The 57143-nt window shown below is 72.1% G+C and carries 55 protein-coding genes (2 of these 55 cut by a window edge); 33 read left to right on the forward strand and 22 right to left on the reverse strand.

Going from position 1 to position 57143, the window contains the following annotated elements; all coding sequences use genetic code 11:
• The 11 genes from ACGFI2_RS24365 to ACGFI2_RS24415 form a co-directional block, all read left to right on the forward strand.
• On the forward strand, window positions 1-1016 hold the 3' portion of the coding sequence (locus ACGFI2_RS24365) for a ketoacyl-ACP synthase III family protein (protein ID WP_393521007.1). 67 nt of this gene lie to the left of the window's left edge; only the last 1016 of its 1083 coding nucleotides appear in the window; its start codon lies off the left edge, out of view; it ends in the stop codon at window positions 1014-1016.
• A gap of 163 nt (window positions 1017-1179) precedes the next feature.
• Window positions 1180-2352, forward strand: a complete 1173-nt coding sequence (locus ACGFI2_RS24370) for a cytochrome P450 (protein ID WP_393521009.1) — start codon at window positions 1180-1182, stop codon at window positions 2350-2352.
• Window positions 2349-3227: a hypothetical protein gene (locus ACGFI2_RS24375; RefSeq protein WP_393521011.1), complete on the forward strand. Its 879-nt coding sequence runs from the start codon at window positions 2349-2351 to the stop codon at window positions 3225-3227. Before ACGFI2_RS24370 ends, ACGFI2_RS24375 begins: the two co-directional genes overlap by 4 nt.
• A gap of 66 nt (window positions 3228-3293) precedes the next feature.
• The gene (locus tag ACGFI2_RS24380) at window positions 3294-3545 is read left to right on the forward strand and encodes a hypothetical protein (RefSeq protein WP_393521013.1); all 252 of its coding nucleotides are present in this window, start codon (window positions 3294-3296) and stop codon (window positions 3543-3545) included.
• A gap of 104 nt (window positions 3546-3649) precedes the next feature.
• A complete protein-coding gene (locus tag ACGFI2_RS24385; protein WP_393521015.1) occupies window positions 3650-4702 on the forward strand; it encodes a polysaccharide deacetylase family protein in 1053 nt (350 codons plus the stop codon).
• A 529-nt stretch (window positions 4703-5231) separates the two neighbouring features.
• On the forward strand, window positions 5232-5606 hold the full coding sequence (locus ACGFI2_RS24390; protein WP_393521017.1) for an ArsR/SmtB family transcription factor: 375 nt from the start codon (window positions 5232-5234) through the stop codon (window positions 5604-5606).
• Window positions 5603-6091, forward strand: a complete 489-nt coding sequence (locus ACGFI2_RS24395) for an SRPBCC domain-containing protein (protein ID WP_393521019.1) — start codon at window positions 5603-5605, stop codon at window positions 6089-6091. The genes ACGFI2_RS24390 and ACGFI2_RS24395 overlap by 4 nt, the downstream gene beginning before the upstream one ends.
• Before the next feature lie 4 nt (window positions 6092-6095).
• Complete coding sequence (locus ACGFI2_RS24400) at window positions 6096-6659, forward strand: dihydrofolate reductase family protein (RefSeq protein ID WP_393521021.1); 564 nt, start codon at window positions 6096-6098, stop codon at window positions 6657-6659.
• Between the two features lie 965 nt (window positions 6660-7624).
• The gene (locus tag ACGFI2_RS24405) at window positions 7625-8983 is read left to right on the forward strand and encodes a sensor histidine kinase (RefSeq protein WP_393521023.1); all 1359 of its coding nucleotides are present in this window, start codon (window positions 7625-7627) and stop codon (window positions 8981-8983) included.
• The gene (locus tag ACGFI2_RS24410; RefSeq protein ID WP_393521025.1) at window positions 8950-9618 is read left to right on the forward strand and encodes a response regulator; all 669 of its coding nucleotides are present in this window, start codon (window positions 8950-8952) and stop codon (window positions 9616-9618) included. Before ACGFI2_RS24405 ends, ACGFI2_RS24410 begins: the two co-directional genes overlap by 34 nt.
• Window positions 9619-9780: 162 nt before the next feature.
• Window positions 9781-10452, forward strand: a complete 672-nt coding sequence (locus ACGFI2_RS24415) for a LuxR C-terminal-related transcriptional regulator (protein ID WP_393521027.1) — start codon at window positions 9781-9783, stop codon at window positions 10450-10452.
• Window positions 10453-10534: 82 nt separating this feature from the next.
• Here ACGFI2_RS24415 and ACGFI2_RS24420 read toward each other — a convergent pair whose 3' ends face one another.
• From ACGFI2_RS24420 to ACGFI2_RS24435, 4 genes are all read right to left on the reverse strand, one after another.
• On the reverse strand, window positions 10535-11215 hold the full coding sequence (locus ACGFI2_RS24420) for a LuxR C-terminal-related transcriptional regulator (protein WP_393521029.1): 681 nt from the start codon (window positions 11213-11215) through the stop codon (window positions 10535-10537).
• A 98-nt stretch (window positions 11216-11313) separates the two neighbouring features.
• Window positions 11314-12066, reverse strand: coding sequence for a hypothetical protein (locus ACGFI2_RS24425; RefSeq protein ID WP_393521031.1), 753 nt, complete (start codon window positions 12064-12066; stop codon window positions 11314-11316).
• A 24-nt stretch (window positions 12067-12090) separates the two neighbouring features.
• Entirely contained in the window at window positions 12091-12825 is a 735-nt protein-coding gene (locus tag ACGFI2_RS24430) for a sulfotransferase family protein (protein ID WP_393521033.1), read from the reverse strand.
• Complete coding sequence (locus tag ACGFI2_RS24435) at window positions 12822-13646, reverse strand: inositol monophosphatase family protein (protein WP_393521035.1); 825 nt, start codon at window positions 13644-13646, stop codon at window positions 12822-12824. Before ACGFI2_RS24435 ends, ACGFI2_RS24430 begins: the two co-directional genes overlap by 4 nt.
• 180 nt (window positions 13647-13826) lie before the next feature.
• Between ACGFI2_RS24435 and ACGFI2_RS24440 the strand changes: the two genes are divergently transcribed.
• From ACGFI2_RS24440 to ACGFI2_RS24510, 15 genes are all read left to right on the forward strand, one after another.
• Window positions 13827-15191 (forward strand): aspartate aminotransferase family protein, encoded by a 1365-nt coding sequence (locus tag ACGFI2_RS24440; RefSeq protein ID WP_393521036.1) that lies wholly within the window; start codon window positions 13827-13829, stop codon window positions 15189-15191.
• On the forward strand, window positions 15188-16222 hold the full coding sequence (locus ACGFI2_RS24445) for a Gfo/Idh/MocA family protein (RefSeq protein ID WP_393521038.1): 1035 nt from the start codon (window positions 15188-15190) through the stop codon (window positions 16220-16222). The genes ACGFI2_RS24440 and ACGFI2_RS24445 overlap by 4 nt, the downstream gene beginning before the upstream one ends.
• Window positions 16219-17373: a hypothetical protein gene (locus ACGFI2_RS24450; RefSeq protein ID WP_393521040.1), complete on the forward strand. Its 1155-nt coding sequence runs from the start codon at window positions 16219-16221 to the stop codon at window positions 17371-17373. Before ACGFI2_RS24445 ends, ACGFI2_RS24450 begins: the two co-directional genes overlap by 4 nt.
• Window positions 17374-17488: 115 nt before the next feature.
• On the forward strand, window positions 17489-19261 hold the full coding sequence (locus ACGFI2_RS24455; RefSeq protein ID WP_393521042.1) for a fatty acyl-AMP ligase: 1773 nt from the start codon (window positions 17489-17491) through the stop codon (window positions 19259-19261).
• 1 nt (window position 19262) lies between these two features.
• A complete protein-coding gene (locus ACGFI2_RS24460; protein WP_393521044.1) occupies window positions 19263-20984 on the forward strand; it encodes an acyl-CoA dehydrogenase family protein in 1722 nt (573 codons plus the stop codon).
• Window positions 20984-22690, forward strand: coding sequence for an acyl-CoA dehydrogenase family protein (locus ACGFI2_RS24465; RefSeq protein ID WP_393521046.1), 1707 nt, complete (start codon window positions 20984-20986; stop codon window positions 22688-22690). The genes ACGFI2_RS24460 and ACGFI2_RS24465 overlap by 1 nt, the downstream gene beginning before the upstream one ends.
• On the forward strand, window positions 22687-22959 hold the full coding sequence (locus tag ACGFI2_RS24470) for an acyl carrier protein (protein ID WP_393521048.1): 273 nt from the start codon (window positions 22687-22689) through the stop codon (window positions 22957-22959). The genes ACGFI2_RS24465 and ACGFI2_RS24470 overlap by 4 nt, the downstream gene beginning before the upstream one ends.
• A complete protein-coding gene (locus tag ACGFI2_RS24475) occupies window positions 22956-23885 on the forward strand; it encodes a 3-oxoacyl-[acyl-carrier-protein] synthase III C-terminal domain-containing protein (RefSeq protein ID WP_393521050.1) in 930 nt (309 codons plus the stop codon). Before ACGFI2_RS24470 ends, ACGFI2_RS24475 begins: the two co-directional genes overlap by 4 nt.
• A 9-nt stretch (window positions 23886-23894) precedes the next feature.
• Window positions 23895-25274, forward strand: a complete 1380-nt coding sequence (locus ACGFI2_RS24480; RefSeq protein WP_393521052.1) for an ATP-grasp domain-containing protein — start codon at window positions 23895-23897, stop codon at window positions 25272-25274.
• Entirely contained in the window at window positions 25271-26527 is a 1257-nt protein-coding gene (lysA, locus tag ACGFI2_RS24485) for a diaminopimelate decarboxylase (protein WP_393521054.1), read from the forward strand. The genes ACGFI2_RS24480 and lysA overlap by 4 nt, the downstream gene beginning before the upstream one ends.
• A gap of 34 nt (window positions 26528-26561) precedes the next feature.
• Window positions 26562-26837, forward strand: a complete 276-nt coding sequence (locus tag ACGFI2_RS24490) for an acyl carrier protein (RefSeq protein WP_282285395.1) — start codon at window positions 26562-26564, stop codon at window positions 26835-26837.
• A 5-nt stretch (window positions 26838-26842) separates the two neighbouring features.
• On the forward strand, window positions 26843-27676 hold the full coding sequence (locus ACGFI2_RS24495; RefSeq protein ID WP_393521056.1) for a hypothetical protein: 834 nt from the start codon (window positions 26843-26845) through the stop codon (window positions 27674-27676).
• Window positions 27673-28326: a hypothetical protein gene (locus ACGFI2_RS24500; RefSeq protein ID WP_393521058.1), complete on the forward strand. Its 654-nt coding sequence runs from the start codon at window positions 27673-27675 to the stop codon at window positions 28324-28326. Before ACGFI2_RS24495 ends, ACGFI2_RS24500 begins: the two co-directional genes overlap by 4 nt.
• On the forward strand, window positions 28323-29480 hold the full coding sequence (locus ACGFI2_RS24505) for an acyl-CoA dehydrogenase family protein (protein WP_393521060.1): 1158 nt from the start codon (window positions 28323-28325) through the stop codon (window positions 29478-29480). The genes ACGFI2_RS24500 and ACGFI2_RS24505 overlap by 4 nt, the downstream gene beginning before the upstream one ends.
• Window positions 29473-30156, forward strand: a complete 684-nt coding sequence (locus tag ACGFI2_RS24510; protein WP_393521062.1) for a 4'-phosphopantetheinyl transferase family protein — start codon at window positions 29473-29475, stop codon at window positions 30154-30156. The genes ACGFI2_RS24505 and ACGFI2_RS24510 overlap by 8 nt, the downstream gene beginning before the upstream one ends.
• A 53-nt stretch (window positions 30157-30209) precedes the next feature.
• Here the strand turns inward: ACGFI2_RS24510 and ACGFI2_RS24515 are convergent, their stop codons facing one another.
• A complete protein-coding gene (locus tag ACGFI2_RS24515) occupies window positions 30210-31289 on the reverse strand; it encodes an inositol-3-phosphate synthase (RefSeq protein ID WP_393521064.1) in 1080 nt (359 codons plus the stop codon).
• 169 nt (window positions 31290-31458) lie between these two features.
• Between ACGFI2_RS24515 and ACGFI2_RS24520 the strand changes: the two genes are divergently transcribed.
• From ACGFI2_RS24520 to ACGFI2_RS24530, 3 genes are all read left to right on the forward strand, one after another.
• Window positions 31459-32610, forward strand: coding sequence for a sensor histidine kinase (locus tag ACGFI2_RS24520; protein WP_393521066.1), 1152 nt, complete (start codon window positions 31459-31461; stop codon window positions 32608-32610).
• Between the two features lie 28 nt (window positions 32611-32638).
• A complete protein-coding gene (locus ACGFI2_RS24525) occupies window positions 32639-33304 on the forward strand; it encodes a response regulator (protein WP_393521068.1) in 666 nt (221 codons plus the stop codon).
• A 158-nt stretch (window positions 33305-33462) separates the two neighbouring features.
• A complete protein-coding gene (locus tag ACGFI2_RS24530) occupies window positions 33463-35523 on the forward strand; it encodes an MMPL family transporter (protein ID WP_393521070.1) in 2061 nt (686 codons plus the stop codon).
• 52 nt (window positions 35524-35575) lie between these two features.
• On the opposite strand, the gene ACGFI2_RS24535 is transcribed toward ACGFI2_RS24530, so the two are convergent.
• The 12 genes from ACGFI2_RS24535 to ACGFI2_RS24590 form a co-directional block, all read right to left on the reverse strand.
• The gene (locus ACGFI2_RS24535) at window positions 35576-37012 is read right to left on the reverse strand and encodes a condensation domain-containing protein (protein WP_393521072.1); all 1437 of its coding nucleotides are present in this window, start codon (window positions 37010-37012) and stop codon (window positions 35576-35578) included.
• Entirely contained in the window at window positions 37000-37689 is a 690-nt protein-coding gene (locus ACGFI2_RS24540; protein ID WP_393521074.1) for a hypothetical protein, read from the reverse strand. Before ACGFI2_RS24540 ends, ACGFI2_RS24535 begins: the two co-directional genes overlap by 13 nt.
• Window positions 37664-38890: a hypothetical protein gene (locus tag ACGFI2_RS24545; RefSeq protein WP_393521076.1), complete on the reverse strand. Its 1227-nt coding sequence runs from the start codon at window positions 38888-38890 to the stop codon at window positions 37664-37666. Before ACGFI2_RS24545 ends, ACGFI2_RS24540 begins: the two co-directional genes overlap by 26 nt.
• Complete coding sequence (locus ACGFI2_RS24550) at window positions 38887-40227, reverse strand: MATE family efflux transporter (protein WP_393521078.1); 1341 nt, start codon at window positions 40225-40227, stop codon at window positions 38887-38889. Before ACGFI2_RS24550 ends, ACGFI2_RS24545 begins: the two co-directional genes overlap by 4 nt.
• 177 nt (window positions 40228-40404) lie before the next feature.
• The gene (locus ACGFI2_RS24555; protein WP_393521080.1) at window positions 40405-41889 is read right to left on the reverse strand and encodes a tannase/feruloyl esterase family alpha/beta hydrolase; all 1485 of its coding nucleotides are present in this window, start codon (window positions 41887-41889) and stop codon (window positions 40405-40407) included.
• A gap of 112 nt (window positions 41890-42001) precedes the next feature.
• Complete coding sequence (locus tag ACGFI2_RS24560; protein ID WP_393521082.1) at window positions 42002-42556, reverse strand: D-alanyl-D-alanine carboxypeptidase family protein; 555 nt, start codon at window positions 42554-42556, stop codon at window positions 42002-42004.
• Window positions 42557-42766: 210 nt separating this feature from the next.
• Window positions 42767-44032: a hypothetical protein gene (locus ACGFI2_RS24565; RefSeq protein WP_393521084.1), complete on the reverse strand. Its 1266-nt coding sequence runs from the start codon at window positions 44030-44032 to the stop codon at window positions 42767-42769.
• Window positions 44032-44571: a SigE family RNA polymerase sigma factor gene (locus tag ACGFI2_RS24570; protein ID WP_393521086.1), complete on the reverse strand. Its 540-nt coding sequence runs from the start codon at window positions 44569-44571 to the stop codon at window positions 44032-44034. Before ACGFI2_RS24570 ends, ACGFI2_RS24565 begins: the two co-directional genes overlap by 1 nt.
• A 33-nt stretch (window positions 44572-44604) precedes the next feature.
• Window positions 44605-45732, reverse strand: a complete 1128-nt coding sequence (locus ACGFI2_RS24575) for a sensor histidine kinase (protein WP_393521088.1) — start codon at window positions 45730-45732, stop codon at window positions 44605-44607.
• On the reverse strand, window positions 45725-46411 hold the full coding sequence (locus ACGFI2_RS24580; protein ID WP_393521090.1) for a response regulator transcription factor: 687 nt from the start codon (window positions 46409-46411) through the stop codon (window positions 45725-45727). The genes ACGFI2_RS24575 and ACGFI2_RS24580 overlap by 8 nt, the downstream gene beginning before the upstream one ends.
• A 5-nt stretch (window positions 46412-46416) precedes the next feature.
• On the reverse strand, window positions 46417-47067 hold the full coding sequence (locus ACGFI2_RS24585) for a VanZ family protein (RefSeq protein ID WP_393521092.1): 651 nt from the start codon (window positions 47065-47067) through the stop codon (window positions 46417-46419).
• Window positions 47068-47107: 40 nt separating this feature from the next.
• A complete protein-coding gene (locus tag ACGFI2_RS24590) occupies window positions 47108-48343 on the reverse strand; it encodes a serine hydrolase domain-containing protein (RefSeq protein WP_393521094.1) in 1236 nt (411 codons plus the stop codon).
• A gap of 151 nt (window positions 48344-48494) precedes the next feature.
• Here ACGFI2_RS24590 and ACGFI2_RS24595 point away from each other — a divergent pair, with 151 nt between their 5' ends.
• Window positions 48495-50765, forward strand: a complete 2271-nt coding sequence (locus ACGFI2_RS24595) for a glycoside hydrolase family 44 protein (protein ID WP_393521096.1) — start codon at window positions 48495-48497, stop codon at window positions 50763-50765.
• Window positions 50766-51162: 397 nt separating this feature from the next.
• Entirely contained in the window at window positions 51163-52701 is a 1539-nt protein-coding gene (locus tag ACGFI2_RS24600; RefSeq protein ID WP_393521098.1) for a non-reducing end alpha-L-arabinofuranosidase family hydrolase, read from the forward strand.
• 60 nt (window positions 52702-52761) lie between these two features.
• On the opposite strand, the gene ACGFI2_RS24605 is transcribed toward ACGFI2_RS24600, so the two are convergent.
• The 4 genes from ACGFI2_RS24605 to ACGFI2_RS24620 form a co-directional block, all read right to left on the reverse strand.
• Window positions 52762-53820 carry an ABC transporter ATP-binding protein gene (locus tag ACGFI2_RS24605; protein WP_393521100.1) on the reverse strand — a complete coding sequence of 353 codons (1059 nt, stop codon included), beginning with the start codon at window positions 53818-53820 and terminating at the stop codon, window positions 52762-52764.
• Entirely contained in the window at window positions 53817-54668 is an 852-nt protein-coding gene (locus tag ACGFI2_RS24610; RefSeq protein WP_393521102.1) for an ABC transporter permease, read from the reverse strand. Before ACGFI2_RS24610 ends, ACGFI2_RS24605 begins: the two co-directional genes overlap by 4 nt.
• Window positions 54665-55408 (reverse strand): molybdate ABC transporter substrate-binding protein, encoded by a 744-nt coding sequence (gene modA, locus ACGFI2_RS24615; protein ID WP_393521126.1) that lies wholly within the window; start codon window positions 55406-55408, stop codon window positions 54665-54667. The genes ACGFI2_RS24610 and modA overlap by 4 nt, the downstream gene beginning before the upstream one ends.
• A gap of 86 nt (window positions 55409-55494) precedes the next feature.
• Entirely contained in the window at window positions 55495-55914 is a 420-nt protein-coding gene (locus ACGFI2_RS24620; protein WP_393521104.1) for a molybdopterin-binding protein, read from the reverse strand.
• A gap of 527 nt (window positions 55915-56441) precedes the next feature.
• On the opposite strand from ACGFI2_RS24620, the gene ACGFI2_RS24625 reads away from it, so the two are divergent.
• Window positions 56442-56723 carry an SCO0607 family lipoprotein gene (locus tag ACGFI2_RS24625; RefSeq protein ID WP_393521106.1) on the forward strand — a complete coding sequence of 94 codons (282 nt, stop codon included), beginning with the start codon at window positions 56442-56444 and terminating at the stop codon, window positions 56721-56723.
• A gap of 110 nt (window positions 56724-56833) precedes the next feature.
• On the forward strand, window positions 56834-57127 hold the full coding sequence (locus ACGFI2_RS24630) for a DUF4287 domain-containing protein (RefSeq protein WP_393521108.1): 294 nt from the start codon (window positions 56834-56836) through the stop codon (window positions 57125-57127).
• Here ACGFI2_RS24630 and ACGFI2_RS24635 read toward each other — a convergent pair.
• Window positions 57124-57143 carry the end of an alpha/beta hydrolase gene (locus ACGFI2_RS24635; RefSeq protein WP_393521110.1) on the reverse strand. It continues 499 nt past the right edge of the window, so 20 of the gene's 519 nt are visible here — the last part of the coding sequence; its start codon lies off the right edge, out of view; it ends in the stop codon at window positions 57124-57126. The two genes, ACGFI2_RS24630 and ACGFI2_RS24635, sit on opposite strands and share 4 nt — an antisense overlap.

Genomic DNA, 57143 nt, shown 5'->3' on the forward strand with positions numbered 1-57143 from the left:
ACGCCGTCGCCGCCGGCTGGTACGACGAGCACGAGTGGCGCAACAGCGGCTGGACGGGCGCGGCGGTGGCCGGCCGGATCTCCGCCCCGGACATGGCGGTCGACGCCGCGAACATGGCTCTGGCGCGGTCCGGGCTCGACCGTGCCGAGATCGCTCTGCTGCTGCACGCCTCGGTCGGTGACCAGGGCCCCGACTACTGGTCGCCGCACCAGTACGTACTACGGCACACGGTGGGCGGCAGCATCCCGGCGGCCGAGCTGCGCCAGGGCTGCAACGGGGCACTGACCGCGCTGGAGCTGGCGTACGGGTACCTCTGCGCCGGTCGCCGGACCGCCGCGTTGATCACCGGGGCCGACAACTTCGGTGTGCTGCGCTTCGACCGGTGGCGGTACGCCGCGGGCGCCAACGCCGGCCGCGGTTCCATCATGGGTGATGCCGCGACCGCCGCCGTGCTGTCCACGGTCGACGGCTTCGCCCGAGTGCGGGCCATGGGTTCCATGTCGCTGCCCGAGCTGGAGGAGATGAACCGGCCCGAGGGCCCGTTGTTTCCGCCGGCGCTCACCTTCGACCGCCCGGTGGACGTGGCCGGACGGCAGCTGAGTTTCGCCCGCCGATTCCCGGACGCGGCGGTGGCGGCCAAGCACGCGATCAGCTCGGCCCGGACCGAACTGGGCCTGCGGACCATCGCCGAGGCCGGGATCAGCCCGGCCGACATTGCCCGGGCCACCCACGTCTTCGCCGGCGGCGAGGGCTATCTGCGCAGCGTGCTCGCGCCGATCGGCATCGACCCGGCGCGCGGCATGCTCGCTTTCGGCCGTGACCTCGGCCACTTGTCGGTCAACGACCACTTCGCCGCACTGGCCCACCTGGTGGCCACCCGCCAGGTCGCGTCGGGCGACCACGTACTCATGATCAGCAACGGGGTGGGGGTGTCGGTCTCGGCGGCCGTCGTCGAGATCCTCTCCCTGCCGGAGTGGGCCACCGGGCGTCCGGAGTCTCGAAGGGAGACGGTGTGAACGTTCCGCAGGGGTGGGCCGAGGCCGGCGCCACCCGCCCGCCGATGCTCGGACGACCGTCGTGACCCACGAGCCGGTACCCGCGCCCGTCATCGTCGGCCCGGACGGTATCCCCGCGGGCCGCTGCCCGCATTTTCCCCTGCCGGACCTTCCGGGCATCGCGTTGGACCCCGAGCGCCTGGCGCTGTTGTGCGAGGAACCGCTGGTCCCGGTGCGGCTGGCCGGCGGGCAGCAGGTCCTGCTCGTCACCCGGTACGCCGACGTGCGCACCGTGCTGGCCGATCCCAGGTTCAGCCGGGAGGCGTGGCAGGGCGGCACGTTGTTCGCCCGCCAGTCCGCCAGCCTGGCGCTGGCGACCAGCGATGGTCCCACGCACGCCCGCCGCCGGCGCGCCGTCCAGGCCTGGTTCACCCACCGCCGGGCGGAGCAGGCGCGACCGCGCATCGCCGCCATCGCAGACGAGCTGCTGGACCGTGTCGAGGCGGCGGGCGCGCCGGTGGACCTGGTCGCCGAGTTCACCACCCCGCTGGCGTACCGGGTCACCTGTGACCTGCTCGGGATTCCGTTCGGCGACCTGGACCGGCTGCTGCCACTGGTGACGATCATGATGTCGGCCGGCCGGTTTCCTCCCGACGAGGTCGCCGCCGCTCAGCAGACGATGTACGGCTACGTCCGAGACCGGCTGGCCGAGCGCCGACCGGATTCCGCCACCGCCGTCGCGGCGGACGGTGCTGACCTGCTGACCGCATTGCTGGCTGCCCGGGCCCAAGACCGGCTCAGCACCGAAGAGATCACGGTCTTCGCCTTCGGGTTGCTGATGGCGGGAGGCGAGACCACCGCATCCCACCTGGCGATGTGCATCCTGGCGCTGTTGCGCCGGCCGGAGCTGACGGCGGCGCTGCGCCGCGAGCCCAGCCTCATCCCGGCGGCTGTCGAGGAGCTGCTGCGGTGGGTGTGGTTCGTCGGCACCGGTGGGCAGCCGCACGTCGTCGTGCAGGACGTGGAATTGGCCGGCCGCGTCCTCGCTGCTGGACAGGTCGTCATCCCGCTTACCGACGCGGGCAACCGGGATCGGGACGCCTTCCCGGACGCCGACCAGTTCCGGCCCGACCGCGCCCCGAACGCCCATCTCGGTTTCGGTCACGGGCGGCATCTCTGCCTCGGCGCCTCGCACGCCCGGGTGGAACTGCAGGAGGGCCTGGCGGCCGTCCTGCGCCGCCTGCACGGGCTGGAGCTGGCGGTGCCGGAGTCGGCCCTGCAATGGCGCGACCAGATGTTCATCCGGGGGGTCTGGGCCCTGCCGGTCCGGTGGTCCGGACGGAGGGACGCCGCATGATCACGCGACTGACCCGGTTCGTGGCCGGGAGCTATCCGCCGTTGCCGTCGCTGCTGTTCGCGGTGGCCTGGGCGTACGGGGTGACTGGCTTGTTCGCCGCGATTGATCCCCGCGCCGCGCGCTGGGCCCCGGATCTCGGCACCGCCGTGGCGGCGGCGACGCTGGCGGTGAACCTGCTGCTGATGCGGGCTCTCGACGACATACGGGACCTCGACTACGACCGTCGCCTCCACCCCGGCCGGCCCCTGGCCGCCGGTCTGGTGCGCCGAACCGATCTTTGCGTTCTGTACGTCGCCGGAGCGCTGCTGCTGCCCGTGCTCAACGCCGGCAACCCGGTCGCCGCGCTCGTCCTGGCCGGACAGCTCGGGTACGGCGCCCTGGTGATCGCCGTCCATCACTGGCTGTGTTGGCCGTCGGCGGACAACCTGGTGCTCAACCTCCTGGTGAGCTTCCCGGTGCAACTGCTGCTGCACCTGTATCTCTACGTCGGCTTCCTGCAGGGTACCGGGCTGACGCCAGGCCGGCCCGGCGCTGTGGCGATCGCGGTGGTGGTGCTCGCGTCCGTTCACCTGGAATTCGCCAAGAAGATCACTCGAACAGCCCGGCCGGGCGAGCGGACATACGTTGCCATATTCGGTCTCGGCGGCACCGTCGCGCTCGCTGTCGCGGCACCGATCGCCTCGATCGTGCTGTTCCTCGGCGTGACGCGGCCATCAGGGTACTGGTGGGTGGCCGTGCTGTTGCCGCTTTCCCTGGTGATGGTGGCGGGATGGCGCTTCTGGCATGCTCGCGAGTCCCGATGGTCGCCCAATGCGGCCAGCTGGTATCTGCTCGTCAGCTTCGCCAGCTATCTGGTGCTCGGCCTGCGAGCGTGACCTGACACCTGCGATGGGTCTGCTGCATATTTCCGGAACGAGCAGGCCGCGCTCAAATGCGTCTACATGGCACTGATGAGCCTCGACCCGACCGGCGCCGGCCGGCGGCGGCGGCGCTGGAGCATGCGTTGGAAGGCACCCCTGAACGCACGGCTCGCGGGGGTGCTCAAGGCGTTCGCCTACCCGGCCCGGCTGCGACTGCTCAGCCTGATCCGGTCGGCCCTCAGGGCCGCGTCAACACCACCGAACGCGTGCCGGCCCGCGGCGGTCGCGGTCGACCAGCCGGTCCTTTCCGGAAAACTTCCGGAAAATCATTGACCTGTTCGAAACGCCGCTGCAATACTCCGAACAGGCTGACATCAATCTCTGTCGATTGATGTCATGCCTCGTCAGGTGTCACCCGTCCCAAGGAGGACCTGCGCATGTACGCCAGCATCGGCGGCTCCCGCCGCCCGTCCGCCCCCCGAACATCGCGTCTCACCGTCCGGTTGGCCGTGCTCGCCTCCACCGTGGCGCTGACTGCCGCCGGTCTCGCGGTCGCCGCCACTCCGTCCAGCGCCGCCACCTGCAACGGGTACGTCGGCCTCACCTTCGATGACGGGCCGACCAGCAGCACCAGCGCACTGCTGTCCGTGCTGCGCGCGAACAGCGTACGGGCGACCATGTTCAACGTCGGGCAGAACGTGCAGGGCAACCAGTCCGCCGCGCGGGCCCAGGTCGACGCCGGCATGTGGGTGGCCAACCACAGTTGGAACCACGCGCACATGACCTCGATGAGCCAGAGCCAGATGCAGTCGGACCTCTCCCAGACCAACTCGGCGATCCAGTCGGCGACCGGCGTCCGGCCGCAGTTGTTCCGCCCGCCCTACGGGGAGACCAACTCGACCCTCCAGTCGGTCGCCACGTCGCTTGGCCTGCGCCAGGTGATCTGGGACGTCGACTCCCAGGACTGGAACGGCGCCAGCGTCAGCCAGATCGTCTCCAACGCCGGCCGCCTCCAGGCCGGCCAGGTGATCCTGATGCACGACGGCATTCAGAACACCCGCGACGCGATTCCGCAGATCGTGGCCAACCTGAGCAGCCGCAACCTCTGTCCGGGCATGATCTCGCCGAGCACCGGTCGAGCGGTGGCCCCGGACGGCACTCCGCCGCCGACCACTCCGCCGCCGACCGGCACGCCGACCACTCCACCGCCTACCGGCGGGTGTACAGCGACGGCGACGACCCCCAACGTCTGGGGTGACCGGTACAACACCTCGGTGACGGTGCAGGGGGCCAGCAACTGGACCGTGGTCGTGGCGGTGACCGCGCCGCAGCGGATCGTCACTACCTGGAACGGCTCCCCCAGTTGGGACAGCACCGGTTACGTGATGACGATGCGGTCCAACGGCAGCGGCAACACCTTCGGCTTCACCACGATGATGAACGGCAACAGCGGCGCCAGAGCCCAGATCCGTTCCTGCACCACGGGCTGATCCCGGTGGCCGCCCAGGCCACCGAAAACGGCTCAGGTGGGTGTGGTCGACCAGGTGCCCCTACGGTGAACTCCAACTGACCTTGGACTGTAGGGGCACCCCCGGCCGAGAGTGATCCCGATTCCTTTCTGCTCGACCGGAGCACGCTCTGCTCTGGTCGATCTGACGACGAACATCTCAGGCCCGAACCCGGCGGTCCCGCTAGGTGAGCGAGCGAGAGCAAGAACCCTCAGGGCCCATCGATGACGTACGCATCGAGTCGTCCATCGGTCGCGCCGCAGGCGTCACCGCAGCCCTACGCCTGCACTGCCGGCGTCCAGGAGAAGATGGCGTTGTTCGCCGTGCTGCACGGTAGAGGATCAGGTCGGATCCCACGGTCCGTTGTCCGCGGCGTAAGCAGCGGACGGCATGACCACTCCACCGGTGGCAACCCCGACCAGCGCCGCGAAGACAGCGGCGGTCTCATTTGTTGACAGCGTCACCCCCCTCCCATACGTTTAACACGTTGGTTAAGTGAGGGGGGTTTCCGATGGCGGGCACCGATCAGCTAAGCGCGGTGTTCTCGGCACTGGCCGACCCGACTCGACGGGCGATCCTCGCCGAGCTGGCCGCCCGCGACGCCACGGTCACCGAGCTGACCGCTCCGCTGTCGATCTCGATGCCGGCGGTGTCACGGCACCTGAAGGTGCTCGAACGCGCCGCGCTCATCTCGCGGTCCCGGTCCGGCAAGTGGCGCGCGAGCCACCTCGAAGCCGCCCCGCTCCGCGAGGCGGCCGACTGGATCGAGCGCTACCGGCGGTTCTGGGACTCGTCCCTCACCCGCCTCGACACCCACCTCGCCGCGGTGCAGGCCGCCGGACCGGCACCGGACCGCACGCCCGACGACCCCAGGGAGCGCGAATGAACACCGAAACTCCACAGCTCGCCATCTCCCGTGTGTTCGACGCGCCGCGGGAGCTGGTCTACCGGGCCTTCACCGACCCCGACCACCTGGCAGCGTGGTGGGGTCCGATCGGCAACACCCTGCCGCGCGATGAGATCGACTTCGACGTACGCCCCGGCGGCCACCAACGGTGGACGGAGGTCAACGCCGCCCAACCCGATCTTCGCGTGCGCGTCCACGTCGACCTCACCGACGTCGCCGACGGCGAACTGCTCGAAGGTGTCATGCACGTCGGTGGTCGGCTGCCGGAGGGCATCGAGCCGTTCGAGACGAGACTCCGGGTCGAGTTCCACGACGAGACCGACGGACGGACGCGACTGGAGATCCGCCAGTGGCTCCCCGAAAGCCTGGCGCACCCCAGCGAGGAGGGCTGGCGCCAGGCGTTCATCAAACTCGATGCCACGCTGACGAACGTCCGGGCTGTCGAACTCATCGACGAGAGGTAGAGGCATGGCGAAGTTGATCTACGTGAACAACGTGTCGCTCGACGGCTACATGGAGGACGAACGCGGCGCGTACGGCTGGCTCCCCATGGACGACGAGTTGTTCGTGCTCTACACCGACCTCCTGCGGTCCGTGGGCACGTTTCTCTACGGGCGGCGACTGTACGAGGCGATGTCCGTCTGGGAGACCGACCCGGCGCTGGCCGCGAACTCCGACCTCATGGCCGACTTCGCGAGCGTCTGGCAGGTGGCGAGCAAGGTCGTGTACTCCACGACCCTGACCACGGTGTCGACTTCCGACACCCGGATCGAACGCCGGTTCGACCCCGCCGCGGTACGTGAGCTGAAGGCCACGGCCAGCAGCGACCTCACCGTCGGCGGTGCCAACCTGGCGGCGCAGGCCCTCCAGGCCGGGCTGGTCGACGAGTGCCAGTTGTTCGTCTGGCCCATCACCGTCGGCGGGGGCAAGCCAGGACTGCCGACCGGCATGCGCGTCGATTTCGAACTGCTCGACGAGCGTCGATTCCGGAACGGCGTACTCCACCTCCGCTACCGCCCGCTCGGACCGTGACGGACCGCCCTGTCCGATCGCCGAGCATCGTGGATCACGTGGCGGAGGAGGGTCCTTCGGTCTCGGTGGGCACGGTGTACTGGAGACAGCCACCACCAGCACCGGACCTTTCGGACGTGCCAGTCCGGTCTTGTGCGGCGCGTGGCCGGCCGAATTCCGATCGTGTCGGGTTCGGGTCGATGCGGATGATTCCTTGCCGAGATCACCGCATCGTACCTCTATTGTGTCGGGACCCCGACATCTGGCTGTCGGCGGTTATAAAACGGGCCTGTTTCCTGGGAATGGACGACAATTACCCTGATTGCCGGGATGCGTGGGTTCGCCTCCCCGCGCGGCTTTCTCGGTTCTGTGCGGTCGGATTGTCGCGGCCAGGTCCGGCGGCGTGTGGACCTGGCCGCCGGCCTGGCTTCCGGTTCACGCAGAGCGCCTTCGTGGCGGGGCTGCCGGCCTCTGCGCGGCCTGTGGCGCCAGCTGGGTGGACGGCGGAAGACGGCCTTCCCGCATGATGGAATTCGACGCCGTACGGCTGGGGCGGGACGGATAAGGGGGCGCGCCGGCCTGCTGGTCCGAATGGGAGGGAAATTCTCCCAGAATCGTAGGTGATATCGGCCGAGGGTTCAGCGTGCTGTCCGGTTCGAGTGCTTGGGGCCGCTACGGCGGCTGTGGGTGAGTAATGACCGCTTTTGCGGAACCTCTTATGCAATTTGCCGGCCCCCCAATTAATCAGCGGTGCGATAGTATTGACGCCGATCGAGGAAACCGATCGGGCGGGTTGATCATCTTTCGGATCGCGTCGCGACCGTCGAGCGAGCGTTCGTCGGTTTCACCACCGTCCACCGGTCGGCTCCCATCGGCTACCGACCGCGGAGGGACGATTGGTCCGGCTTGCGATGCCCGGCAGAGTCAGCCGAGTCGACGCGGGACCAGCGTTGCGGAGCGCTGCTGTCGCAATGCTGGTCTGTGTGATGTTGGGCGGGAGCCTGGTCGCCACGATTCGGGTGATCCAGTCCGGTGACCCGGAGACCACGCTCTTCGTCGCGACCGCGCTGGCTTTGGTCTGCTCCTACGGCACCGCCGGGATGATCCTGATCGGGTCGACCGCCAATCCGTTGACCGGCATGCTGTTCTTCGCCGTCGCGATGGTCTGGCTGGCCCGTAGCACCGGGCCGCTGCACGGCGTGTCGGGTACCGGCATGGCCGCCGTCGCGCACCCGCTGGTCTGGACTCTCCTGGTGGCCATCCTGGTCACCCAGCCGCACAGCGGCGCGCGGACCCGGGCGGACCGCATCCTGCTGGCGGCCGCGCTCGGCGGGCTGCCGCTGCTGATCGTCGAGAGCCGTGCCGCGCCGGCCAGCCCGATCGACCCGTGCCTGGCCTGCCTTCCCGAGCCGGGCTGGGCCGCCGAGCCGTACCAGGCGGTGGCCGCGCGGCTGGTGGTCTCGGTGGTGGCGATCTGGCTCGCCGTCCACCTGATCAGGCGGTGGCAGCGCGCGCAGCGGATCGTCGCGCTTCCGGGCGTTCTCATCTGTCTGCAGGTCAGCGCCGCAGCGGTGGTGCCCCTGTTGACGACTCCGTCGCATGTCGCCTGGCTGGTGGGCAACGCGGCAGGTGTGGTCCTGCAGATCCTGATACCGCCGTTGGTCCTGCTCGCCAACGCCCGCGGTTGGCAGGCCGACGCCGCGCTCTGGGAACGCCGGTACGAGCAGGAGGCGCGGAACGGCCGGCACCGGGCGCGCAGCGAGATCGAACGGGACCTGCACGACGGCGCGCAGCTGCGGCTGATCAACGCGACGCTGCTGTTGCAGATGGCGCGCAAGACGATACGGGACACCGCCGAGGCCGACGCCCACCTGGATACGGCGGTCACCGAGCTGACCATGGCACTCACCGAGCTGCGGCTGTTGAGCCGAGGGCTGCGGCCGCCCGCACTGGATCGGCGTGAGCTGCACGAGGCGCTTGTCGCGCTGACCGCCAATACGCCGGTGACGGTGCGGATCGAAGGGCGGCCTCGCCTGGTTCCGCGTGAGGTGGCGGAAGCCGCCTACTTCGTCGTGGCGGAGGCGTTGACGAACGCGGTCCGGCACGGTGGCGCCTCGACGGTGGTGATCCGGATGCGCATGGAGCAGAACTGCCTGCACCTGGAGGTGTGCGACGACGGCTCCGGCTCGACCCGGACCCTTGACGACCAAGACTGTCTGAGCCACCTCAGCCGCCGCGCCGAGGCACTCGGCGGCCGGCTGGAGCTGGAGAGTCGACCCGGGGTCGGCACGACGCTGCGGACGGTGATCCCGTGCGCATCGTCATCGCAGACGACGCGGTGCTGATCCGGGAGGGCTTGTCAGCCCTCCTGCGGCAGGCCGGGATGACCGTGCTCGCGGCGGTGAAGGACGCGCACGAACTGCTGGACGTGGTGGCCGCGCACCGTCCGGACGCGGTGATCGTCGACATCCGGATGCCACCGACCTACACCACCGAGGGCCTGGCCGTGGCCGAGCGGATCCGGCGGGACTACGCCGGCATCGCGGTGCTGGTCCTCTCCATGCACATCGAGACGGAGTACGCGCTGGCGATCGTCAACTCGGGCGAGGGCGGCGTCGGATACCTGCTCAAGGAGCGCATCCTCGACGTCGAGCAGGTGGTCACCGCGTTGCGCGAGCTGGCGAACGGCGGAGCGGTCATCGATCCGGCCCTGGTCGAGGAGCTGATGGCCCGGCGCCGGACGGGTGGCCGGATCGACCGCCTGACCGTCCGGGAGCAGGAGGTGCTGGCACTGATGGCGCAAGGGCTGACCAACCGGGCGATCGCCGACCGCCTGCGCCTGAGCAGCAAGACCATCGAGTCGTACGTGACAAGCATCCTGGAGCGGCTGCAGATCGACGCGGCGGAGGGTGTGCACCGGCGGGTGCGGGCGGTCCTGATGTACCTCCGGTCCAACAGTTCCGCCGGCTGGGGGTCCTGACCGCCATCGTGAAACCGGCCCTGGCGCGGGTGAGCTGGTGGAAATCCGGCTCGCGAGGCAGGGATTCCCCGGTACCCGCGAACTTCGCCGATCGCTACGTTCCAATCACTGTCCGCTTGGCGCATGCCGGCGTGCATGCGACGGCAACTCGGGGGAGAGTTGATGCAGAACAGAGCCATGGAACCGAAGCCGAGGGCCACCGAGGCCGAAGGCGCGGGTTGGCGTCTGGCGACGCGGGTGATCAGAGCCGCGCGCGACGAGGTGCTCGCGCTGATTCCGGCCAACTGTGCACTGCTGTCCGATCAGGAGCCGGGCCGGACCTGGCCGACCCGGATCGGATGGTCCGGCGCCGCCCAGGTGCGTGCGGTGGTCGCCGGGGAGACCCTGCTGGACCGGGGCGCCCGGCTGCAGGCCCTGCTGGGCGTCCGGGCCGACGTGCGCAGCGGCAAGCACTCGCCGACTCTGATGGTCGTGCTGGACCGCAACCTGGCGATCGTGTCGCGGGGCGGGGCCGCGTCACCGCTGGCCGTTCGCTCGCCCACCGCGGTGCAGGCGCTGGTGACGATCTTCCATCATCACTGGTCCGAGGCTCGGACGGATGTGAGTGACCTGCACGGCAGGCTCAACCCGCTGCAGCGCGACGTGTTGCGGCGGTTGGCCGGCGGGGCCACCGATGACGTGGTCGCACGTGCGCTGGCGGTGTCCACCCGTACCGTCCAGCGGCAGGTCACGCAGATCATGCAGATGGTGGGCGCCCGGAGCCGGCTCGAACTCGGCATCAAGCTGGCCGTGCACGGCCTCTACGAGCGGCCCCCGCTGCAACAGGCGGTCTGAGGGAACCAAGGGGTGGCGGCGCCGGGGTGGCGCCGCCACCTTCGTCTCGGCGCGCCGGCACGGTTGCTCGGCGCCGCCGGCCCTACGCGCACTCCACCAGTCCGGAGCGGATGGCGGTGACCACCGCCGACGTCCGATTGGTGCAGCCCAGCTTGAGCAGCACCCCGGCTACCAGCCGCTTCGCCCCGTGGTCGGAGATCTTGAGGCGTCGCGCGATCTGCTTGTTGCTCAACCCTTCGACCAGCAGCAACAGCGTCTCGTGCTCGCGCGGCGTCAGCTTGATGGGTGCCATCGACGAGGGCGTACGGCGAATGCCGGCGCGGGCCAGCAGTTGCTGCGCCAGGACCGCGGGCATCGGCACCTCGCCGGTCATGATCGCCCGGAGCGCGTTCTCCAGGGTGCGACCGGACAGGTCCTGTTGCAGCAGGAAGCCGTCCACCACGACCCCGTCGGCCAGCACTGCCTCGGCGGCACGGGCGTCGTGGATCAGCATGACAATCTTGCTTTCCGGGGCGATCAGCGCGGCGGCCGCGATGCCCGCGACGCCGTCGGCCGCGTTGACGACGAGCACTTCCGGTTGCTCGTCGACGGCCTCGGTCAGCAGCTCGGGCATCGAGCGGTAGGCGCGGACGGAAGTGGTCAGGCCCAGACCGCGGAGTGCCACGCTGAGGCCGTCCCGCAGGATGTCGTTGATCATCACCAGTGCGATGCGCAGGCTTGCCGACTCGCGGTGCGGATGGTGCTCGACGATCGTCGCGGTCATGACCGCGCTCCTCTCACTCGGAGTCACACGAATCATCGAAACGGACGACGGCACGCTCCATCCAGGACCATGTCTCGTTCCGGACATGCTCCGGCGGGTCACCCGCCGGGACGGGTCTCCAGCAGGCTGCCGAGCACCTTGCCGAACTCCGGCGAGGCCAGATAGTTGCGAGCGCCGCGCAGCCGGGGGTCGCAGTCGAGTGACACCTTCGCGGTGACGCCGGCCGGACCGGTCCCGGCCGCCAGGAGCAGCGTGTCCTGCACGTCGGCGACATCGACCCAGGTGGCCAGTCCGGACGCGGGCGGTCCCGCGGCCGGAGGATGCGGTGAGCCCAGGGTGATCAGAGCCGGAGCGGCGGCGCCGGCGTCGGCCAGGGCCAGCGCGGCCGCCACCCCGCCCAGGCAGTGGCCGATCACGATCTCGGTGTCCGGGGTGAGCGCTGCGCGTACCTCGTCGATCGCGGGGTGCCCTGCCGCCCCGCCGGTGGCGAACGCCCGCACCTGACGCAGGGTGTCGGTCAGCTCCTCGGCGGTCAGCCCGCAGAAGTACCGGGACCAGGCCAGGCGGGCGGCCAACGCGTCCGCGCCGACCGGTTCCGCACCGGCTTCGAGGTCGAAGGTGGCGGTCCGCCAGCAGCGCCGCAGCAGTGCGACCTCGGCGGCCGGATCACTGTCGCCGAGGGCCGGCACGCGGCCCGGGGCATCGAGGTTGACCAGGGTGGCATCCGGTGCCACCGCCGGGTGGCCGGCCAGCGCCAGACCGTCCTCGACGGAGCTGATCCACTCCCGACGGACCGAGTCGTCGGAGCGTCGTGGTCCGCCGGTGCCGTGCACGATGAGCAACCGGGACATCCGTTCTCTCCTCTCGAAGCCGGTTCAGGCGGTCGCGGGCAGCCGGTAGCCGTAGCGTTCGACCCGTTCGGCGAGGTCGACGAGATCGTCGTCGGCTCCCGGGCCCTGCCGCCAGGCCCGCAGGTACCGGGTGTTCGTGTCCCGGTCCAGGTCGCCGACGTCGAAGGTGGGTGGGATGCCGGCGAAGGCCGCGATGGCCGCCAGCGTCCGGTCCGGGTCGGCCATCAGGTCCTCGTAGCGGACGGTCAGCATCGCGTCGAGGTGCCTGGCGTCGGCCCGGGCCAGCTCGTGGGCGTGCAGCCAGTGCTCGACGAGCTGCCGCACGGTCAGCGCCGGCGTCCACTTCCTGGTGCTCATCGCCACCCCCACCGGATGCCGGGTGACCAGCACGAACCGGGAGCCCGGGAAGAGCCGCTGGAAGAACCGGAAACGCAACAGGTTGGGCGGCGACTTCTCCAGCAGGACCGGGCGGCCGGGATCCAGGTAACGGCCCCACTGCTCGCGCAGCAGGCGGGCGGTGGCCGGGTTGGCCAGCTCGTGGTGCTCGGTCATGTGCGCCCCGGGCGCGTACGCGAACCGGCCGGGACCGCCGTGCTGCTCGTCGTAGGGGCAGACGGTCTGCAGGTACTGGCCCTCGTCCATCGGCGCGCCGGTCTGCCGGAACCCGGTCACCTGCGGATTCGTGCCGACCAGCGAGGCCAGCAGCGTGGTGCCGCTGCGGTGCATGCCGCCCATGAACAGAAAGCGCTTGTGGGTCACCGGGTCTCCGCGAAGCAGTCGGGGTGCAGGGCCTCGCCGACCGCGCGGCCGAGGGTCGGGTACGCCGGCGCCCACGCGACGAAGCTGCCCCGCCGCCGGGTCGGCAGCGGATCGGGGTGGCTCAGGTAGCCGCCGCCGGTCGCGGTGACCAGCGCCCGCCCGGCCGCGGTGTCCCAGTCGTAGACGTCCGCGTTGGCGGCCAGGTCGGCGCGACCGGCGGCGACGTACGCCAGTGCCAGCGCCGACGAGCCGAGCCGTCGCACGTCCGCGGCGGCGGTGAGCAGCGCGGCCAGCAGATCGGTCTCGGTGGTGGCCGGGGGCCCGCCGGCGTTGGGGATGTCGCACAGCACCAGCGGAGGCGCCGACGGCGCGGCCGTACGCACGGGCAGCTGAACGCCGTTCAGCCACGCGCAGCCGTCCGCCGCGGTGAACAACTCCTCGCGCATCGGGTCGTAGACGCAGCCGCCCACGGTGTGACCTCCGATCCGCAGGCCGATCGACACGCAGAAGAACGGAATGCCCCGGACGAAGTTGTAGGTGCCGTCGATCGGGTCGACGAGCCACACCGGATCCTCCGCCCCGATCGTGGCGTCGTGCTGCCGGCCGCCTTCCTCACCCACCACCGTCGAGCGTGCGGCGGCGCCACCCAAGGCGGCGCGGATCAACTCCTCGGCGGCCAGGTCGGTGCCGGTCACGACGTCGTGGGCCGCCTCCTTAGTGGACGCTTCCATCGGGCCGCCGAACCGCTGCCGGATCAGGCGGCCGGCGTCCACGGCGGACTGCGCCGCCACGTCGATGAGGTCCCGCACCGTGCTGGTCACGGCGCCACGCTAACCGCGTCCCCCACGGCGCCGCGCTGCCCGGACGTGCCAGCCGTCCGGGCATGCCCATTCGTCGTGGCCGATGGAGGCTCCCGAGCTCGCCGCCGGATCCCGAGCATGGGCGGAAGCGGCCCGCGGTCGGCGTGACCGGTGGATCGGCCGCACCCGAGAGGCGGAACGATGGCAGAAAGTTCAGGCGACGGCCGACGTTTCGGGCGTACGCCCGACCGGCCGCGTGGTGCTCAGCACTGGGCCGCCGAGCAGGAAGTGATCGGACCCGGTCTGCAGGCCGTCATGCTCTGGGCGCAGTTGTGCGTCGAGTCCGCCGCCGGCGCGGTCCTGGTCGACTCGGACGGCAACGAGATCATCGACTTCCAGGGGGCCGGCGGAGTCAACTCGATCGGCCACGCCAACCCACGCCTGATCGCCGCCCTCACCGCCGAGATGGCCACCGCGCCGGCCGGGGCGTTCGGGTCGGCCGGCCGCCGGGCGATGGCCGAGTCGCTGCGCGAGTTCCTGCCGCCGCCGCTGGACCGGATCCAGCTCTACAGCGGCGGCACCGAGGCGGTGGAAGCGGCGCTGCGGCTGGCCAAGTCGGTCACCGGCAAGCACGAGTTCCTGTCGTTCTGGGGTGGCTTCCACGGCAAGACGCTGGGCAGCCTGGCGCTCACCGCCGGGGCGCGGTCCGGTCTCGGGCCGCTGCCCTCGGGCTATTTCAGCGCACCGTACGCCAACTGCTACCACTGCCCGCTCAAGATGACCTTCCCGAGCTGCGGCTACGCGTGCGTGGAGACCGTGCGGGACACCATCAAGGAGAACTCCACCGGCTCGTTGGCGGCCCTCGTCGTCGAGCCGGTGCAGGGCCGGTCGGGCAACGTGGTGCCGCCACCGGGCTACCTGAACGCGCTGGCCTCGGTCGCCGGTGAGTTCGACGCGTTGCTGATCGTCGACGAGATGATGACCGGCTTCGGCCGTACCGGTGAGTCGTTCGCCTTCATGCGTGACGAGGTGGTGCCGGACATCGTCACGGTCGGCAAGGGGATGGGCGCCGGGTACCCGGTCACCGGGGTGATCTCCACCGCGGAGCTGATGGCCGCCAGCCCGTTCTCCGACCCGAGCGCGAGTTCGTCCAGCTTCGGCGCGTTCCCGCTGGCCTGCCGGGCGGTCGCCACCACCACCGACGTGCTGGTCGACGAGGACCTGCCCGGCCGGGTGGGCAAGCTCGGCGCCGAGATGCTGGCCGCGCTCGAACCGCTTGTCGACGAGTCCCCGCTCGTCGGCGACGTCCGGGGCGCCGGGTTCGCGATCGGCATCGAGCTGGTCGCCGACAAGCGGTCCCGCCGGCCGCTGGACAAGGGCACCTTCCGGGAGACGTTCCTGGCGCTGCTCGACGCCGGGGTGCTGGTGATGACCGGGGGCACCACCCTGCGCCTCTACCCACCGCTGAACGTGGACGCGGAGCTGGCCGAGCAGGCCGTCGAGATCATCCGCCGCGTGTTGATCGACGGCGCGGCGCCCCAGCACCTCGAGGAGGAAGTGGCATGAGGATCGCCGTCATCGGGTTCGGCACCGCGGGGGAAGGGCGACTGCACGCATATCGTACGGTCACCGCCGGCCGGGTCGTCGCGGTGCTCGACCCGTCGCCGGAGCGGCGGGCCCGGGCCCGCCGGCTCGACCCCGGCCTGGCCACCTACCCGACGCTGGCCGAGCTGCTCGCCGCCCGGCCGGTGGACGCGGTCGACATCTGCACCCCTCCGAACCACCACGTCGAGCTGGAACGCGAAGCGCTCGCCGCCGGTCTGCACGTGATCTGCGAGAAGCCGGTCGCGGTGCGCACCGACGAGGCACTCGACCTGGTCAGCCTGGCCCGGGACCGGGGCCGGCTGCTCTACCCCGCGCACAACTACGGGTTCTCGCCGATGATGCGGGTGCTCACCGGCGCGGTCGCCGGCGGGCGGCTCGGCGGTCCGTTGCGGGCCCGGTTCCGGATCGCCCGTGACTCGCACGCCCGCGGGGTGCCCGGCTGGCAACCGGACTGGCGCCGGGACATCTCGGTGGCCCGGGGTGGGATCATGCTCGACCACGGGACGCACTGCGCGTACATGGCCACCCAGCTCTTCGGCGAGGCCCCGCGTTCGGTTTCCTGCGTCGCGCAGTGGGCGGACGGCGACGCCGCCGGCGGGATGGACGTGGCCGCCCGGCTGGACCTGGAGTTCGGCGACGGCGGGACCTGCGAGATCGATCTGAGCTGGGTCAGTGACACCCGGTCGAACCGTTATCTGGTCAGCGGCCCGGACGGCACCGCCGACGTGCACGACGGGGTGGCCGAGGTGCGCACGGCGGACGGGGTGGAGCGCACCGACCTGGCCCCACCGAACCGGGACCAGACCCATCAGGAGTGGTTCGGCGGCATGTTCGGCGACTTCGCCGGCCTGGTCGCCGCGGGCACCGGCTGGGACCGGCCGATGCGGGAGGTCGTCACCACGACGGCGCTGATCGAGGCGGCGTACCGGTCGGCGATCCGCGGTGGGGAGCCGGTCGTACCGGCCGGCCTCTCGGCCGCGGAAGCGCGGTGACGGCCACCGACATCCGGCTCAGCGTGGCGATCATGCACCACCCGCGCCGACGGGAACGCATCCCACCGCTGGTGCGCGACTGCGCCCCGCTGACCGCCCGGGTGGTGACCGATCCGGACCCGACCGGGGTGCCCAGCCCGTTGCGTACCGCCAAGGTGGCCTGGCGTTCCGTCGCCGACGGCGCCACCCACCATCTGGTGCTGCAGGACGACATCCGGCTGATCCGGGGCTTCGCCACCCAGGTGCACCGGGCGATCTCGGCCCGACCGGAGCACGGCATCTCGCTCTACTCGCACTGGGACAGCCCGCAGAACTCGTATCTGGTCCGTCGCGCGGTGATCGCCGGTTGGCCGTTCGCGCCGCTGTCGCTGTTCGAGTGGACCCCCACCCAGGGGTTCGTCCTGCCGGTGACGTTGGCCCGGGAGCTGGCCGACTACCTGGCCGGCATTCCGGACGACGTCAAGGACGACGACGAGATGGTGGTGATGTTCTGCCGGGAGGCCGGCATCCCGGTGGTCGGGACCGTGCCGCACCTGGTCGACCACCGGTTCGACCCGACGATCGTCGGGCATCCGGGCCGGTTCCACGCCACCGTGTTCCTGCCGGCCCCGGTCCTGTCGCCAGCGTACTGGCAGTTCAGCGCGAGCGCCGAGGAGGCTCTGGCGCGGCGGTGTCGCTCCGACGAGAAGCTGCCCTACACCGTGCAGCTGCATCGCAGCCGGTGCCTGCTGCGACCGCTGCGGCCGGGCACCGGGGAACCGGTCGAACACGGGTTCGGCTGGTACTGGGCTGATCACTGCGGCCTGGTCGGGGTGACCGGAAGCCAGGTGGTGGACGGGTTCGACCGCCTGCTCGGGGTCACCGGCCTGCCGTCGGGCCTGCACTGGCGACTCGCCCTGGAGGTGTGGGCGGCCGGCTACCTGCTCGGCGCGGACGCGGTGACGGTCCGCCGAGGGGAGGCGGACGGGGTCTGGCCCCCGGCGGCGGTCGGGGCCGGGCTCGCCCAGGCCGCGATGACCAGTTGGATCACCTCCGGCCTGGCGGAGCGGGACGCCGCCGGTCTGACCGCCGGACAGCGGACGGCTCTGGTCGCCATCGGCCTGGCCGGGGTGTCGCAGGGCTGGCTCGGCGGCTGGCAGGAGACGCCGTGACCGCCTGGCATACCTGTTCGGCTACCCCAACCGCCCGCTCGATCGAGCCTTCTGCATATGCCGGATCCGGCGCGACGCTGGTCCGGCACGTCACCGACCCGCGGGGGAGCGCCTGATGCCCGACCACGAAACGTTTGTCGACCTGCTGCAGGAGCGTGCCGCCGCCCACCCGGAGCGACCGGCGTTGATCTTCGATGCCGACCCCGGCCAGGGCGACGCCGAGGTGCGCATGGTGTCGTGGGCCGACCTGGCCGCCCGGGCCCGGCAGATCGCCACGCTGCTCGCCGGCACCGTCCGCCCCGGTGACCGGGTGCTCGTGCTGAACGAGCCCGGCACCGCCTTCGCCGAGAACTTCCTCGGCGTCCAGCACGCCGGGGCGATCCCGGTCCCGGCCCCGCTGCCGGACGGATACCGCAGGCAACGGGAGCGGCTGGCCGGCATCGCCCACAACGCCCAGGTGGCCGCGGTGGTCACCGACGCCGCGGCCGTCGACGCGGTCCGCGACTGGGCGGCCGAGTGCGGGCTCGCCGACGTGCCGTGCCTGGCCTTCGACGACGTCCCCCTGGACCGGACGACGGCATGGCGGCGGCCGGCCGTCGACGGGTCCACCATCGCCTTCCTCCAGTACACCTCCGGTTCCACAAGCGACCCCAAGGGCGTCGTCGTGGACCACGCGAACCTGCTGCCCAACCTGCGGGCGTTCCACGAGATCCTGGGTGGCGGCGAGGGCGTACGGGTCGGCGGCTGGCTGCCCATGTACCACGACTTCGGCCTGATCGGACAGATGCTGGCCCCACTCTCGCGGGGCGGGTGCAGCGTCGGGATGTCGGCCACCACGTTCCTCAAACGCCCCGGCACCTGGCTCCGGCTGATCGACCGGCACGACATCGAGATCTCCCCGGCACCGAACTTCGCGTACGACCTGTGCACCCGACGGATCACCGACGAGCAGATCGCCGGCCTCGACCTGTCCCGCTGGAGGCGCGCGGTCAACGGCTCGGAACCGGTGCAGGCGGCCACGCTGGCCGCGTTCGGCCGCCGATTCGCCGCCGCCGGGCTGCGACCGGAGGCCCTCTGCCCCGGGTACGGCCTGGCCGAGATCACGCTCAGCGTCAGCGGCGCCACCATCGGCCGTCCGCCGGTGGTGCTCACGGTCGACGCCGAGGAGCTGGAACGGCACGTCGTGACACCGGTCGGAGCCGACCACCCGGAGCCGGTGCGCGAACTTGTCAGCAGCGGCGAGTCCACCCCGGAGTTCGACATCCGGATCGTCGATCCCGCCACCCGGCTGCCGCAGCCACCGGACCGGATCGGCGAGATCTGGCTGCGCGGCGCCAGCGTGGCCCGGGGCTACTGGGCCAACCCGGCGGCCACCCGGGAGGTGTTCGACAACGAGCTGGCCGACGGCGAGGGCGGCTTCCTGCGTACCGGGGACCTGGGCCTGCTGCGCGACGGCCAGCTCTACGTGACCGGCCGGATCAAGGAGCTGCTGATCGTCAACGGCCGCAACCTGTACCCGCACGACGTCGAGGTGGCGGTGCGTGCCCTGGACGACAGCCTGTCCCGAGGTGTCGGTGCCGCCTTCACCGTCGAGGTGCCGCACGAGGAACTCGTCGTGGTGCAGGAGTGCCGGGCCCGGTCCCTCGATCCGGCGGCCCGCGCCGCCGTGGTCACCGCGATCCGCCAGATGCTGTCCCGGGAGTTCGGCACCGGCGCGGTCAGTGTGGTGCTGGTCCGCCCCGGCACGGTGCCGCGCACCACCAGCGGCAAGATCCAGCGGGGCCTGGCCCGGATGCTCTTCCTGACCGGCGCCCTCGGCGCGGAGCACGAACAGCTCACCGACGGCGTGCGGGCCGCGCGCCGGGCCGGCGACCGGGTGCGGGCCTGAGATGGCCGCGCCCACCCTGCCCCTGGCCGCGACCGTGGCCCGGCAACTCGACGAGCGGCTCGGCGACCCGGACGACGCCGACGTCGTCTTCAACCACGCCCGGGTCGCCGCGGCGGACGAGGTAGAGGAGTTCCCGGCGGAGATCTGCGCGCACCTGGACCGGCTCGGCCTGCCGGCGCACTACGTGCCGGCGGCGTACGGCGGCGAGCTGCGCGGCTTCGACACGCTGGTCCAGGTCCTGCGGGTGATCGCGCGCCGGGACCTGACCACGGCCATCGGGCACGGCAAGACGTTCCTCGGCGCGGCCTCGGTCTGGGCCCGGTCGCCGCGGGACGAGGCGGACCGGGAGCAGGCCCGTGCGCTCGCCGGCACCATCCTGGCCGGGGTGCCCGTCTGCTGGGCGCTGACCGAGCCGGGCCACGGCAGCGACCTGCTCGGCGGCGAGGTCTCGGCGGTCCGGCACGACGACGGGTACCGGGTGACCGGGACGAAATGGCTGATCAACAACGCCACCCGGGCCGGTGTGGTGTGCGTGCTGGCGCGGACCGACCCGGGCGGCGGGCCACGGGGGTTCACGGTGCTGCTCGCCGACAAGCGGGACCTTCCCGCGCACTCGTACCGGTGCCTGCCCGGGGAGCCGACCCACGGCATCCGGGGCGCCGACATCAGCGGGATCGTCCTCGACGGCGCGCCGGTGCCGGCGACGGCCCTGGTCGGTGCGCCGGGCACCGGGCTGGAGACGGTGCTGCGCGCCCTGCAGCTGACGCGTACCACGTGTGCCGCCCTGTCGCTCGGTGCGGCCGACCACGCGCTGGCGCTGGTCCGGCGATACCTGACCGACCGCCGGCTGTACGGCCGGCGACTGGCCGACGTGCCGTACCTGCGGCGCGGGGTGGGCCGGCTGCACACCATGCTGTTCCTGGCCGAAGCGGTCACCGCCCTGGTCACCCGGGCGGCGACGGCGGAGACCGAGGAGCTGGGCGTGCTCGCCCCGGTGCTCAAGGCCTTCGTGCCGGCACTCACCGAGGAACTGATCGGGGGGTGCGGCGAGCAGCTCGGCGCCCGCGCCTTCCTGACCGGCATCCCGGACTACGGACGCTTCCAGAAGGTGGAGCGGGACCACCGTATCGTCGGGATCTTCGACGGCAGCACCCCGGTCAACCGCAACGCGCTGATCAACCAGTTCCCGCACCTGGCCCGGGGCTGGTCCGGTGACCCGGTGGAGGTGGCCCGACTACGGTCGCTGGCCGACCTGCGGACACCGGTGCCCGAGCTGGATCCGGACCGGATCTCGCTGGCCGCCGGTCGTGGGTGCCTGCCGTTGCGTGGGCTGGCCGCGGCGGTGGCGGCCGTCCGCGCGGCCGGCGGCCCGTCGGCCCGGGCCGAGGCGCTCCTGGCCGCGACCGAGCTGCTGCACACCGAGCTCGCCGGTTACCGGCCACGGCCGCACGACGTGGAACCCGCCGCCTACGACCTGGCCCACCGGTACGAGCTGTGTGTGGCCGGCGCGAGCGCGGTGCACCTGTGGCTGCACAACCACGAGCACGCCGGCGCCGACCCGCTGTGGGCGGACGGGCTGTGGCTCGACGCCGCGTTGACCTGGGTGCTGCACCGCCTCGGCGCCGCGCCGGACCATCCGGAGAGCTACGACCGGGTGTACGCGTCCCTGGTCCCGGGTCGTCGTCCCTCCGTGCTCGATCTCGACGGCACCGAGGAGGCGTGATGACCACCGTGCGGGAGCTGGAGAGCCGCTTCGGTGATCCGTGGGACCCGGCGAACCCCCTCGGGAACCGGGCCGTGCTGGCGGCCGACGAGCGGCAGGAGATGTTCGCCGACGGTGAGCGGATGCTCGACGACTTCGGGCTCAACGCCGAGTTCGTGCCGGTCGCCCGGGGCGGCCGGATGGCCGGCCTGGACCGGCTGATCCGGATGATGCGCTCGGTGTTCCGGCGGGACCCCTGCCTGGGTCTCGGTTACGGCGCCAGCTCGTTCATCGCCTCGGTCAACGTGTGGGCCGGCGGCGACGAGGCCCAGCAGCGGCGGCTGGCTGAGCTGCTGCTCTCCGGCCGGCGGGTGGCGTCCGTCTACCACGAGCTGGCGCACGGCAACGACTTCGCCCGGGTGGACTTCCGGGCCGACCCGGGTCGGCCGGGCGAGCTGCTGCTCACCGGCCGCAAGGAGGTGGTCACCAACGCGCAGCGGTGCAGCGCGATGGTGATCTTCAGCCGCACCTCGGACGCGACCGGCGGCCGTAGCCACACCCAGTTGTTCGTGGAGAAGGACGCGCTGCCCCCGGGCGAGCTGCGGTATCTGCCGCGGTTCCCCAGCAGCGGCATGCGCGGGGTGCAGCTCGGCGGGATCGAGCTGGACCGGTGCCCGGTCGACGCGAGCGTGGCGCTCGGGCCGCTCGGCTCGGCCATGGAGGTCGCGCTGCGTTCGTTCCAGCTGACCCGGACCGGGCTGCCGGCGATGACGCTCGGCGTGCTGGACACCGGCCTGCGCACGGTGCTGCGGTTCGGCGAGGACCGGTGGCTGCGCGGACGGCCGGTGGGCGCGATGCCTGTGGTCCGTACCGCGCTGGCCGAGGCGTTCGTGGACCTGCTGATCGCCGACTGCCTGTCCACCACCGTCGCCCGCGCCGTGCACCTGCTGCCCGAGGACACCAACGCGTACGCCTCGGCCGTCAAGTACGTCGTGTCCGGCCGGTCCATCCGCGCCATGGCCCGCCTCGGTGAGCTGCTCGGCGCGCAGAGTTACCTGCGCGCCGGCGAGTACGGCATCTTCCAGAAGTTGCAGCGCGACCTGGCGCCGGCCGGATTCGGGCACGCCGCCCGGATCGCCTGCCTGGCCACCGTCCTGCCGCAGCTTCCCCGGCTGGCCCGGCGCTCCTGGACGACCGGCCAGGAGCCGCCGCCCGCCCTGTACGACCTGGCCGCCGACCTCCCGGCACTGCCGTTCGACCGGCTCCGGATCGCCTCGACGGCCGACCCGCTCACGGCGCAGCTGCTCACCGCCGCCGAGGCCCTGCCGGCCGCCGACGACCGGCTGCGCGGGCTGGTCCGGCGGTTCACCGGCGAGCTGGGCCGGCTGCGGGCGGCGGCGCTCGGCCTCCGTCCGGTGGACCTGGCGATCGGCGGGGACCCGGCGGCGCTCGACCTGACCGCCCGCTACACCACGGTGCTGACCGCCGCCACCTGCCTGAACCTCTGGCTGGCCGAGCAGCGCCGCCCCGGAACCTTCCTGGCCGATCCGGCCTGGGTGACGGCGGCCCTGCTGCGGCTGGCCGCCGAACTGGACGGCACGTCCCGGTCGCTGCCGGCCGCGCTGGCCGGCCCGATCCACGCGGAACTCGCCGCCCGGTACGCCGCCGGCCGGGCCTTCGATCTGTCCGACAGCGCGCTGCCCGACCTTCCAAGGAGCCGGAATTGACCATCTTGCCGAACCACCGGGCCGCCGGACAGCTCCGTCCGTGGCTGCGGGACCGCGTCGCCGACTTCATCAACCGGGACCCGGCCACCATCGACACCGCCGCGCCCCTGGCCGACCTGGGCCTCGACTCGGTGTACGCGCTCGCGCTCTGCGGCGAGATCGAGGACCACCTCGGGGTGCCCCTGGAGCCGACAATCGTGTGGGACCACCCGAGCATCGACGCGCTCACCGAGTACCTGTCCGGCCTGCCGCTGGACGCCGGGACATGACCGCCCTCGAAGCGGTCTCCGCCTACCTGCCGTCGGAACGGGTGCCGATCGACTCGCTCGCCGGCGAACTGGGACTGACCGACACGCAGGTCCGGATGTTCCACAGGTACTACGGACTGGCCGAGGTGCTGCGGGAACCGACCGGCACCATCACCGACCTGATGCTCAACGCCGCCGCGAAACTGTCCGAGCTACGGGGCCGCGAATGTCAGGTGCGGTACGTGGTACAGGCCCGAACCCTGCAGGCGATCGCGCCGTACCCGGAGGATCCGCTGCACGACGTGGTGCGCGCCCTCGGCCTGCGGCACGCGCAGGCCTTCGCGGTCACCCAGCACGCCTGCGCCTCGGGTCTGCTCGCCGTCGAGATGGCCGGTCGGCTGCTCGCCGAGGACGGCGAGCCCGACGCGCTGGCCCTGGTCTTCGTCGGTGAGAAGGCGTTCACCCCGTCGGCCCGGATGATCCCGGGCACCGCCCTGATGGGGGAGGGTTGCGCCGCCGTGCTGGTCGGCACCGGCCGGCGCGACCGGCTGCTGTCGTACGCCTCGGCCACGCACGGCGAGTTCAACGCCGGGCTGTCCCTGACCGCGGAGATGTCCCTGGAGTTCCAGCAGCGCTATCCGGACGCGCTCGCCGAGGTGATCCTCGCGGCGGTGGCGCGTGCCGGGATCACCGTCGCCGACCTGGACCTGGTCCTGCCGCACAACGTGAACCGGGTGTCCTGGGTGCGGGTGGCGCGCAAGGCCGGGATCCCGGTGGAGCGCCTGTTCCTGGACAACATGCCGGTCACCGGCCACTGCTTCTGCGCCGACTCCTTCCTCAACTATGTGGCGGCCCGCGACCTGGGCCGGTTACGGCCCGGCGACCGCTACCTGATGGCCGCCGTCGGGCTGGGCTCGACCTTCGCCGCCGCGGTCTTCGAGCACTGATAGGACGCCATGACGACGACACGGGAACCTTTCGTCAGACGACTGCGGACGGCGCTGCTGGGCACCGACCGGACCCCCCTGGTGTTCCTCGGCAACTTCGAGGTCGAGCAGCGGTGGGGCGGTGACGAGCCGGGCCTGCCCCGCGTCGCGCTGACCGCGGGCGACGCGCTGGTGAACCGGATGGACGAGTTCGCCCTGCTGCTGGCCGGCCCGGACGACTACGTGGTGCTCAAGGGCCGGCCGGATCCGGAGCACCTGGCCCACCTGGAGACGCTCGGGGCGGGTCTGCCGCACCTGCTGCTCACCGACCGGCAGGATCCGCACCACACGGTGACCCAGGACGCGCTGGACAGCCCGGCCCTGCTGGCCCGGCTGTCCGCCCTGGCCGGGGCGGCCGCGATCGTCCCGCACGGGGTCTCCGGGGACGAGGAGGCGCTCGCCGCGCGTACCGGGGTGGCGCTGGCCGGGTCGCCGGCGGCCGTCTGCAAGGCCGTCAACGGCAAGATCTACAGCCGGCGGATCGCCACCGAGCTGGGGCTGCGCCAGTCCGCGGGCTGGACCTGCGAGACCGTCGAGGAACTGGACGAGGCGGTGGAACACGCGCGGGCTCTGCTCGCGGCCGGGCGGCCGGTGGTGCTCAAGGACTCGTACGGGGTGTCCGGCAAGGGCCTGCTGCTGATCCGGGACGAGGCGCGCCTGGACCGGATCCACCGGACGCTGCGTCGTCGGGCCGACCGTTCCGGCGATCACCGGCTGGCGCTGCTGGTCGAGGAGTGGGTCGCCAAGACCACCGACCTCAACTACCAGTTCACCGTGTTCCGGGACGGCGGGGTGCACTTCGACTTCGTCAAGGAGGCGGTGACCGCCGACGGCGTACACAAGGGTCACCGGATGCCGGCGGGGCTGACCGCGCGGCAGCTCGCGGTCGTGACGCACAGCGCCGCGGTGCTCGGCGCCCGGCTCGCCCGCGACGGCTACCACGGCGTGGTCGGGGTGGACGCGATGCTCGACCCGGAGGGCGGCGTCTACCCGGTCGTGGAGATCAACGCGCGGCACAACATGTCGACCTACCAGGTCGGACTTCAGGAACACCTGGTGCCGGCGGGCTGGTGCGCGCTGGCCCGGCAGTACCCGCTGCGCCTGGCCCGGCCGCTCCGCTTCGGCGAGGTCCGTGACGGGCTCGGGCCGTGGCTGCTGAGCGGCGCCGGCGAGGCCGGGATGGTGGTGCAGAACTTCTCGACGGTGAACGCCCTGGTGCGAGAAGGGGCGGGGGCCGCCGACGGTCGCCTGTACGGCTTCCTGACCGCGCCGACGGCCGACGAGTTGATGGCGATGGACGGGGAGATCGCGGGCCGGCTGGCGGCCGTGGCGGAAGGAACACGACGGTGACCGGAGAAGTGGCGATCCAGGGCGTGGCGATGTCCGAACTGGCCGAGCGGTTCGGCACACCCCTCTACGTGTACGACGGGGACAGCCTGCGCGGGCAGTACCTGGGGCTGCGCGGGCGGCTGCATCCGGCGATGGAGGTCTTCTACTCGCTGAAGGCCAACCCGAACGTGGCCGTCTGCGCCCTGCTCGGTTCGCTGGGCGCCCGGGCGGAGGTGTCGTCCATGGTGGAGCTGCGCACCGCGCTCGCCGCCGGGGTGGCCCCGGGCGACATCATCTTCCTGGGCCCCGGCAAGAGCCGCGCCGAACTCGAGGCGTGCCTGTCCGAGGGCGTCTTCGCGCTGGTCTGCGAGTCGTTCGGGGAACTGGCGGTGATCGACGAGCTGGCCCGGGAGCGGGGCGTCATCGCCCCGGTGATGCTGCGGGTCAACCCGAGCTTCGCGGTCAAGGGCTCCGGCCTCACCATGGGCGGCAAACCGCGCCAGTTCGGGATCGACGAGCAGCAGCTCTTCGACGAGGCCGACCTGGTCAAGAACCACCCCGGGGTACGTGTCCTCGGCGTGCACGCCTACCTGGGCACCCGCATCCTCGATCCCGAGGTGGTCGCCGAGAACGCCCGCCGGATCATCGACCTGGCCGAGCGGCTCGCCGAGCGGCTGGACTTCGTCCTGGAGGCGGTCGACGTCGGTGGTGGCCTCGGGGTGGCCTACTTCCCCGGTGAACCGGACCTCGACCCGGGCGCGGTCGCCCGCCTGCTCAACCCGGTGGTCGAGGCGTTCCACGCCGCGCACCCCGGGGCCCGGCTGCTGCTGGAGCTCGGCCGGTACCTGACCGCGCCGTGCGGCACCTACGTCACCCGGGTCCGGTACGTGAAGAGTTCGATGCAGGAGCGCTTCGCGGTCACCGACGGCGGCACCAACCACCACATGGCGGCCGTCGGCATCGGCTCCTACGTCAAGCGCAACTTCCCGATGCGGCTGCTCAACCGGGCCGGCACGGACGCCGGCCGGTGGAACGTCACCGGCCCGCTGTGCACGCCCAACGACACCGTCGGCCGCAACGTGGAACTGCCCGAGCTGCGGCCGGGCGACCTGGTCGGCGTGCTGCGCTCCGGCGCGTACGGCCCGAGCGCCTCACCGGTGCTCTTCCTCAGCCACGGCCACCCGGCCGAGGTGCTGGTGGACGGCGGACGGGCCCGCCTGGTTCGCCGCCGCGACACCGTCGAGGACCTGCTCGGGCCGCAGATCCTCGACTGACGACCCATCCCGACCGGCACACAGGAGGACCGCCATGACCATGGCTTCGGAAGCCACCGTCGACCGCGCCGCGGTCGTCGACCACGTGATCGACGCCGTTGTCGCGGTGCTGAACCGCGACTCGGTCCAGGTGACCGAGCAGACCCGGCTGATGGACGAGCTCGGCCTGGACTCCACGAACGTTCTCGAGCTGCTCATGCACATCGAGGACCGGCTGGACGTCGTGATCGACTCGGACACGCTGGAGCAGCACCACTTCGAGTCGGTCGGCACCCTCGCCGACTACATCCTCGAGCAGGGCCTGGCCTGACGCCGATGTTCCTGTCCATCGCCCCGGCCCCGCCGGCCCGTACGGGCCGGCTCAGGCCGGCTCAGGTGATCGCCCGCCGGTTCGGCCCCGACCCGGAGCCGTACCGGGACGATCCGTTGCTCGAGGAATACCTCTCCGACATGACCGAACTGTACGGTCGCCGGTTCGACCGGGATCGGCACGCGGCCGCCGGCCGGAACTCGTTCACCGCGATGGCGGACCGCCTGGTGCGCGATCTCGACCTCGCGGCGCCGGTGGATCTGATCGCCATCGCGCACTCCACCCCGGACGGCGACCCGCGCCGGGTCACCGCCTGCTACCTGAACGAGCTGGTGCACGGCGATCCTCTCGCCTTCGCGGTGTCCGACCAGGGACCGGCGGCGGCGTTCACCGCCCTGCGCCTGCTCGGGACCTACTCCGGCGACTTCCCGGGCTGCCGGGCGTTGCTGCTGGTCCTGGAGCAGACGACGATGCCGTACGAGGTGGTCGGGTCCCGCTATCCGGTACCCGGACACGACGTCGGGGTGGCCGTGCTGCTCGAGCCGGCCGGCTCGGACGGCGCCACCGTGCACCAGTGCCCGGACGTCTCGCCCGCGGCGGCCGGGACGCTGCTCGACGAGCTGGTGCCGGCGGATGCCGTCCTGATCGCCGGCCCCGGCCTGACCGCCGGCCGTCCGGTGGTCCCGGCGCCGGATCTGGGGGCGGCCGGTGTCTGGGCCGAGTTCGCCCGGCGTCGGGCGGACACCGCCGGGCCGATCGCGGTGGCGGACCACGACCCGGTGTCGGGCACCCTCTGCGCGGCGGTCTTCGCCGGCTCGGACCCGGAGGCGCGGTCGTGATCGCCGACCAGGCCCGCCGCCGGGCCCGGACCGGCGGGCTCGCCGCCACGCTCACCACGATGCACGACACGCTTGCGGACCGGGTCCTGCCGTGCGGCCCGACCGGGTGCTGCGTGCTGCCCGAGCCGGCGCTGCGCGACGCCGACCGGGTCTGGACCGGGGGCACGGTCGCCGTCCTGGACGCGGTTGCGGTCGAGCGGCTCGGCACGGTCGAGACACCGGACGGCCGGCTGGCGGCGGTCCGCTACCGGGGCGCCCCCGGTCCGGTCGGTGCGCCGGCGCCCTGGCCGGACTGGTTGGCCGCGCTGGCCGGGCTCCGGCTCGGGCTGTCCGAGGCGCTGCTCGATGCCACGGTCGCCCACCTCGGCGACCGCCGTGTCGGCGACACCCCGCTGTTGCTGCAACAGATGGTCAAGGGCGCTCTGGCGGACGTCGTCACCGAGCAGATCGAGGTCAAGGTCCGGCTGACCGGTACGCCGCCACCGGCCGAATCCCTGGCTGCCCTGCATCGGCAGATCACCGTGGCCGACCGGATGCTGCTCCGCCTGCTCGGGGCCAGCGGGTTCGTCGCGGACGGACCGGGCGTGCTGGTCAACGCGTCGGAGTTGCTGGCCGACGCCTGGATCGGTGGAGAGGGGTGGGCACCGTGATCGAACTGGACGACCGGCTCGACACCGCCCGGGCGCACGCCCGGGACTGGGCGCGCGACCTGCGCTCGACGGCGCTGGAGCTGGACCGTGACCCGGACACCGTGTACCGGTGCCTGGACAACCCGGCCGTACGGCACCTGTCCACCATGCTCATTCCGGCGCCGTGGCTGCCGGACCGGACGCTCATCGGCGGGTACCGGTTCGACGGCATGACGGCCATGGAACGGGTGGTGTTCGCCGAGGAGATCGCCGCAGGTGACGCCGGCATGATGCTCGCGTCACCCGGCGCCTCGCTGTCCGGGGTGCTCATCGACCTGCTCGCCGACCAGGAGCAGAAGGAGTGGTTCTACGGCCGGCTGCTGGCCGCGCCGACCTGGACCTTCTTCGCGCTGACCGAACCTGATCACGGATCGGATGCGGCGGCGATGGGTACGACGCTGGACCCGGACGGCGAGGAGGGCCTGCTCCTGCGTGGCGCCAAGCGCTACATCGGCAACGGCGCCCGCGCCCAGGTCGGCGTCGTCTTCGCCCGGGACCGGCCCGGTCCGCTCGGTGCCACCGCGGTGATGGTCGAGACCGGCGCGCCCGGCTTCAAGGCCGAGCCGATCCCGACGATCGGCCTGCGCGGCGCCCAACTCAGCGCGATCACGCTGGACGGCGTGCCGGTCCCGGCCGGTCGGGTGCTCGGGCGCCACCTCAGTCCCACCCGGCGCGGGGTGTGGAGCGGCGTGCAGATGTTCAACCGGCTCCGGCCGGGCGTGGCGGCGATCGCCCTGGGCATCGCCCGGTCCGCGCACGACTACGTCATCGAGCGGCGCGGCTCGCTGTCCAAGGCCGACCGGCTGCGCTGGGAACGGACCGGCCGGCGGATCGACGGCGTGCGGCAGCTCATCTGGCAGGCCGCCTCGATCGTGGACGCCCAGCCCGCCAACGGCCACCTGGCGTCGGCGGCGAAGGCCCGGGCGGCCCGACTGGCCGAGGAGGTGACGCTGGAGGCGCTCGAGTACTTCGGTCCGGGCGCACGGCTGACGCAGCCGATGCTGGACAAGCTGATCCGCGACGCCCGGGGGGTGGAATTCATGGAAGGCACCGGCAACATCCAGCGCCTCAACACCTTCCAGGGCCTCGTCCAGGGCAAACTCGGCCGTGACTGAGCCGGGCGGCGTCGACGTCTGGACCGTCCACCTGGACCGCGACGTCGACGCCGCCCGCTGGCTCAGCGCGGCCGAGCTGCGGCGTGCCGCCGCCATCGGCGACCTGGACGGGCGCCGCCGCTTCGTCGTGGCGCACGCCGCTCTGAACGCGATCCTCGCCGGCCGGCTCGACCTGCGGCCCACCGCGCTGCCGCTGCGCCGCAACCCGCGCGGGCGGCCGTACCTGCCGGGCGGGTCGCTGCACTTCAGCCTGGCGCACGCCGGGGAGCGGGCGCTGATCGCGGTCGCCGGCCGGGAGGTCGGCGTGGACCTGGACCGTCCCCGGCCCGGGCTGGACCCGCGGCGGATGGCCGCACGCTTCTTCACCCCCGCGGAGGCCGCCCGGGTGGCCTCCGCCGGCACCGGGGCCTACGCCGCGTACCTGCGGTTGTGGACCCGCAAGGAGGCGTGCGTCAAGGCGGCCGGCGCGCGGCTGGCGCTCGGGCTGCGGCTGCCGGTCCCCGGCGTGGCGAGCGGGGCCGTGGTCCGCGATCCGTCCGGCCGGCTGCCCGGCGCCTACTTCCTCCGGGACCTGCCCGACCACGGCGCCTTCCGCGGTGCCGTGGCGCTGGCCGGAGCGGATCCCGCACCCTGCCGTCACCGTGAGTTCCACCGCGATCTCCGGCGGACACCGTGACGGACGACGACGACGACGGGGAGCCGGACTCCGGCTCCCCCGTCGCCTGTCGGTCAGCGTTCGACCTCGCCGCGGATGAAGCGCTCGACGGCGTCCCGGGCGGCGGCGTCGTCGTACTGCTCGGGCGGCGACTTCATGAAGTACGAGGAGGCGGAGAGGATCGGTCCGCCGATTCCCCGGTCCATGGCGATCCTGGTCGCCCGGACCGCGTCGATGATCACGCCGGCCGAGTTGGGGGAGTCCCAGACCTCGAGCTTGTACTCCAGTTGCAGGGGCACGTCGCCGAACGCCCGCCCCTCCAGGCGCACCAGCGCGTACTTGCGGTCCTCCAGGAACGGCACGTGGTCGCTGGGGCCGATGTGCACGTCGCCGGCCGCCATCTCGCGGGGCACCTGCGAGGTGACGGCCCGGGTCTTGGACAGCTTCTTCGACGCCAGTCGCTTGCGCTCCAGCATGTTCATGAAGTCCATGTTGCCGCCGAAGTTGAGCTGGTAGGTGCGCTCCAGCCGGACCCCGCGGTCCTCGAAGAGCTTCGCCAGCACCCGGTGGGTGATGGTGGCGCCCACCTGCGACTTGATGTCGTCGCCGATGATCGGCACGCCGGCGTCGGTGAATCGGGCCGCCCACGCCGGGTCCGAGGCGATGAACACCGGCAGCGCGTTGACGAACCCCACCCCCGCCTCCAGCGCACACTGGGCGTAGAACCGGTCGGCGTCCTCCGATCCCACCGGCAGGTACGACACGAGGACGTCGGCCCCGGACTCGCGCAGGGTGCGGACCACGTCGACGGCCCGCTCGTCCGACTCCTCGATCATCTCCCGGTAGTACTCGCCGAGACCGTCGAACGTCGGGCCACGCCGCACGACGACCCCGGACGGAGGGACGTCGCAGATCTTGATGGTGTTGTTGCCGCTCGCGACGATGGCCTCGGACAGGTCCCGGCCCACCTTCTTCGCGTCCACGTCGAAAGCCGCGACGAACTCGATGTCGCCGACGTGGTAGTCGCCGAAGGCGACGTGCATGAGGCCGGGAACGGTGTCGGTCGTCCTCGCGTCCCGGTAGTACTCAACGCCTTGCACCAGCGACGCGGCACAGTTGCCGACCCCGGCGATGGCGACGCGGACTGCGCCCACGTGGTGCCTCCTTCTCTCTGCGACAGAACTCCATTCAACCGATCCGCTCGTTCCGGTCTCCACGTCGATGTCCTAAACAGGACATCGACGGCGGTCCGAGTCGCGTGGGTCCCGGCCGGGCGGTTCCGGAGCCGCATACTGGGGTCCGCCGCGCGTTGAGGAGCCGATCGTGCCGTTTTCCCTGTCGCTTCCGGCCACCGTCCGGTCGCGCACGCGGCCCGCACGGCTGCCCCGCAACGCCACGCTCTGGTTGGACGGGTTGATCGCGGTGGCCGTGTTCGTCGGCACCGCCCTGCCGGTGACGTTCTCCCAGGACGGCAAGGTCTGGCACATCCTGGTGGCCGCCGGAGCCTCGCTGCCGCTGATCTGGCGTCGGCGGGCCCCGCTGCTCACCACGGTGACCGTGGGCCTGGCGATCAGCGTCCTCGGACTGTCGCACCAGCTGCCGCCGCTGCCCTTCGGGCCGCTCGTCGCGACGTACACGTTCGCGTCGCTGAGCCCGTCGCCCTGGCGGCAGATCGCGATCGGGGTGCAGGCCGTGGGGGTGGTCGTCTCGCTCGTGGTCCCCGGCGAGGACTACGCCACCTTCGGATACGTGGGGATGGCGTACGTGGCGGCGTACAGCATGGGGATCGCCTCCCGGGGGCGCGGCGACCGGATCGCCGTGCTCGAGGAACGGGCTGCCCGCCAGGAGGAGGAACGAGCCACCGCCGCCGCGCGCGACCGCAACCGGATCGCCCGCGAGGTGCACGACATCGTGGCGCACACGGTCGCGATCATGGTGGTCCAGGCGGAGGCCGGGCCGGTGGTGGCCCGCACCGACCCGGCTCGGGTCGAGAAGACCTTCGAGGTCATAGCCGAGAGCGGCCGGTCCGCGATCGCCCAGCTCCGGCGGTCGTTGGCCGCGCTGCGCTCGGCGGACGGCGAGGAGCCGCCGGCCCCGGTGCGCGGGGTGGGTGACGTGCCACAACTTCTCGGCGAGGCGCGCCGGGGCGGCCTGGAGGCGGCGTTGCGCTGGCGCGGGCAGCAGCGGCCACTGCCCGCCGACGTGGACGCCACGGTCTTCCGGGTGGTGCAGGAGGCGCTTACCAACACCATCCGGCACGCGCGGGCGTCGATGGTGGACGTGCTGATCGAGTTCAGCCCGCGCGAGATCCGGGTGACGGTTGCCGACGACGGCGTCGGCGCGGTGGACGTCGGCGGCGGATACGGGATGATGGGCATGCGGGAGCGGGTCACCGCCTGTGGTGGTGAGCTGTGCATCGGAGCGGGTCCCGATGGCGGCGGCTTCACGGTGAGCGCCGTCCTGCCCGCCGAGTGAGTTGCTACCTATCGAGGAGTGGCGCCCCATGGTGCGCATCGTGGTCGTCGACGACCAGGATCTGGTTCGGGGCGGCTTCGCCATGATCCTTGACGCGGAGCCGGACCTGACCGTGGTGGGCGAGGCGGCGGACGGCCTGGAGGCCCTGCGGGTGGTGGCCGAGAAGAAACCGGACGTGGTGGTCATGGACATCCGGATGGAGGGCCCGATCGACGGCATCGAGGCCACCCGCCGGATCTGCGCCACCACGGACGCCCGGGTGCTCATCCTCACCACGTTCGACGTCGACGAGCACGTGCACGACGCGTTACGGGCCGGCGCGAACGGCTTCCTGCTCAAGACCATGCGCCGGGCCGAGTTGGTCGAGGCGGTCCGGGTGATCGCCAAGGGGGAGGCGCTGCTCGCCCCGACGGTGACCCGGCGGGTGATCGCCGACCTGCTGCGTCGGCCCCGGGGCGCGACCCGCCCGCCGGCCCTGCTCGACGAGCTGACCGGCCGGGAGCGGGAGACCCTGTGCCTGGTCGCCCGGGGGCTCTCCAACGCCGAGATCGCCGCCCGGTTGACGGTGAGCGACCACACCGTCAAGACCCATGTCAGCAATGTGTTGGCCAAGCTCGGCCTGCGGGACCGGGTGCAGGCGGTGGTGTTCTCCTACGAGGCCGGCCTGATCAGTCCCGGTGAGGATCTGGACTGAGCTGTCTCCCCCGCCGGGGGGAGACCAGATTTCGCTCTCGTCGGCGATCTGCCGGGGAGTCCGCTTCGCCAGGATGAGATCACATCGGTCTTTCCGTCCTGAGGAGCTGTGTGATGATCCGTGCCGTTACGCGTTTCGCTCGCCGGCGCCCTGCCGTCGTGCTCGTCATCTGGCTGGTGATCGCAGCGGCCGGCTTCACGGTCGGTAACGGCGTCTTCGCCCGCATGACGACCACCGTCGGCACCATCGCCGGCAGCGAGTCGCAGCAGGGCGCCAAGGCGCTCGGTGACGCCAAGCTCGCGCCACCCGTGATCAACGCGGTCATCTCCGGCGGTTCGGCCGCCGACCCCGCCTTCCGCACCAAGGTCTCCACCGCGCTCACCGAGCTGCGCGCCGTCGACGGCGTGCTGGCGGTGTCCGACCCGTTCGGTCCCGACGCCCCGGTCGCCACCGACGGCGCGGCGGTCCTGGTGAACGTGGAACTGGCGCACCAGGGCGACCTGCTGGCCAGCAAGGTGCAGAAGCAGTTGACCGGGATCGACGGGACGACCGCGGTGGTCTCCGGCGGGCCGCTCACCGACCGCGAGTTCAACGACCAGGCCACCTCGGACACCCGGCGAGCCGAGATCATCTCCGCGCCGTTGCTGCTGCTCCTGCTGCTGCTGGTCTTCCTGTCGCTGATCGCCGCCGGGCTGCCGCTGGTGATCGCCCTGGTCGGTGTCGGCGGAACCTTCTCCACGCTGCTGGTGATGAGCTTCTTCACCGATGTGTCGATCTACTCGATCCAGGTCACCACGATGCTCGCCATCGGTCTCGGCGTCGACTACGCGCTGCTGATGGTCAGCCGGTTCCGGGAGGAACGGGCGCTGACCGAGGACGCGGCGGAGGCGCTCGTGCGGGCCTCCGAACGCGCCGGCCGGACCATCGTCTTCTCCGGTCTCACCATCGCGGTCAGCCTGGCCAGCCTGGTGGTCTTCGCCGATCCGTTCCTGCGGTCGATCGGCGTGGCCGGCGCCGCCGTGGTGCTGATCGACATGCTCGCCGCGATCACCCTGCTTCCCGCGCTGCTCCAGCTGCTGCGTAACAAGATCAAGCCGGTCCGGGCGCGGAAGGAGCGCGGCCGGTCCTTCGCCGCGATCGCCCGTGGTGTGCAGAAGATGCCGGTGCTGACCCTGCTGGTGGTGCTCGCCGGCCTGATCGTGGCCGGTCTGTCCGCGACCAACCTGCGGCTGGACACCAGCAATCCCAGGTCGCTGCCGGCCGACAGCGCCACCCGCCAGCTCACCGAGGAACTGCGCGAGCACTTTCCGGCGCTGGCCGGCCCGAGCGCGATCACGATCGTCGCCCGGACCTCGGCCGACGACCCCGACCTGGCCGAGTTCCGGCAGCGGGTCGCCGCGGTACCCGGCGTGGCCGTGGTGAATCCGGGGCGCAGCGGCGGCGGGCTGGCCGTCCTGCAGGCCACCCCGAAGAACCCGACGAGCGACCCGGACACCGGCCGGGCGGTACGCGACATCCGCGCCCTGGACGCCCCCTTCACGGTGCAGGTCACCGGGGACGCGGCCCGTCTGAACGACTACAAGCAGGAGCTGCGCGACCGCCTCCCGATCGCCGGCGGCATCGTGTTGCTGGCCACCTTCGTCCTGCTGCTGGCCTTCACCCGGTCGGTGCTGATCCCGCTGAAGGCCGTGCTCACCAACCTGCTGAGCCTGTTCGCCGCGCTCGGCGTGGTGGTCTGGGTGTTCCAGGAGGGGCACCTGGTCGGCCTGCTCGGCGGTGAGCGGCTCGACGGCATCGACCTGACCGTGCCGGTGGTGGTCGCGGCGATCGCGTTCGGTCTCTCCACCGACTACGAGGTCTTCGTCCTGTCCCGGATTCGCGAGCGCCGGTTCGCCGGCGCGGCCCCGGACCAGGCCGTCCGGGAGGGCCTGCAGCGCAGCGGTGGCATCGTGACCGCGGCCGCCCTGCTCCTCGCGGTCACCTTCGCCGGGTTCATGACCGGGGGCTTCGCCCCGATCAAGGAGGTCGGCCTGGGCCTGGTGCTGGCCGTCCTGATCGACGCGGTGATCGTCCGGATGCTGCTGGTCCCGGCGACGATGGCGATTCTCGGACGCGCCGCGTGGTGGGCGCCCCGCTTCCTGGGTGGCCGGCCGCCGGTCCCCTCCGCTCCGGCGGCCGGCGACGCGCAGCCGGAGCTGACGGCCGTCACCCAGGGCTGAGAGACCGGGGCGGGGCAGGCCCCCGCTGCCCCGCCCCGGTTGATCGGATCGTTCAGTGCGGGGCCACCACGCCGCGGTGCAGACCGGCGGCCTCGCCGACCTCGGAGAGGAGCAGATCCGTGTCGAGCAGTCGCAGCAGCAACCGATCCACTCCGACCAGGACCGCACGGATGACATCCGGGGGCAGCAGGGTGGTGTCCGCGAGCAGCGTCCAGCGCAGCTGCCCCGGGGCGTCGAGCACGTCGCCGACCTCCATGAAGAACGAGGAACCGGCCGGCCTGCGTTCGGTCCACCGGAAGCTCGGCTCGGCCAGGACCCGCTGCACCACGTCACGGTCGAGCGGTACGGCGGCTGGCGGGGTCTCCGACGCGCCGCGCATGTCGTTGAAGAAGCATCGGATCTCCGGCTCGGCGCCGCGTTCCCGGCTCACCTCAGCCAGCGCCGCCCACCCGTCCACCGGGTCGAACCGGCCGTGCCGGAAGGTCCGTACGGCCGTGCCCCAACAGTGCCGGACCAGATCGGAGAAGGCCGGCCCGGTGAGGTCGACGACGGCCGGCATGTGCTGGGTCAGCGTGCCGACCGAGGCCCGCTGCGCCGCGGTGGTGCGGTTGCCGGTAACCAGCAGCAGCCCGCACCGGTCGGTCTCGGCGACCACGCCCAGCAGGGCTGCGGTCACCGCGAGCGCGACCGTGGCGGTGCTGGTGCGGTACCGGTCCGCGAGCAGCCCCAGCACCGGCGCCGAGACCGACGAGTCCAGGACACCGCGCCAGAACCGGGGCTCGGCCGGGGTCACCGGCCGGACCCCGGCGAAGTTGTCGAGCGGGACCGCGTTCAGTTGCCGGCGCAGGTGGGCCACGGCGGCGGCGCTGATCGTGCGGCCCCGGGGGGAACGCTCGAAGGCGGCGAGGTCGGCGGGATGAACCATTTCCGGAGCCGCCGGGTCCGGAAGCCCTGCCGCCCGGCAGGCCAGCATCTCGGCCAGCACCCGTGCCGCCAGGCGGCTGCTCTGCAGGTCGGCCGTCAGGTGAGCGATACAGAGCACCAGAGCCCGGGGCACACCCCGGTGCACGCAGACCAGGACGCGCATCGGCAGGTCCCGATCGTGGTCGAACGGTGTCGCCTCGAGCTGCTCGTCCAGCTCTCGGGCGGTCGCCGCGAACTGCTCGGCCGGACCGTCGCCGGAGAAGACCCCGACCGGGATGCTGCCGCTGTCGAGCACCTCCTGGACCAGCCGGCCGTCCCGTCGCGGGAACCGCGTGCGCAGTGCCTCGAACCGGCCGGCCAGCGCACCCACCGCGGCGCACACCGTGGCCAGGTCCACTCCCTCGGGGATCAGCACCGGCACCGTGACGTTGTAGGCGGTGCCCGGCGGCATCCGCCGGATGTCGCGTTCCACCAGCACCTGCCCCCATGTCAGGTGCTCGGTGACCGCCCGGGAACCGGTGAAGTACGCCGGCTGCCAGCGCACGTCGGCGGTCAGGCCGGACACGATGCGTAGCCGTCCAGCGTCCGGACCGCCGCGTCCCGGCGGTTCTCCAGGTAGAGCTCGTTCCACCGGCCCTGAGCCGCGTCGGAAGCGTGCGGGCCGAGGAATCGGGCGGTGACCGAGGCGCGGTAGGCAGCCCAGCTGGTCGCCGGGCTGACCAGCCGGCTGGCGGCCGGCACGGTACGCGCCGGCCGTACCGGCAGTTCGCTGCCGGTGGACACGGCGTCGGCCCAGCTCTCCTGCTCGTCGAGGGCGGCCAGCACGGCGTCGAACGGCAGGCCACGCAGTTCGGTGACCGCCACCGCGCGGCTGCGGAAGCCGGTCGCCGACACCGGGCCGAACCGCTCGATCGCGATCGCCACCGGCAGCATCGCCCGCGGCGCGAACCACTCGCAGCCGAGCACGGTCAGCGTGGGCAGGCCGCCGGTGTCGGGGTCGTCCGCCGCGACGATCCGCCACTCCGCGAAGGGCAGCGCGATGCCCGCGGACCGGAACGTGCCCGCATCGGCGCCGCAGTCCGGGCAGGACATCACCCGGACCGCCATCGGGGGTGCGGGCGGACGGATCACCCCCGGCGGCTGATCGGCCGGAATGAGGAAGTGCGCCGCCACCTCGCGGCGCGCCATCCGTTCGACCACGGTGTCCAGGGCCGGGTCAGGAGTCGTGGCAAGCGCGGTCATGTCGGATGTCCTCTCCACGGGCGTCGGCCGGGGCGCCGGCCGTGACGAAGGTGCCTGGGCTCCGGCGGCGCAGGCCGAGGCCGACCGCCGCCGCGCCGAGGTCGACGAGCGCCGTCCGGCCGGCGGCGCCGAGTGCCGCACCGTGCGGGGCGGTCAGGCCGGAGTCCACCCAGGACGACACGGCCGCACGGATCCGGGCGGGGTGGGCGGGCTCGAGTGGGGCGGGCAGGTCACGGCGTACCGCCGCGGCCGCCAGACCGAGCAGGTATCCGGCGGCCCAGATCTCCAGGGCGGCCCGCGCCGGCGGCCGCGGTCCCGGCCGGCTGTCCAGGTACGCGGCGAGCCCGGTCGTCACCTCCTCGGCGCTGACCCCGATCAGGTCGCACCAGTCCTCCCAGTACCAGCAGAACTCGTTGCCTCCGGGCTCACCGGTGTGCGGCCGGAGCAACCGGATCAGGCAGCGGGAGTCCTTGACTTGCACGACGTACTCGTCATGGGACCGGTAGCGGGACCCCAGTGCCAGGGTCGTGTCGATCCGGGGGTCGAGCTTCCAGTGCGGGGCGGACGGGACCGGCGGCGCCCACACGGTGGCATGGTGCCGGCCACCGTGCCCGGCGATCAGGGTCGGCAGCCCGCGGTTGTCGACCAGGTGGGGCACCGTCGCCACCAGCGGCACGCCACGTTCCCGGCAGTATCGGGCGATCATCTGGTCGTCGTCGGTGACCTCGTCCGGGATCGGCCCCAGATAGGCGGCCAGGTCCGCGGCCACGTCGGCCGGCAGCAGGAACGCCAGCGCCGGGATCCACTCCATCGGGGACAGTGGTGCCCACGGCGATCCGGCGACCGCGGCCAGTCGGGACAGGAAGCTGTTCTGCGGGCTGCTCCAGTCGGTGTACAGGGCGATGCCGTGGGCCGGGCGGCGCGCGATCGCGGCGACCACGTGGGTGGCGAAGTCGTCGCAGACCCGGGCGTCGTCCTGGAGCACCAGGTGATGGGTGGCCCCCTCGGCGATCGAGGCCCAGGCGACCTTCGCGGTCCGCAACGGGCTGCGTGCGGCGTCCGGGGCGGGGTCCCGCACGATGCGCGCGGACAGCGGGCGGCACGCCTCGACGAGGGTGTCCAGGGCGACGTCGCGAGCCGGATGGTGCATGATCGTCACGCTGAGGCGTACGTCCCGCGCCCGCCACTCGGGACGGCTCACCGGACGTCCGCCCGGCTGATCCGGCGGACGTGCCGCCACGTCAACAGCGGGACGAGCAGCATGCCGCAGGCGTTGAGCACGGCGATCGTCCAGTACAGGGCCGATGGATCCTGCTGGCTTCGGGCCAGCGCGCTGCCGACCACCACCATGCCCCCGAAGTAGGGCACGTTCAGCAGCAGCGCGATCAGGCCCCCGCCGACCTGTTCGAGAAGGAGCAGCGCCATCACGTTCAGGCCCAGGCCGAAGTAGGTCAGGCCGACGATCGCCAGGAACCGTCCGGTCTCCGACGCCACCGCCGGGTCACCGGCCAGCAGCGCGGCCAGGGGCTCCCGGCACAGCCAGATCGCGGCGGCCAGCCCTGCGTACACCGCGGCGGTCAGGCGCAGTCCGGAACCGAGCGTGGCGGGCCCTTCCCCGGGTCGCCCCGCACCCCGCAGCTGGTTCAGCACGATCGCGGTCGCCGAACCGAGCGCCGAGGCGGGCACGATGAGCAGGTTCTGCAGCGCGCCGGCCGCCGAGTACCCGGACACCACGTCCGGCCCGAACGGGCTGAGCGCCCACAGCAGGCCCGCGTTGGCGACGGCCATCACCACGAACGACGCGGTGACCGGCAGCCCGGTGCCGGTCAGTCGGCCGATCGCCTCCGGACGCCAGGTCAGCGGCCCGCTCGCCGTCCAGAGCCCGCAGCGGTGAACCTGCACCACGCCGACGGTCAGCGCGGCCACGCCGCCGATCGCGATCGCGACCGGGAGCGCGTACACCCCGAGGTCGGTGCCGAAGCCCAGGACCGCGACGCCGCCCACCTCCAGGACCGCGCCGGTCAGCACCACGGCTGCCGCGGAGCCGGGTCGGCCGTAGCCGCGCAGGCTGGACGAGAGCAGCACGGTCGGGAAGAAGATCAGGTTGGCCAGGCAGGCCCAGCGGGTGAAGGCGACGAATTCCCCCACGGACGCGTCCGGGACGTTCAGCAGTGCCGCCAGCCAGGGTGCCGCCAGGATCAGTGCGAGGCTGACGGTGCCCCAGACGGCCGCGCCGACGCGGGCCATGCTGGCGGCGACCGGGAGGACGTCCCCCGGCCGGCCGGCGCCGCGGCTCACCGACGCGGCGACCTGGTTGCTCACGTCGAACCCCACCTGGAGGGCGGCGAAGAGCAGCGCCAGCGGCACGTAGAGCGAGCGCACGTACATCGCCTCGACGCTGATCCGGGCCATCAGCGCGATCACCACCACCGGCACCAGCACGCCGGCCGTCTCGCCGAGCGCGATCGTGGCGGCGAGGCTGCGGATCCGGGCCGGGCCGTCCCAGACGACCGTGGTCGGTGCTTCCGTGGTGCTCACGACGGCGCCACCGCCGATTCACCGGCATTTGGGTGTACGGGCATGAGCCACCCCCCATTTCGGGCTCGCGGAGACGCACCGAACATAGGTCCGTGCGAATCCGGCTCACAAGCTGCCCAAAGGGCTATGCCCATGGGACGGGCCGCGCTGATCTCCCACCTGCGGCTGAGGATCACGTCAGCTCCGGATGTAGTGGTAGTTCGCGTTCAGGCTGCCCGGTGCGGCCGGCGGCGGGGACAGCGCGTCCGACGGGTCGACGGTGAGGAAGCGCACCAGGTCGGGCGGGTCGGTCGAGGTCACCGTGGCCACGTCGATCGCTCCGGGCGCCTCGCCCTGCTCCACCCAGGACATCAGGGGCGTCAGGAACTCGGGTACGCCGATCTCGCTCGGCTTGTCCACCTCGGGCCCGAACAGGCAGTGGTACCCACCGGGGATCAGGTAGAGCCGGGAGAACCGCTGGCTCGCCGCGAACCCGCCCGCGTGCCGTTCGACCGCCGCGTACCAGTCCAGGGTCGAGAACGGCGAGATCTGCGCGTCGGCCCAACCGTGGTACACGATCAGCTTGCCGCCGTGCGCGCGGAACGCCGACAGGTCGGGTGACGTCGCGTTGTAGATGGCGTCGCCGAGGATCTGGAGCCGGTCGAAGGTGGCCTCGGTGAAGGTGACGTCGTCCAGGGTGAAGTCGGCCGGTGGGTTCTTCAGGTAGGCCAGGTTCTTGAAGTACGTCAGCCCGATCCTCGCCGCGAACGGGTCCGGCCCGACGAAGTAGCCGTTCCAACTGAGTTCCGACCCGTACGCGAAACCGCCGTTGTAGAGGTTGCGGTTGCGCGCGTCGGAGGGTCCTCGGTACGCCGCCACCGCCACCGCGACCTGCGCCCCGGTCAGGCAGTCGGGCCGGTCGGCGCCCTCGCACCGGATGGACGAGGGCTGGAAGGCGCACGTCCGCGGATCCTCGATCAGCTCGCCGCAGGCCCGCTGGACGGCGGCGTGCAGCACCGGCAGTTTCGCCGGCGGGAGGACGTCACCCTTGTTCTTCTGTGCCAGCCACGCGTTGGACAGGGCGAGCGGTGCCAGGTTGTGCGCGGGCGCGCCGACCAGGACGCCGTCGAAGTCGGCCGGGAAGCGTTCGGCGAGGTTCAGCCCCTGCCGGCCGCCGGTGGAGCAGCCGTCGAAGTAGCGGTAGCTCGGTCCGTGGCCGTAGAACGTCCTCATCACGACATCGGCGAACACCTTGAGCTTGTGTTCCGAGGTCAGCCCGAAGTCGACCCGGGCCGCGAGGTCGTGCGCTCCCCAGCTGCCGTCGCCGAGGTCGGTGCCGGTGTGCCCGGTGTCGGAGGCGGCCAGTACGAGCTGCTTCTCCACCGCCGGAGCGCACTGGAAACCGAACAGCGGCAGGTTCAGTTCGGGCACGGAGCCGCACAGGCCGCCGCAGCCCTGCTGGACGTACTGCCCGGTCCAGTTCCGCAGGGGCAGCTTGATCTCGTACTTCTCGTGCGGCGGCAGCGTGCCCTTCACGTCGCAGTAGTCGGCGTCCGCCGCCGCGGACTCGACTCCGGGCAGGCGGGTCAGTCCGGCGCATCCGCCGGCCGCGGCCTGGGCGGCCGGCGCCGGCAGGGCCAGGAAGGGTATGGCGGCCAGCATGGCCATCGATGTTCGCCTCATGGTTACCGACGCTACGGACGCGAGCCGCCCGGCGGATCGGTCCCCAGACCGGCTTCCCACTCGGTCTGGCGAAGGAGGTGCCCCCTCCTAACGCCTCGAGGCCGACGTGAACCTACGGACGAGCGTCGCCGTGAATCGCGGTCGGCTCACCCGGATGGGCGCGACGGCGGGGCGGGCCCTCGGGGTGATACTCGAAGTGCCACCACTCGTTGTCATACACGCGATGCAGGTGGAAGCGTCGGCCGTGTCGCTCCAGCCACCGTGCGCCCTCGGTGGGCCGGACGTCGAGCGCCCTTCCGGCGACGTGCTGTGACTCGTCCGGCGGCAGCACCCACATCCGCGCGAGTTCCGGCGACCGAGCGCGACGAACCGCGTCAGCGAACAAGCGGGCCTGCTCGTGCGCCTCCCGGTAGCCGGAGGTGAGCCCGATCAGCTCCCCGTCCCTCCACAGCGCCTGCGTACGTGCCGCCCTGAACGCGGCGCGCGTCGCCGGCGTCAGGCCGGTGAGATCCTCGGCCGGAAAGCGCGCCGACAATGCCCACTGGCAGGCCACCTGTCGAGCCTGGCGCGGAGAGACCAGGAACGCGACCGGCAGCAACATCACTGCGAGCATCCGGACGACGACCCGATACAGATGGTCGCGGCGTCGGGCCGGCTGCGTCTCCACGGTCGGATGCCCGGACGCGGGCGCCCGACCGGTGCCCCGATGCCTGCCACGTGGGCCGACGTTGTACGTCGTGCCGGACCACGTGTCACGGTGGATGCCCTTGAACCGACAGGGCGCCGCGTTTCCGGGAGGAGGCATGCCCAGCAGGATCTCCCGATCGGCGGACCGTGGCCTGAGTGTCGGTACTCACCCCCGATAGGTACGGCCGCCCTAGAAACGACCGATCCAGGTTGCCGCGCGCCATGGTCCGTCCTGCGCGTTCTCCGGCAGGGTGGTGCAGGTGCCGACCGTCAGGTCGCAGCGTGCGGTCACGCTGCTGTCCTCGGCGTTCTCGGTGAGCAGCACGTCGGATCCGGTCAGCCAGGACGGGTTCTTCCCGTCCGCGGGCCAGGTCCGGACCTCGTTCCGCCTGACGTCGAGGACACCGTGGCGCCGGGGGGCGTCGCCGCTGCCCCACTCGACCGCCACGTACCGGCCGTCTGGTGACGCGTTGCCCAGGAAGCGCCAGTTGTCGCAGTGCGCGGCGACCAGTCTCGCGTCGGGGTCGAGCCGCTGCAGGCAGCCGGCGGTCTCGTCGATGGCGACCAGGCCGCCGTCGACGGAGATGGCGCCCCCGCGCACGTCGACCGGCTCGCCCCCGCCGGTCCAGGGAGCGCGCCAGGCGAGACCGGTCGGCTCCTGGGCGGTGCCGGTGAGCAGGACGGCGTGGTCGGACGCCCAGGCGATCTGGGTGAACCGGCCGGGGAGCCGTCGCGTGACCTTGCCGGTGGCGACGTCGACCAGTTCCGCGGCCGGTTCGACACCCGGCGCTTCCTTCCCCAGCCAGGTGCTGACCGCGATCAGGGCGCCGTCCGGTGAGACGGTGACGCTGCCGGCTCGCGTGGCCCGGTAGATGTCGCGGCGGGTGTTGTCGGGCGCCACGAGCACGATGCGTACGTCGTGCAGGCCGTCGGCGTCGGTCGTCCCGGGTCCGGTCAGGCCGACGAACGTGCCCTGGCTGCGCTGGGCGAGCAGCTGCACCGCCTTGGTGGTCCGGCTGTTGAACCCGACGGGCCCGGCCGCCGTGACGAGGGTCGGCTCGGTGGCGACGTCCGGGGCGAGGCCCGGATCCAGGGTGTACGGGACGGGCAGGTCGGCGGCTCGGCCGGCGCTGAGCTGGCCGAAGCTGAGCGGCTTGGCGTCGCTGACGGTCAGCGGCCAGAGGGGGTTCGTGCCGTCGGTGGCCACCGGGCTCGGGTCGGTGGACGGGTTCTGCCGGTCCAGGCGCGGCACGCCCGCCGCGACGCCGACCACGACGCCGGCGACGGCCAGGCTCGATGCGGCGACGAGCACGGCGGGATGCAGGCGACCGAGGCCGAACCGGGCGGTCCTGCGTGGCGCGGTGTCGGCGGGGTTCCGCAGGCGTGCGGCTTCGGGGTCGACGTGTGCGGTTGCCCGGTCCAGCATGATCTTCAGTCGTCTCTCCAGCTCGTCCATCACTGTGCCCCCTCTCGTGCGCGGTCCATGCCCTGGTCGTGTCCGGCCAGCGCGGCCGCGAGCCGGGTGTGCGCGCGGTGTCCGCTGGACTTGACGGTGCCGGCGCTGATGCCGAGGACGCGGGCGATGTCGGCTTCGCCCAGGTCGCACCAGTACCGGAGCACCACCACCTCACGCTGCCGGCGCGGCAGGCTCTGGACCATGTCCCAGAGCCACCGGTCCGGCAGGTCGGCGGGCCCGGTGTCGTCGCGCTGCGCCAGGCGCGGGGCGAAACGTCGGGCCACGGCGCGGCGGCGTTGCAGGCTGCGTGACCGGTTCACGACGGCGACCCGGGCGTACGCCACGGCGGTGTCCGCCCGGACCTCGCCCCACCTGCGATAGATCTCGATCAGCGTGTCCTGGGCGATGTCCTCGGCGTCCGAGCGGTCGCCGATGAGCAGGTAGGCCAGGCGTGCCAGGTGCTTGCCGTGGTCGTGGAAGAAGCGCGTGAACGCGACCTGCCGCTCGCGTCCTCCCCCACCTTCCGTCTCCAGCCTCATGTAACCGTTACGCCCGAGCGAGGGCCCGGGTTGTCACCGAGGCGGAGAATCTTCCCGGCCACCCGCGGCTAGCCGGACCGTGACGAGGAGACCGCCGTCGGGGCGGGCGACGAGGTCCAGGGTCCCGTGGTGGGCGTGGACGACGCTCCGCACGATGGCCAGGCCGAGGCCGGCGCCGGCGTGCTCGGCGGCGCGTACCCGGTCCGCTCCCCGCCGGAAGGGTTCGGTGAGGGTCGGTACCACCTCCGGTGGGAGCCGACGTCCCGTGTTCTCCACCCGCAGCACGCTGGTGTCCCCGTCCGTTCCGGTGTGGGCCGTGACGGTGCCGTCGGCGGGCAGATTGTGCACGACGGCGTTCTGCACGAGATTCGTCACCATCCGCGACAGAAGTTCGGCGGAGCCGACGGCCGGGGCCGGTCCCCCGGTGACGTCCAGCGTGATCCGGCGCTGCTCGGCGAGGGGGAGCAGCGTTTCGGCGGCCTCCTCGGCGATGAGGGATAGGTCGACCCGCTCGCGGGTCACGATTCCACGGTCGCCGCGACTGAGCAGCAGAAGGGCCTCGGTGAGGTCGATCGCCCGCCGGTTGACCTCGTGCAGGCGTTCGACGAGTTCGCCTCGGTCCCGGGCCGGGTCGTCGCGCGCGACGTCGAGCAGCGCCCGCGAGATCGCCAGCGGGGTACGCAGTTCGTGCGAGGCGTTCGCGGCGAACCGCTGCTGCTCGGCGACGTGCGACTCGAGTCGGTCGAGCATCGTGTCGAACGCGTCGGAGAGTTCCCGGAACTCGTCCCGCCGGCCCGGCATGCGGATCCGGCGCGACAGCGACCCCGTCCCGGCCACCCGTGCCGCCTCGGTGATCCGGGTCAGCGGCGCGAGCATCCGGCCGGCGAGGACCCATCCGCCGAGGAGGCCGAACCCGAGCAGGAACCCCAGCGTCTCGGCGGCCCTCGGCGCGAAGACGCGCAGCAGGTTGGAGCGGACGGGAAAGACGCCGGGGGTGAGCGAGTCGACGGAGCCGGGGACGATGAGCATGGCCCGGTCGGGGACGTACCGCAGGAGGAACACCCACACCGCCGTGAGCAGCAGGGCGCCGGCCAGCACGAGGAACCCGGCGTAGCTGAGGGTGAGCTTGGTACGCACGCTCAGCCCCGGCTTCCTACCCATGCTCGCCCCCGCTCGCCGGCGGTGTCTCGATGCGGTAGCCGACGCCGGGCACGGTGGTGATGACCCACGGCTCGCCGAGCCGCTTGCGCAACGCGGAGACGGTGATGCGCACCGCGTTGGTGAACGGGTCCGCGTGGGCGTCCCAGGCCCGTTCCAGCAGCTCCTCGGCGCCGACCACACCGCCCTCGGCGGCGACGAGGACCTCCAGCACGGCGAACTGCTTGCGGGTGAGCGCGACGTAGCGCCCGTCGCGGAACACCTCCCGGCGGAAGGGGTCGAGCCGGAGGCCGGCGAGCTGGCGCACCGGGGGCCGGGCGTGGCCGCGCCGGCGGTCGAGCGCTCTCAGCCGCAGGACGAGTTCCCGCAGCTCGAACGGCTTGGTGAGGTAGTCGTCGGCGCCCAGCTCGAACCCGGAGGCCTTGTCGTCGATCCGGTCGGCGGCGGTGAGCATGAGGATCGGGATGCCGCTGCCGGAGGCGACGATGTGCCGGGCGACCTCGTCGCCGGAGGGACCGGGGATGTCCCGGTCGAGCACCGCCAGGTCGTAGACGTTGACGCCGAGCAGTTCCAGGGCGGAGTTCCCGTCGCCGGCGATGTCGGCGGCGATCGCCTCCAGCCGCAGCCCGTCCCGGACGGCTTCGGCCAGGTAGGGCTCGTCCTCCACGATCAGTACGCGCATGCGACTCAGTCTGCCCGAGCCGGCGCGGGGTGAGGTCGATCCGGCGCCGGCGCCACGGTCCGCCACCAGCGGCGCGACGCCAGCCCGAACAGCGCGGCGCCGGCGGCGTTGACCAGCACGTCGTCCACGGACGACACCCGGTCCAGTCGCAGGACGTACTGCAACGTCTCGACCACCGCCGAACCGGCCGCACCGAGCGCGAGGAGCCGCGGCACGGAGGCCAGCGCGGCGAACCGCAGCGGCGCGAAGAATCCCAGCGCCGCGAAGACCAGCAGGTTGCCGCCGATCCCGAGCGGCCCCATGGTGACCAGATCCCGCAGCGGGACCAGGCTCACCCGGCCCGGCACGACGCCCGCCCCGGGGCCCGGCATCAGCGTCATCCAGACGAACGGCGCCGTCCCGTAGGCCAGGCCCACCTCGGCCAGCGACAGCCGCCACGCCGAGGTGGGGCCGGCGGCCCGGCGGCTCAGCGCCAGGGCCACCACCGCCAGCGCGGCCAGCGGCAGCCCGACCAGCGTCATGAGCAGCACGCCGTTCTCGGTGTCGAAGCAGCCGTGCCACCGCCCGGCCCGGCAGGCCGGGGCGGCCATCAGGAGCGGCCGCCGCACGACGAACGCCGCGCCCGCCAAACCGAGGAACGCCAGGACGACGAGCACGACCCTCGGCGTACGGCGGACGTGGCGCCTGTCGCCCACCTCAGCCCCCGGATCCGTCGCCGGGCGAGGCCCCGGTGACGGCCTGCGTCTCCCGCTCGATCATCTCGATCAGCGGCGCGTCGTCGCAGTTGGCGAGGATCACGCCGACCCAGCCGGTGTCCGGGTAGATGCTCCAGTTGGCGCAGACCCCGGGGTTGCCGCCGGCACGCTGGATCGTCCACTGGCCGCCGACGATCGCGGCCGACGGGCCGTAGGTGCCGAACGACGCCGGACCCAGCGGCATCCGGGGCGCGGTGAGCACGTCGGCCCAGGGCCGCTCCAGCAGGGTGCCGTCGCCCAGCGCGCGGGCGAACCGGACCAGGTCCGGCGCGGTGGCGAAGCCGCCGTCCCCGATGGCGTCGATGAAGGCGCGGCCCGGGTTCCGGTCGAGCATGTACTCGTACGGGCTGCCCTTGTCGAGGTTGCGCAGCGCGTCGACCTGGCTGCCGTCGGCCAGGGTCAGGTAGGGGTGCGCGAGCCGCCGGTCGGTGAGCCACCGGGGCCTGGTGTGGAATGCCGAGCCGGTCATGCCGCAACGCCGGAAGATGTTCTCCTCGACATAGTCCCAGTAGGTCTGGCCGCTCACCGCCTCCACGATCAGGGCGGGGATGGCGGCCTCGGCGCCGGCGTGGAACCCGTTGGGCAGGCCGGGCGTGCCGACCAGCTTGGACTGCCGGGCCCAGCGCTCCTGGTAGTCGTGGACCTCCTGCCGGCTCCGGAAGATCCGGTGGATGTCCTCCTCGGGGGTGTTCAACCCGGAGGTGCCGGTGAGCATCTGGTGGATGGTGACCCGGTCGCTGATGTCACCGGCGAAGCCGTCCAGGTGCCGGCCCACCGGGTCGGACAGGCGCAGCCTGCCCTGCTGGGCGAGTTGCAGGACGGCGACCGCGTTGAACGGCTTGCCCGCCGAGCTGAGCGTGAACGCGGTGTCCTCGTGGTTGCGGATGCCCCGCTCCCGGTCGGCCATGCCGTAGCTGCGGGACAACACCGTCCGGCCCCGGTGCGACAGCAGCACCACTCCGGAGAACTTTCCGCCCGAGGCCAGCCGCGCCACGTACCGGTCGTAGGCGCCGCCGGGTCGGGTGTCCGGCGGTATCCGGTCGTGCCCGCTGGGGGCGGCGTGGGCGGCCCCGGGCTTCGCCGCCACCACGCCGCCCGCCACCACGCCGGCGGCTGCCAGCCCGCCCCACGTGACCACCCGCCGCCGGTCGATGCCTCGTGCCGTGTCCGATTCCATGCCCCCATCGAAGACGCCGGGCCGTTGCGGTGGCGTATGCGTTTCCCGATAGGTCCGCGATACCTGGCGTGTTGACGCGACCGGGGAACCGGGGCAGGCTGTGGCGGCGCTCCCAACGGCGAGCTTCGATTTCCTCAGGAAGGAAGAGCTCGTGCGTCCCACCACAACACTGCTCCCGGTCGTGCTGGCCGCCACCCTCGGCGGCCTGGCCCTGCCGGCCCCCGCCCAGGCCGCGGCCGGTCCGGCGCTGGCCGTCGACGTCACCGCCGGCCGCCACGCGATCAGCCCGTACGTCTACGGCATGAACTTCGCCGACGAGGCCCTCGCCCGGGAGCTGCGGCTGCCGGTGCACCGGTACGGCGGCAACGCCACCACCCGCTACAACTTCCGCAACGACACCACCAACCGGGCCTCGGACTGGTATTTCGAGAACATCCCGAACGACAACGCGGATCCGGCGAGCCTGCCCGACGGCTCGGACAGCGACCAATTCGTGCAGCAGAACAAGGCCACCGGCACCGACACCATCATGACCGTGCCGATGATCGGCTGGGTCGCCAAGGACCGGGCCAGGGCGTGCGGCTTCAGCGTCGCCAAGTACGGCCCGCAGGAGTCCACCGACCCCTGGGCGCCGGACTGCGGCAACGGGAAGAAGCCGGACGGCAGCCTGATCACCGGCAACGACCCGGAGGACACCAGCGTCGCGGCCGGGCCGGAGTACGTCACCGACTTCGTCACCCATCTGAAGGGCCGGTTCGGCGCCGCCGGCGCCGGTGGGGTCAGGTTCTACAACCTGGACAACGAGCCGGACCTGTGGCACTCCACCCACCGCGACGTCCGCCCCGTCGGGCTGGGCTACGACGAGCTGCGCGACCGCACCTACCGGTACGCCGCGGCGATCAAGGCCGCCGACCCGGGGGCGAAGACGCTCGGCCCGGTCGGCTGGGGCCTGAACTCGATCTTCTACTCGGGGTTGGACCAGGACACCTGTGGTCGTACCGGCTGCTGGTCGAACCCGCCGGACAAGGCCGCGCACGGTGGCCAGGACCTCGGCCCGTGGTATCTGGACCGGATGCGGGAGTACGAGCAGCAGCACGGCACCCGGATCCTCGACTACTTCGACGTCCACCTCTACCCGCAGCAGTCCGGCGTGTTCGGCGACGCGGCCGGTGACGCCACCACCCAGGCGCTGCGGCTGCGCTCGACCCGCCAGCTATGGGACCCGACGTACGTGGACGAGAGCTGGATCAACCAGCCGGTCCGCTTCATCCCCCGGATGCGTGAGCTGGCCGACCAGCACTACCCGGGTACGAAGATCGCGATGACCGAGTACAGCTGGGGCGGATTCGGGTCGCTCAACGGCGCGCTCGCCCAGGCGGACGTGCTCGGCATCTTCGGCCGCGAAGGGCTCGACCTGGCCAGCCTCTGGACCGCGCCGACGGCCGACCAGCCGGTGGCCGACGCCTTCCGCATCTACCGCAACTATGACGGCTCCGGCGGCGCGTTCGGCGAGACCTCCGTCCGGGCCACCAGTGCCGACCAGGACAAACTGGCCGTGTACGCGGCCGAGCGCGCCGCCGACAAGGCGCTGACCCTGGTCGTGGTCAACAAGAGCGGCGACGACCTGACCAGCCCGGTGGCCCTCACCGGCGCTTCCGCCGGCACCGCCCAGGTCTACCGCTACAGCGCGGCGAACCTCGCCGGGATCGTCCGGGAGGCAGACCAGCCGGTGACCGCCAACGGCTTCACCGCCACCTTCCCGGCCAACTCGATCACCCATCTGGTGCTGCCGCGCGGGACCACCCCCGGCGACACGAAGCCGCCGACCGCCCCGGGCAAGCCGACCGCCGGCACGGTCACCGCCGACAGCGTCGCGCTGAGCTGGGCGCCGTCCACCGACGACACCGGCGTGACCGGGTACGACGTGCACCGGGTCGACGCCACCGGCACCGTGAAGGTGGGCAGCGCCACCGGCACCACGTACACCGTGACCGGGTTGACCGCGGACACCCCGTACACCTTCGTGGTGACCGCTCGGGACGCGGCGGGCAACGTCTCGGCGGCCTCGCCCGGGTTGGCCGTGCGGACCGCGCCCACCGCCCCGACCGGCGGCTGCACGGTCGGTTGGGCGGCGAACAGTTGGTCCGGCGGCTTCACCGCGACCGTGACGATCAAGAACACCGGCACCACCGCCGTCGACGGCTGGAAGCTGGCGTTCGACTTCCCCACCAGCACCCAGAAGGTCGGCCAGGGCTGGTCGGCCACCTGGAAGCAGAACGGCACGGCGGTCACCGCGGAGAGCCTGAGCTGGAACGGCCGGCTGGCCCCCGGCGCGTCCACGAGCATCGGCTTCAACGGCACGTGGAGCGGCACCAATCCGGCGCCCACCGCCTTCAACCTCAACGGTCGCCGCTGCGGCTGACCCACCGCCGGGCCGGGCGCGGCGACGCTCGGCCCGGCGTCCGGTCGACCGCCGATGCCCGCGAGACGCCGGAGGCGCCACCCGCCGCTTCGACCGAATGATGGCAATGGTCGATGTTAGCGCCATCATTAACCGGGCTGCGACGTGGCTCGGCGCCCGGCAGCCAGGGGAGAGACCAGCGAGGTGACTCCACGGCCGGCGTCGGCCGATGATTCGGAAAAGTTACGACTTGACGAACGTCATGTTATCGCCCACATTCGATGGTCAAGGACGAGGCTGGGGCTTACCGGGCAGGTCTGCCTTGTCGAGATTTTCGTGTGCGAACGAGTGCGCAGCGTCTTGTGAACGCTAACAACCCGACGGGCCACCGTTCGGGTTCAGGCAATCGAGGAGGATCATGTTCGGCTTTGGTAGGTCCCCATCGGTCATCTCGCCGCCGCGGCGGCGAGGATGGTTGCCGCGGGTCGTCGCGGCCGGCGTGACGGCGGTGATGGCCGGCGTCGGCGCCACGGCGGTGCTGTCGACCCCGGCCGCCGCGGCCACGGTCGACACGAGCGCCTGGTACGTGCTGGTCAACCGCAACAGCGGCAAGGCCCTGGACGTCTACAACCTGGCCACGAACGACGGCGCCCGGATCGTGCAGTGGGCGCGCAACAACGGCAACCAGCAGCAGTGGCAGTTCGTCGACTCCGGCGGCGGTTACTACCGGCTGCGGTCGCGGCTCTCCGGCAAGGTGCTCGACGTCTACAACTTCTCCACCGCCAACGGCGCCAACATCGTGCAGTGGGCCGACGCCAACGGGACCAACCAGCAGTTCCGGCTGGCCGACTCCGACAGCGGCTACGTCCGGTTGATCAACCGGAACAGCAACAAGGTGGTGGAGGTGCAGGGCGCTTCGACGGCCGACGGCGGCAGCATCGTCCAGTACGACGACTGGAACGGCAGCAACCAGCAGTGGCAGCTCGTCCGCGTCGACGGCGGGGGCAACCCGACCACGCCGCCGCCGACCACGCCGCCGCCGGGCGGCACGTGCAACCTGCCGTCGTCGTACCGGTGGTCCTCGACCGGCGCGCTGGCGCAGCCGAAGTCGGGTTGGGTGTCGCTGAAGGACTTCACCGTCGCCCCCTACAACGGCAAGCACCTGGTCTACGCGACCACGCACGACAACGGCTCGTCGTGGGGGTCGATGAACTTCGGTCTGTTCTCGAACTGGTCAGAGATGGCCTCGGCCAGCCAGAACGGCATGTCGCAGGGCACCGTCGCGCCGACGTTGTTCTACTTCGCCCCGCGCAACATCTGGGTGCTCACCTACCAGTGGGGGCCAACCGCGTTCTCCTACAAGACGTCGAGCGACCCGACCAACCCCAACGGCTGGTCGTCGGCGCAGCCGCTGTTCACCGGCAGCATCTCCGGCTCCGGCACCGGCCCGATCGACCAGACCGTCATCGCCGACGACCAGAACATGTACCTGTTCTTCGCCGGTGACAACGGCAAGATCTACCGCGCCAGCATGCCGATCGGGAACTTCCCCGGCAACTTCGGCTCCAACTACACCACCATCATGAGCGACAGCACGAACAACCTGTTCGAGGCCGTGCAGGTCTACAAGCTGCAGGGCCAGACCCGATACCTCATGATCGTCGAGGCCATCGGCTCCCAGGGCCGCTACTTCCGCTCCTTCACCGCCACCAGCCTGGGCGGCTCGTGGACCCCGAACGCCGCCACCGAGAGCAACCCGTTCGCGGGCAAGGCCAACAGCGGCGCCACCTGGACCAACGACATCAGCCACGGCGAACTGATCCGCACCACCGCGGACCAGACCTTCACCGTCGACCCCTGCAACCTGCAACTGCTCTACCAGGGCCGTTCCCCCAACTCCGGCGGCGACTACGGCCTGCTGCCCTACCGGCCGGGCCTGCTGACCCTCCAGCGCTGACCACGGCCGGCGCCTGAGATCGATCGAGGGCCGGTCTCCCCGCCGGGGGAGGCCGGCCCTTCAGGCCGGGTAGGCGCGGGTCTCGGTGGCCTTGACGGCGGCCCACACGGATCGGCCCGGGGCCAGGTCCAGGTGACTGGCGGCGGCCGGGGTGATGTCGGCGGCCACCGCGATCGGGCCGTCGAGTTGTACCCGCAGGTTGTCGCCGTGGCGTTGCAACCCGGCGATGACGGCGGGCCAGGTGTTGCGCGGGCTGCCGTCCGGCCGGCGTGGGTGCAGGGCGACGGCCGAGGGTGGGAACGCGACGAACGCGTCGCCGTGCAGGGGGTCGGCGACCGTGAGGGTGAGCCTGTCGTCGACGCGTACGGCGTGGCCGTCGGCGGCGCCGCGGTAGAGGTTGAGGCCGACGAGGCGGGCGACGTAGTCGGTGCGCGGCTGGGCGGTGATGGTGGCGGCGTCGCCTTCCTGCACGACCCGGCCGTCCTCGATGATGACGAGCCGGTCGGCCAGCACGAGGGCGTCCAGCGGGTCGTGGGTGACCAGCAGGGTGGCGCCGGGGTGGGCGTCGAGGTGCCGGTGGAGTTCGGCGCGGGTGTCGAGCCGGGTGCGGGCGTCGAGCGCGGCGAGGGGTTCGTCGAGCAGCAGCAGCACCGGGTCGACGGCCAGGGCCCGGGCGAGCGCGACCCGCTGGGCCTGCCCGCCGGAGAGCTGCCTCGGCCTGCGGCGCGCCTGGTCGGTCAGACCGACCCGGTCCAGCCAACCGGCGGCCCGACGGCGTGCGCCGTGCCGGTCGGCGCCGTGCCGCCGCAGCCCGAAGGCGACGTTGTCCAGCGCGCTGAGGTGCGGAAAGAGCAGGTAGTCCTGGAAGACCACGCCGATCGGCCGGTGCTCCGGCGGCGTCCAGTGGCGCTGCTCGGGTCGGTCGACGTCCCGCCCGTCGAGGGTCAGGTGGCCGGCGGTCAGTGGTTGCAGGCCGGCGAGGGCGCGTAGGGCGGTGGTCTTGCCGGCGCCGTTGGGGCCGAGCAGCGCGACCACCTCGCCGGCGCCGACGCGCAGGGGCACGTCCAGGCGGAAGGCGCCCCGGTCGACGACCAGGTGAGCGTCCACGACCGGGCTCATGCGCTGGTGATCCACTTGTCGCGGAGGCCGGCGAGGATCGCCACCGACACGGTCAGCAGGACCAGGCTGAGCACCACCGCGCCGTCCAGGTCGCCGCCTTCGATGGTCTGGTAGACCGCCAGGGGCATGGTCTGGGTGACGCCGGGATAGTTGCCGGCGAAGGTGATCGTGGCGCCGAACTCGCCCAACGCCCGCGCCCAGCACAGCACCGCCCCGGCGGCGACACCCGGTGCCACCAGGGGCAGCGTGACGTGCGTGAATGTGGTCCAGCGTCCGGCGCCGAGGGTGGCGGCGGCCTCCTCGTAGCGGGCGTCGGCCCCGCGCAGCGCGCCTTCCACGGCGATGACCAGGAACGGCATGGCGACGAACGCCTCCGCGACGACCACGCCGGTGGTGGTGAACGGCAGCGTGAAGCCGAACGTGCTGTCCAGCCACTCCCCGAGCAACCCTCGCCGCCCGAACACCAGCAGCAGCGCCACCCCGCCGACCACCGGTGGCAGCACCAGCGGGACCGTGACCAGCGCCCGGACCAGCCGGCGGCCGGGGAACCGGGCGCGGGCCAGCAACCAGGCCAGGGGTACGCCCAGCAGCAGGCACACGGCGGTGGCGGCGGTGGCGGTCTGCAACGACAGTCGCAGCGCGGTCAGCGCGCCGGGCTCGGTGAGCCGCTGCGGCAGACCGGCCCACGGGGTCCGCGCCACCAGGCCGGCCAGCGGCAGCACCAGGAACAGCAGGCCCAGCAGCGCCGGTGCCAGCAGGGCCACCGGCACCCGTTGCGCCCGACGGCGACGCGGCGGCCCGGTCGGTTCGGGCCGTACCGTCGTGCCGGGTCCGCCGGTCGAGGTCATCGCCGCTCAGGGCCCTGGAAGCCGGCGGCGGTCAGGGCGGCGATGCCCTGGTCGGACCGTACGTAGGCGACGAAGGCCTGCGCGCCGGACCGGTTCGGCGCGTTCTTCAGCACGACGACGGGATAGTCGTTGATCGCGCCGGCGGATTCCGGGAACTCCACGCCGTCCACGTCGGCGGCGGCCGCCCGGGCGTCGGTGCGGTAGACCAGCGCGGCGTCCACCTCGCCGAGCTTCACCTTCGCCAGGGCGCCCTTGACGTCCTGCTCCAGGGTGACCGGGGTGAGCTTCGCCCGCGTGGCGCTCAGGGCCTTGACCGCCGCCGCGCCGCAGGGCACCTGCTCGGCGCAGAGCGCCACCTTGAGGCCGGGTCGGGTGAGGTCGGCCAGCGCCCGGATGCCCTTCGGGTTGCCCTCGGGTACGGCGATGACCAGTTGGTTCCTCGCGAACGTGGCCGGGGCGCCGTCGGCGTCGCCGGCGTCGACGACCGACTGCATGTTCTTCGGCGCGGCCGAGGCGAACACGTCCGCGGGCGCGCCCTGGTCGATCTGGTTGGCCAGCGCGGCGCTGCCGGCGAAGTTGAACGTCACCCTGACGCCCGGGTTGGCCGCCTCGAAGTCCTTGCCGATCCTGGTGAACGACTCGGTCAGTGACGCCGCCGCGAACACGGTCACCGTTCCGGACACTCCGGAGGCCGAGCCGCCCGACTCGTCGGTGCCGCCGCAGCCGGCCGGCCCCGCCATCGCCAGGGTCGTCACCCCGGCCAGCGCGGCGCGCACGAATCGCGTGCCCAACGACCTTCCCTTCTCGTGGATCCCGGTGCCCGCACTCACGTGCCGGCTCGTGTCCGGTGGGCCGGGGTGGACCGCTCCACCACCACCGTTGTCGATTTGATCACCGCGACCGCGACCGACCCGACCCGCAGGCCCAGCTCCTCGACCGCCTCCCGGCTCATCAACGAGACGATCCGGAACGGCCCGGCCTGGATGTCCACCTGGGCCATCACCGTGTCCTTGGCGACCGCGGTCACGATCCCCCGCAGGCGGTTGCGCGCCGAGGACTCCTCGGACCGGCCGTTCGCGTCGCCCGCCTGCTCGCGGACGAACCCGGCCAGCTCGACACCGTCGATCACCCGGTGACCCTGCTCGTCGCGGGTGGCGGGCAGCCGGCCCGCGTCGACCCAGCGGCGCACCGTGTCGGCGCTCACGCCGAGCAGTTCCGCGGCCTCCCCGATCCGAAAAACCGTCACGCCAGGCACTCTACCGACACGCATGTTCCGGGGATAGACCGTCTCTTGCCTCGTACCTGCGGCAGTTCCAGCCAGGATCGGGCCGCAGCTGCGTCGATGACGCCCGGCTCCGGCGGGACCCGCCGCGTGCCTGACCCGACGGTCAGGAGGTTTTTCCGGTCCGCCTGTTTCCGGCGTGCCCGGGTGGAAAGGTCAGAGAGAGGAGCCGGTCCCCAGAGTCGCCGGCACGAGGCTGCGGGAGGCGCTGGAGATCACCCCAACCACCATCTGGAGTTCACCGTGAAGGCAGTCGTGTACCGGGGTCCGCGTGAGGTCGTCGTCGAGGACCGGCCCGACCCCACCGTCCAAGCCCCCACCGATGCGGTCATCCGCGTCACCACCACCAACATCTGCCGCTGACGGAGGCGCCGGAGGCGTACGGGCACTTCGACCGGCGCGAGCACGGCTGGACGAAGGTGCTGCTGCACCCCAACGACTGAGTACGGGTACGGATGGCAGCAGCGGCCGGGGCGACCAGAATTCTCCCCATGCGAACCCGAATCTCGATCGCCCTGGCCGCGGTCGGCCTGAGCGGACTGATGCTCACCACCGGCTGCTCCTTCGAGGAGTCGATCTGCGGCAGCGGTGAATATCCGGCCATCGCGGTGGGTGCGCAGGGCGGCAGCGCGTGCTTCCCGAACGGCCAGGAGCCGACCCCGCCGTACGTCCGCTATCCGGAGGGCAAGGTTCCGCAGCACGTCGACGACGAGTGGGACGTCTACTGGCGGACCCACGGCATCGACGAGAACAACAAGATCTTCGAGCGTTGAGCGCGCCGGCTCCGGTGGGTGGGGCGCCCGAGCCGATCGTTGCCTTCGAGTCAACACTCGTGCTGCGGCGACGCGTTGATCACCGTCCGGCGGGGAAGCAGGCTGTGGGCATGTCCTTCCAGGCGTACCTCGACGCGATCGAGAACCGGACCGGTAAGACCCCACGCGTGCTCGTCCAGGAGGCCGAGCAACGCGGCTACGGAGAGGCAGGTGTGAAGGCGGGCGTCATCGTGGACTGGCTGAAGAACGAGTACGGGCTGGGGCGCGGGCACGCCATGGCCCTGGTCCACGTGATCCGAAACGGACCGCAGATCAGCGCCAAGCACGTCGGCTCCACCGGCGCGCACCGCGATGACAGCGACATGCTCTGGCTGGACGGCCAAGCCACGCGGCCGGGGCCCTAGCCGGCGGCGAACTCCT

The organism is Micromonospora sp. NPDC049282, assembly GCF_043197045.1.
Lineage (GTDB): Bacteria > Actinomycetota > Actinomycetes > Mycobacteriales > Micromonosporaceae > Micromonospora.

Coding starts and splice junctions, on each gene's coding strand:
- modA (WP_393521126.1), bottom strand. CDS start 55,408: ATGGCGGGGCCGGCCGGCTGCGGCGGCACCGACGAGTCGGGCGGCTCG.
- ACGFI2_RS24630 (WP_393521108.1), top strand. CDS start 56,834: ATGTCCTTCCAGGCGTACCTCGACGCGATCGAGAACCGGACCGGTAAG.
- ACGFI2_RS24575 (WP_393521088.1), bottom strand. CDS start 45,732: ATGGGTAGGAAGCCGGGGCTGAGCGTGCGTACCAAGCTCACCCTCAGC.
- ACGFI2_RS24600 (WP_393521098.1), top strand. CDS start 51,163: ATGTTCGGCTTTGGTAGGTCCCCATCGGTCATCTCGCCGCCGCGGCGG.
- ACGFI2_RS24420 (WP_393521029.1), bottom strand. CDS start 11,215: ATGACCGCGACGATCGTCGAGCACCATCCGCACCGCGAGTCGGCAAGC.
- ACGFI2_RS24415 (WP_393521027.1), top strand. CDS start 9,781: ATGCAGAACAGAGCCATGGAACCGAAGCCGAGGGCCACCGAGGCCGAA.
- ACGFI2_RS24580 (WP_393521090.1), bottom strand. CDS start 46,411: ATGCGCGTACTGATCGTGGAGGACGAGCCCTACCTGGCCGAAGCCGTC.
- ACGFI2_RS24480 (WP_393521052.1), top strand. CDS start 23,895: ATGACGACGACACGGGAACCTTTCGTCAGACGACTGCGGACGGCGCTG.
- ACGFI2_RS24610 (WP_393521102.1), bottom strand. CDS start 54,668: ATGACCTCGACCGGCGGACCCGGCACGACGGTACGGCCCGAACCGACC.
- ACGFI2_RS24460 (WP_393521044.1), top strand. CDS start 19,263: ATGGCCGCGCCCACCCTGCCCCTGGCCGCGACCGTGGCCCGGCAACTC.
- ACGFI2_RS24400 (WP_393521021.1), top strand. CDS start 6,096: ATGGCGAAGTTGATCTACGTGAACAACGTGTCGCTCGACGGCTACATG.
- ACGFI2_RS24625 (WP_393521106.1), top strand. CDS start 56,442: ATGCGAACCCGAATCTCGATCGCCCTGGCCGCGGTCGGCCTGAGCGGA.
- ACGFI2_RS24490 (WP_282285395.1), top strand. CDS start 26,562: ATGACCATGGCTTCGGAAGCCACCGTCGACCGCGCCGCGGTCGTCGAC.
- ACGFI2_RS24605 (WP_393521100.1), bottom strand. CDS start 53,820: ATGAGCCCGGTCGTGGACGCTCACCTGGTCGTCGACCGGGGCGCCTTC.
- ACGFI2_RS24495 (WP_393521056.1), top strand. CDS start 26,843: ATGTTCCTGTCCATCGCCCCGGCCCCGCCGGCCCGTACGGGCCGGCTC.
- ACGFI2_RS24445 (WP_393521038.1), top strand. CDS start 15,188: ATGAGGATCGCCGTCATCGGGTTCGGCACCGCGGGGGAAGGGCGACTG.
- ACGFI2_RS24525 (WP_393521068.1), top strand. CDS start 32,639: ATGGTGCGCATCGTGGTCGTCGACGACCAGGATCTGGTTCGGGGCGGC.
- ACGFI2_RS24405 (WP_393521023.1), top strand. CDS start 7,625: ATGTTGGGCGGGAGCCTGGTCGCCACGATTCGGGTGATCCAGTCCGGT.
- ACGFI2_RS24425 (WP_393521031.1), bottom strand. CDS start 12,066: ATGTCCCGGTTGCTCATCGTGCACGGCACCGGCGGACCACGACGCTCC.
- ACGFI2_RS24540 (WP_393521074.1), bottom strand. CDS start 37,689: ATGACCGCGCTTGCCACGACTCCTGACCCGGCCCTGGACACCGTGGTC.
- ACGFI2_RS24380 (WP_393521013.1), top strand. CDS start 3,294: ATGGCACTGATGAGCCTCGACCCGACCGGCGCCGGCCGGCGGCGGCGG.
- ACGFI2_RS24555 (WP_393521080.1), bottom strand. CDS start 41,889: ATGAGGCGAACATCGATGGCCATGCTGGCCGCCATACCCTTCCTGGCC.
- ACGFI2_RS24395 (WP_393521019.1), top strand. CDS start 5,603: ATGAACACCGAAACTCCACAGCTCGCCATCTCCCGTGTGTTCGACGCG.
- ACGFI2_RS24565 (WP_393521084.1), bottom strand. CDS start 44,032: ATGGACGAGCTGGAGAGACGACTGAAGATCATGCTGGACCGGGCAACC.
- ACGFI2_RS24590 (WP_393521094.1), bottom strand. CDS start 48,343: ATGGAATCGGACACGGCACGAGGCATCGACCGGCGGCGGGTGGTCACG.
- ACGFI2_RS24475 (WP_393521050.1), top strand. CDS start 22,956: ATGACCGCCCTCGAAGCGGTCTCCGCCTACCTGCCGTCGGAACGGGTG.
- ACGFI2_RS24455 (WP_393521042.1), top strand. CDS start 17,489: ATGCCCGACCACGAAACGTTTGTCGACCTGCTGCAGGAGCGTGCCGCC.
- ACGFI2_RS24440 (WP_393521036.1), top strand. CDS start 13,827: ATGGCAGAAAGTTCAGGCGACGGCCGACGTTTCGGGCGTACGCCCGAC.
- ACGFI2_RS24390 (WP_393521017.1), top strand. CDS start 5,232: ATGGCGGGCACCGATCAGCTAAGCGCGGTGTTCTCGGCACTGGCCGAC.
- ACGFI2_RS24375 (WP_393521011.1), top strand. CDS start 2,349: ATGATCACGCGACTGACCCGGTTCGTGGCCGGGAGCTATCCGCCGTTG.
- ACGFI2_RS24385 (WP_393521015.1), top strand. CDS start 3,650: ATGTACGCCAGCATCGGCGGCTCCCGCCGCCCGTCCGCCCCCCGAACA.
- ACGFI2_RS24570 (WP_393521086.1), bottom strand. CDS start 44,571: ATGAGGCTGGAGACGGAAGGTGGGGGAGGACGCGAGCGGCAGGTCGCG.
- ACGFI2_RS24465 (WP_393521046.1), top strand. CDS start 20,984: ATGACCACCGTGCGGGAGCTGGAGAGCCGCTTCGGTGATCCGTGGGAC.